Origin of the sequence: Nitrosomonas sp. (assembly GCF_019752095.1) — a bacterium.
Classification (GTDB): Bacteria; Pseudomonadota; Gammaproteobacteria; order Burkholderiales; family Nitrosomonadaceae; genus Nitrosomonas.
Window position 1 is genome coordinate 1 of record NZ_JAIEMO010000024.1, and the last position, 57671, is coordinate 57671.

At 43.8% G+C, this 57671-nt stretch carries 54 protein-coding genes and 1 pseudogene (1 of these 55 running past the window's edge); 29 read left to right on the plus strand and 26 right to left on the minus strand.

Going from position 1 to position 57671, the window contains the following annotated elements:
- Window positions 1-50 precede the first annotated feature (50 nt).
- Entirely contained in the window at window positions 51-308 is a 258-nt protein-coding gene (locus K2Q13_RS07430; RefSeq protein WP_292920426.1) for a hypothetical protein, read from the plus strand.
- An 11-nt stretch (window positions 309-319) separates the two neighbouring features.
- Here the strand turns inward: K2Q13_RS07430 and K2Q13_RS07435 are convergent, their stop codons facing one another.
- From K2Q13_RS07435 to K2Q13_RS07445, 3 genes are all read right to left on the minus strand, one after another.
- A complete protein-coding gene (locus K2Q13_RS07435) occupies window positions 320-1513 on the minus strand; it encodes a sialidase family protein (protein WP_292920427.1) in 1194 nt (397 codons plus the stop codon).
- Window positions 1514-1689: 176 nt separating this feature from the next.
- Complete coding sequence (locus K2Q13_RS07440) at window positions 1690-2184, minus strand: redoxin domain-containing protein (RefSeq protein ID WP_292920428.1); 495 nt, start codon at window positions 2182-2184, stop codon at window positions 1690-1692.
- A gap of 391 nt (window positions 2185-2575) precedes the next feature.
- Entirely contained in the window at window positions 2576-2767 is a 192-nt protein-coding gene (locus tag K2Q13_RS07445) for an entry exclusion lipoprotein TrbK (protein ID WP_292920429.1), read from the minus strand.
- Between the two features lie 356 nt (window positions 2768-3123).
- Between K2Q13_RS07445 and K2Q13_RS07450 the strand changes: the two genes are divergently transcribed.
- From K2Q13_RS07450 to odhB, 5 genes are all read left to right on the plus strand, one after another.
- Complete coding sequence (locus K2Q13_RS07450) at window positions 3124-3819, plus strand: succinate dehydrogenase iron-sulfur subunit (protein ID WP_292920430.1); 696 nt, start codon at window positions 3124-3126, stop codon at window positions 3817-3819.
- Window positions 3816-4049 carry a succinate dehydrogenase assembly factor 2 gene (locus tag K2Q13_RS07455; RefSeq protein ID WP_292920431.1) on the plus strand — a complete coding sequence of 78 codons (234 nt, stop codon included), beginning with the start codon at window positions 3816-3818 and terminating at the stop codon, window positions 4047-4049. Before K2Q13_RS07450 ends, K2Q13_RS07455 begins: the two co-directional genes overlap by 4 nt.
- A 79-nt stretch (window positions 4050-4128) precedes the next feature.
- Complete coding sequence (gene gltA, locus K2Q13_RS07460) at window positions 4129-5430, plus strand: citrate synthase (RefSeq protein WP_292920432.1); 1302 nt, start codon at window positions 4129-4131, stop codon at window positions 5428-5430.
- Between the two features lie 22 nt (window positions 5431-5452).
- Entirely contained in the window at window positions 5453-8272 is a 2820-nt protein-coding gene (locus K2Q13_RS07465) for a 2-oxoglutarate dehydrogenase E1 component (RefSeq protein WP_292920433.1), read from the plus strand.
- Between the two features lie 12 nt (window positions 8273-8284).
- Window positions 8285-9541, plus strand: a complete 1257-nt coding sequence (odhB, locus tag K2Q13_RS07470; protein WP_292920434.1) for a 2-oxoglutarate dehydrogenase complex dihydrolipoyllysine-residue succinyltransferase — start codon at window positions 8285-8287, stop codon at window positions 9539-9541.
- A gap of 155 nt (window positions 9542-9696) precedes the next feature.
- Here the strand turns inward: odhB and K2Q13_RS07475 are convergent, their stop codons facing one another.
- The gene (locus K2Q13_RS07475; protein WP_292920435.1) at window positions 9697-10218 is read right to left on the minus strand and encodes a DUF3617 domain-containing protein; all 522 of its coding nucleotides are present in this window, start codon (window positions 10216-10218) and stop codon (window positions 9697-9699) included.
- A gap of 278 nt (window positions 10219-10496) precedes the next feature.
- Between K2Q13_RS07475 and K2Q13_RS07480 the strand changes: the two genes are divergently transcribed.
- The 4 genes from K2Q13_RS07480 (at window position 10497) to smbP (ending at window position 15070) form a co-directional block, all read left to right on the plus strand.
- On the plus strand, window positions 10497-12272 hold the full coding sequence (locus K2Q13_RS07480; RefSeq protein ID WP_292920436.1) for an SLC13 family permease: 1776 nt from the start codon (window positions 10497-10499) through the stop codon (window positions 12270-12272).
- A gap of 206 nt (window positions 12273-12478) precedes the next feature.
- A complete protein-coding gene (locus K2Q13_RS07485; RefSeq protein ID WP_292920437.1) occupies window positions 12479-12745 on the plus strand; it encodes a hypothetical protein in 267 nt (88 codons plus the stop codon).
- Between the two features lie 365 nt (window positions 12746-13110).
- Window positions 13111-14157 carry an endonuclease/exonuclease/phosphatase family protein gene (locus K2Q13_RS07490; protein WP_292920438.1) on the plus strand — a complete coding sequence of 349 codons (1047 nt, stop codon included), beginning with the start codon at window positions 13111-13113 and terminating at the stop codon, window positions 14155-14157.
- A 568-nt stretch (window positions 14158-14725) separates the two neighbouring features.
- Complete coding sequence (smbP, locus tag K2Q13_RS07495; RefSeq protein ID WP_292920439.1) at window positions 14726-15070, plus strand: small metal-binding protein SmbP; 345 nt, start codon at window positions 14726-14728, stop codon at window positions 15068-15070.
- Window positions 15071-15120: 50 nt separating this feature from the next.
- Here the strand turns inward: smbP and hemH are convergent, their stop codons facing one another.
- Complete coding sequence (gene hemH / locus K2Q13_RS07500; protein ID WP_292920440.1) at window positions 15121-16206, minus strand: ferrochelatase; 1086 nt, start codon at window positions 16204-16206, stop codon at window positions 15121-15123.
- Window positions 16207-16337: 131 nt separating this feature from the next.
- Complete coding sequence (gene hrcA / locus K2Q13_RS07505; RefSeq protein WP_292920441.1) at window positions 16338-17357, minus strand: heat-inducible transcriptional repressor HrcA; 1020 nt, start codon at window positions 17355-17357, stop codon at window positions 16338-16340.
- 293 nt (window positions 17358-17650) lie between these two features.
- Here hrcA and K2Q13_RS07510 point away from each other — a divergent pair, with 293 nt between their 5' ends.
- Entirely contained in the window at window positions 17651-18523 is an 873-nt protein-coding gene (locus K2Q13_RS07510) for an NAD kinase (RefSeq protein WP_292920442.1), read from the plus strand.
- A gap of 22 nt (window positions 18524-18545) precedes the next feature.
- A complete protein-coding gene (gene recN, locus K2Q13_RS07515) occupies window positions 18546-20222 on the plus strand; it encodes a DNA repair protein RecN (protein ID WP_292920494.1) in 1677 nt (558 codons plus the stop codon).
- A 51-nt stretch (window positions 20223-20273) separates the two neighbouring features.
- On the opposite strand, the gene K2Q13_RS07520 is transcribed toward recN, so the two are convergent.
- The 3 genes from K2Q13_RS07520 to K2Q13_RS07530 all read right to left on the minus strand — a co-directional run bounded on the left by K2Q13_RS07520 (window position 20274) and on the right by K2Q13_RS07530 (window position 23530).
- On the minus strand, window positions 20274-20519 hold the full coding sequence (locus K2Q13_RS07520; protein WP_292920443.1) for a hypothetical protein: 246 nt from the start codon (window positions 20517-20519) through the stop codon (window positions 20274-20276).
- Window positions 20520-20671: 152 nt separating this feature from the next.
- Window positions 20672-22219: a fused MFS/spermidine synthase gene (locus K2Q13_RS07525; RefSeq protein ID WP_292920444.1), complete on the minus strand. Its 1548-nt coding sequence runs from the start codon at window positions 22217-22219 to the stop codon at window positions 20672-20674.
- Between the two features lie 9 nt (window positions 22220-22228).
- Window positions 22229-23530: an amidohydrolase family protein gene (locus K2Q13_RS07530; protein ID WP_292920445.1), complete on the minus strand. Its 1302-nt coding sequence runs from the start codon at window positions 23528-23530 to the stop codon at window positions 22229-22231.
- Between the two features lie 780 nt (window positions 23531-24310).
- On the opposite strand from K2Q13_RS07530, the gene K2Q13_RS07535 reads away from it, so the two are divergent.
- The 4 genes from K2Q13_RS07535 to K2Q13_RS07550 all read left to right on the plus strand — a co-directional run bounded on the left by K2Q13_RS07535 (window position 24311) and on the right by K2Q13_RS07550 (window position 27189).
- Window positions 24311-25066 (plus strand): hypothetical protein, encoded by a 756-nt coding sequence (locus K2Q13_RS07535; RefSeq protein WP_292920446.1) that lies wholly within the window; start codon window positions 24311-24313, stop codon window positions 25064-25066.
- Between the two features lie 88 nt (window positions 25067-25154).
- Window positions 25155-25727 (plus strand): HEAT repeat domain-containing protein, encoded by a 573-nt coding sequence (locus K2Q13_RS07540; protein ID WP_292920447.1) that lies wholly within the window; start codon window positions 25155-25157, stop codon window positions 25725-25727.
- 77 nt (window positions 25728-25804) lie between these two features.
- A complete protein-coding gene (locus K2Q13_RS07545; protein WP_292920448.1) occupies window positions 25805-26266 on the plus strand; it encodes a hypothetical protein in 462 nt (153 codons plus the stop codon).
- A gap of 458 nt (window positions 26267-26724) precedes the next feature.
- Entirely contained in the window at window positions 26725-27189 is a 465-nt protein-coding gene (locus tag K2Q13_RS07550; protein WP_292920449.1) for a hypothetical protein, read from the plus strand.
- 194 nt (window positions 27190-27383) lie between these two features.
- On the opposite strand, the gene ubiE is transcribed toward K2Q13_RS07550, so the two are convergent.
- Both ubiE and K2Q13_RS07560 read right to left on the minus strand, forming a co-directional pair.
- A complete protein-coding gene (gene ubiE, locus K2Q13_RS07555; RefSeq protein WP_292920450.1) occupies window positions 27384-28118 on the minus strand; it encodes a bifunctional demethylmenaquinone methyltransferase/2-methoxy-6-polyprenyl-1,4-benzoquinol methylase UbiE in 735 nt (244 codons plus the stop codon).
- Between the two features lie 54 nt (window positions 28119-28172).
- Window positions 28173-28583, minus strand: coding sequence for a DUF971 domain-containing protein (locus K2Q13_RS07560; protein WP_292920451.1), 411 nt, complete (start codon window positions 28581-28583; stop codon window positions 28173-28175).
- Window positions 28584-28678: 95 nt separating this feature from the next.
- Between K2Q13_RS07560 and phoB the strand changes: the two genes are divergently transcribed.
- A complete protein-coding gene (gene phoB, locus K2Q13_RS07565) occupies window positions 28679-29401 on the plus strand; it encodes a phosphate regulon transcriptional regulator PhoB (RefSeq protein ID WP_292920452.1) in 723 nt (240 codons plus the stop codon).
- 159 nt (window positions 29402-29560) lie between these two features.
- Complete coding sequence (phoR, locus tag K2Q13_RS07570) at window positions 29561-30868, plus strand: phosphate regulon sensor histidine kinase PhoR (RefSeq protein ID WP_292920453.1); 1308 nt, start codon at window positions 29561-29563, stop codon at window positions 30866-30868.
- A 206-nt stretch (window positions 30869-31074) separates the two neighbouring features.
- Here the strand turns inward: phoR and K2Q13_RS07575 are convergent, their stop codons facing one another.
- The gene (locus tag K2Q13_RS07575) at window positions 31075-31464 is read right to left on the minus strand and encodes a hypothetical protein (RefSeq protein WP_292920454.1); all 390 of its coding nucleotides are present in this window, start codon (window positions 31462-31464) and stop codon (window positions 31075-31077) included.
- 99 nt (window positions 31465-31563) lie between these two features.
- Entirely contained in the window at window positions 31564-32406 is an 843-nt protein-coding gene (lgt, locus tag K2Q13_RS07580; protein WP_292920455.1) for a prolipoprotein diacylglyceryl transferase, read from the minus strand.
- Window positions 32407-32505: 99 nt separating this feature from the next.
- Between lgt and ilvD the strand changes: the two genes are divergently transcribed.
- The 3 genes from ilvD to K2Q13_RS07595 all read left to right on the plus strand — a co-directional run bounded on the left by ilvD (window position 32506) and on the right by K2Q13_RS07595 (window position 35232).
- Entirely contained in the window at window positions 32506-34179 is a 1674-nt protein-coding gene (gene ilvD, locus K2Q13_RS07585; RefSeq protein ID WP_292920456.1) for a dihydroxy-acid dehydratase, read from the plus strand.
- Window positions 34180-34417: 238 nt separating this feature from the next.
- Complete coding sequence (locus K2Q13_RS07590; RefSeq protein WP_292920457.1) at window positions 34418-34729, plus strand: c-type cytochrome; 312 nt, start codon at window positions 34418-34420, stop codon at window positions 34727-34729.
- Window positions 34730-34815: 86 nt separating this feature from the next.
- Window positions 34816-35232: an OsmC family protein gene (locus K2Q13_RS07595; protein WP_292920458.1), complete on the plus strand. Its 417-nt coding sequence runs from the start codon at window positions 34816-34818 to the stop codon at window positions 35230-35232.
- Window positions 35233-35267: 35 nt separating this feature from the next.
- Here the strand turns inward: K2Q13_RS07595 and lipA are convergent, their stop codons facing one another.
- The 8 genes from lipA to rsmI form a co-directional block, all read right to left on the minus strand.
- Window positions 35268-36212 carry a lipoyl synthase gene (gene lipA / locus K2Q13_RS07600; protein ID WP_292920459.1) on the minus strand — a complete coding sequence of 315 codons (945 nt, stop codon included), beginning with the start codon at window positions 36210-36212 and terminating at the stop codon, window positions 35268-35270.
- A 13-nt stretch (window positions 36213-36225) separates the two neighbouring features.
- Window positions 36226-36831: a lipoyl(octanoyl) transferase LipB gene (gene lipB, locus K2Q13_RS07605; protein WP_292920460.1), complete on the minus strand. Its 606-nt coding sequence runs from the start codon at window positions 36829-36831 to the stop codon at window positions 36226-36228.
- Between the two features lie 56 nt (window positions 36832-36887).
- Complete coding sequence (locus tag K2Q13_RS07610) at window positions 36888-37151, minus strand: DUF493 domain-containing protein (protein WP_292920495.1); 264 nt, start codon at window positions 37149-37151, stop codon at window positions 36888-36890.
- A 34-nt stretch (window positions 37152-37185) separates the two neighbouring features.
- Window positions 37186-38055 carry a D-amino acid aminotransferase gene (locus K2Q13_RS07615; RefSeq protein WP_292920461.1) on the minus strand — a complete coding sequence of 290 codons (870 nt, stop codon included), beginning with the start codon at window positions 38053-38055 and terminating at the stop codon, window positions 37186-37188.
- A gap of 31 nt (window positions 38056-38086) precedes the next feature.
- A complete protein-coding gene (locus K2Q13_RS07620) occupies window positions 38087-39208 on the minus strand; it encodes a D-alanyl-D-alanine carboxypeptidase family protein (protein WP_292920462.1) in 1122 nt (373 codons plus the stop codon).
- Window positions 39209-39490: 282 nt separating this feature from the next.
- On the minus strand, window positions 39491-39787 hold the full coding sequence (locus K2Q13_RS07625; protein WP_292920463.1) for a hypothetical protein: 297 nt from the start codon (window positions 39785-39787) through the stop codon (window positions 39491-39493).
- 509 nt (window positions 39788-40296) lie between these two features.
- Window positions 40297-41334 (minus strand): dihydroorotase, encoded by a 1038-nt coding sequence (gene pyrC, locus K2Q13_RS07630; RefSeq protein ID WP_292920464.1) that lies wholly within the window; start codon window positions 41332-41334, stop codon window positions 40297-40299.
- Window positions 41335-41386: 52 nt separating this feature from the next.
- On the minus strand, window positions 41387-42244 hold the full coding sequence (rsmI, locus tag K2Q13_RS07635; protein ID WP_292920465.1) for a 16S rRNA (cytidine(1402)-2'-O)-methyltransferase: 858 nt from the start codon (window positions 42242-42244) through the stop codon (window positions 41387-41389).
- 10 nt (window positions 42245-42254) lie between these two features.
- On the opposite strand from rsmI, the gene K2Q13_RS07640 reads away from it, so the two are divergent.
- The 3 genes from K2Q13_RS07640 to K2Q13_RS07650 all read left to right on the plus strand — a co-directional run bounded on the left by K2Q13_RS07640 (window position 42255) and on the right by K2Q13_RS07650 (window position 44661).
- Window positions 42255-43373: a penicillin-binding protein activator gene (locus tag K2Q13_RS07640; protein ID WP_292920466.1), complete on the plus strand. Its 1119-nt coding sequence runs from the start codon at window positions 42255-42257 to the stop codon at window positions 43371-43373.
- The gene (locus tag K2Q13_RS07645) at window positions 43360-43698 is read left to right on the plus strand and encodes a YraN family protein (RefSeq protein ID WP_292920467.1); all 339 of its coding nucleotides are present in this window, start codon (window positions 43360-43362) and stop codon (window positions 43696-43698) included. The genes K2Q13_RS07640 and K2Q13_RS07645 overlap by 14 nt, the downstream gene beginning before the upstream one ends.
- Window positions 43699-44184: 486 nt before the next feature.
- The gene (locus tag K2Q13_RS07650) at window positions 44185-44661 is read left to right on the plus strand and encodes a hotdog fold thioesterase (protein ID WP_292920468.1); all 477 of its coding nucleotides are present in this window, start codon (window positions 44185-44187) and stop codon (window positions 44659-44661) included.
- 36 nt (window positions 44662-44697) lie between these two features.
- Here the strand turns inward: K2Q13_RS07650 and K2Q13_RS07655 are convergent, their stop codons facing one another.
- Window positions 44698-45159, minus strand: a complete 462-nt coding sequence (locus K2Q13_RS07655; RefSeq protein ID WP_292920469.1) for a hypothetical protein — start codon at window positions 45157-45159, stop codon at window positions 44698-44700.
- Window positions 45160-45672: 513 nt separating this feature from the next.
- Window positions 45673-47052, minus strand: coding sequence for an L-serine ammonia-lyase (locus K2Q13_RS07660; protein ID WP_292920470.1), 1380 nt, complete (start codon window positions 47050-47052; stop codon window positions 45673-45675).
- Window positions 47053-47360: 308 nt separating this feature from the next.
- On the opposite strand from K2Q13_RS07660, the gene K2Q13_RS07665 reads away from it, so the two are divergent.
- Entirely contained in the window at window positions 47361-47600 is a 240-nt protein-coding gene (locus K2Q13_RS07665; RefSeq protein ID WP_292920471.1) for a (2Fe-2S)-binding protein, read from the plus strand.
- A gap of 292 nt (window positions 47601-47892) precedes the next feature.
- The gene (locus K2Q13_RS07670; protein WP_292920472.1) at window positions 47893-50277 is read left to right on the plus strand and encodes a TonB-dependent siderophore receptor; all 2385 of its coding nucleotides are present in this window, start codon (window positions 47893-47895) and stop codon (window positions 50275-50277) included.
- A gap of 72 nt (window positions 50278-50349) precedes the next feature.
- On the opposite strand, the pseudogene K2Q13_RS07675 reads toward K2Q13_RS07670, so the two are convergent.
- Window positions 50350-51355: pseudogene (locus K2Q13_RS07675) on the minus strand (IS3 family transposase).
- Window positions 51356-51607: 252 nt separating this feature from the next.
- On the opposite strand from K2Q13_RS07675, the gene K2Q13_RS07680 reads away from it, so the two are divergent.
- Both K2Q13_RS07680 and K2Q13_RS07685 read left to right on the plus strand, forming a co-directional pair.
- Window positions 51608-53809, plus strand: coding sequence for a hypothetical protein (locus K2Q13_RS07680; RefSeq protein WP_292920473.1), 2202 nt, complete (start codon window positions 51608-51610; stop codon window positions 53807-53809).
- Between the two features lie 310 nt (window positions 53810-54119).
- Window positions 54120-54548 carry a glycine zipper family protein gene (locus K2Q13_RS07685; RefSeq protein WP_292920474.1) on the plus strand — a complete coding sequence of 143 codons (429 nt, stop codon included), beginning with the start codon at window positions 54120-54122 and terminating at the stop codon, window positions 54546-54548.
- 62 nt (window positions 54549-54610) lie between these two features.
- Here the strand turns inward: K2Q13_RS07685 and K2Q13_RS07690 are convergent, their stop codons facing one another.
- Window positions 54611-55561: a chemotaxis protein gene (locus K2Q13_RS07690; protein ID WP_292920475.1), complete on the minus strand. Its 951-nt coding sequence runs from the start codon at window positions 55559-55561 to the stop codon at window positions 54611-54613.
- 411 nt (window positions 55562-55972) lie between these two features.
- Between K2Q13_RS07690 and K2Q13_RS07695 the strand changes: the two genes are divergently transcribed.
- A complete protein-coding gene (locus K2Q13_RS07695; RefSeq protein ID WP_292920476.1) occupies window positions 55973-57391 on the plus strand; it encodes a C13 family peptidase in 1419 nt (472 codons plus the stop codon).
- A 130-nt stretch (window positions 57392-57521) separates the two neighbouring features.
- Here K2Q13_RS07695 and K2Q13_RS07700 read toward each other — a convergent pair whose 3' ends face one another.
- On the minus strand, window positions 57522-57671 hold the end of the coding sequence (locus tag K2Q13_RS07700) for a hypothetical protein (protein WP_292920477.1). It continues 390 nt past the right edge of the window; only the last 150 of its 540 coding nucleotides appear in the window; its start codon lies off the right edge, out of view — the gene reads right to left on this strand; the stop codon is at window positions 57522-57524.

A 57671-nucleotide genomic window follows, 5' to 3' on the forward strand; every position in this document is an offset into this window, starting at 1 on the left:
ACTCAACAATATGATTCAAAACATTATTATATCATCATCCGCACCTGAAAATGACTCTAACCGTGCAAAGTTCTCGACAATTCAATCTGTTGGTTGCCAAAGACAAGGTGGCTTCCAGCGCCACAAATCCAGATGGAGAATCGGGCCCTGCCATTCGGCTGGTAGGAGGTGTAGGTGTTTATCATGTGTACGTCAATCAGACGGTGGGTGGTGATAAAGCAGCTAATTATCAATTAATTTTTCATTGCGAAGATGTCGATAATGCGCATTTTGAAACATCGGTGTTTACTAAAATCGACCAACCATAGCATGTCTGAGTCTATTGATTGCTGTCGTCATCGGATTGCCTGATCGGAATTAAACGAAAGCCGGTATCCATACTGTTCCAGGACAGAAAAATTTGCTTGCCGTCAGTGATCAGTGCAGGGTGAGCAGACTGAGTTGCTGTTTCGGCAACTACTTGCGGTTTTGACCAGTGCAATCCACCATCTGTAGAATACATAGCTTCCACGCGGGTCTGAGTGCCGTCAAACACCTTCCATGCGAGCGCTACCTGTTTATCCAAAGCCAGCACATCGGCTCGACCGGGTAGCTTATCTTGATCGCCCACTTGCGTTGGACTGGAGAGGGTTTTTCCTTGATCATCGGACCATGCATAAAAAATTCCGCTACGTTTTTCTCCCTGAGTAAACCAAACCATGTGATATCGTCCATTAGCGCCGATCGACAAGGCAGGTCCGTGCGCAGGACACCCCTCAATTTCCCAGTCATCGAACGTTACTCGCCACGGTTCACTTGTTTTTCCGTCGGGTGATAGCTTAAGTAAGCCATGATCGCGGATATTTCCGGGATAGACATAACGGGCCAGGATGACCAGACTGCCATCGACATCCTCAGCCATGGCTGTACGGCAGCAGGAGCAGATGTTTTTCGCAATGCGTTGATCCGTAGGAAGGTTAATTATTTTGCCGGTTCTTGCAGATACATGGTAGATCGACAGATCTCCATCGCCCTGTTTTTTGTATTCGGCCCGATCACGCACATCATGCCAAATAAAATGCACGCGATTGGCTGTGTCTATTAGCATCTCCGTTTGATAGTGATACCAGGTATTGGCTTCAGAGCTAATTTTGACCGGTGCGCTGAACTGGGTGCCGTTGTCGGAATGGCTGAAAAAACTAGTACTGGATTGTTTGTCATCGGCAAAGTAGAGCACATACACTCTTCCTGTCCGATCAACGGCTAGGGTGGGCGGATTTTCATCCCATGCATGTATCGGCATGTCTGTCGAGTTGACGCGAACCGGTTGACTGAAAGACTTGCCGAAATCGGTTGAATAATCAATAGAAATGGACTTCTGGGCAGAAAGAATGCGCCATAGTCGCCCATCCGGTCCAAATGTCGTTGCGGTATAGATTTTTTGTTCAGGCAGTAATCTTTCGGTTTTAGCGACCAGATTATACGATAAAGCTAGTAATAATAGAGTGCTGCATAACAAAGCAAAATGATTCATGTGAGTATATTTGTGTAGGCGCGATTCTGAGTTCTTAGTTAATCCCTCCTGCTTGTTTGGGACAAATATAGTAAGGTAAGTGCACCAATTAACAGGCGGTTAAAGGAAGTGAGGGAGATTCCTGTTTCAATTTACACTACCTTAATAGTAGAAAGAAAGCCCGAACAGAAGCAGGTCTAATTAATAATTGTCTTGAGCATGGCTTCGAGCGTCTCGCGCGATACAGAACCACTGACGCCGACACGTTGGTGATCTTTGTCGAGAAAATAGGTGCGAGGGACTTCACCATACCATTTGGGATCAATTTCATAACGAAGTTTTTGGGAGTTGGCGTCAGCAAAAATCCAGTTATCTGCATTATTCAGTTCATTTCCAGTCAGTATAGGCAGCGCTTGATTAGAAGCTGAAGCATCATCAGTTGCCAGCATAATCAGGTTAATATCCGGCATGCTTTTGCGAAGCTCACTGAGCAATGGCATCTTTTTTTTGCACGAAGTGCAGTTGATAGACCAAATCATCAATACGAATGGTTTGTCGGCATATTTATTCAGTAATTGTTGATAGCTGCCAGAAGTAAAATGCTTCAAGTCAACTTGCTCAGCGTGAGCAGGGAAAGCAATGCTGCATGACAATAATAGTAAGTAAGTAAGTAGAATTTTAGATAATTTCATGATGATGCCTCTTAATGTTTGCGCTATCAGAACCCCTGAATATCAAAGTTTCAAAGTGAAGTCGATGTGAAAGTAGATTGATTTACCCGTGATATTTGCAATTTATACCTGCTAATAAGGTATGAAAAACTATCCGATAGCTTTTTTAAGATTATCTGCAAAATTTGATTGCTTGAACATGCGACTAATTGTCGCAGCTTCTTTTGTTCGAAAACTGTCAGCGATTACTTAAGAGTAGTACAGCTGAAATGGATAGGTGTGGGTTGGTTTCATTCTGCAAACGAGACAATGAAGATTGATTAGCATAAGTTGTTGAAATAGACATCACCCCCCAGAATCTAGATGCTATTTCTGGGGGTTTAACTCGAATGCCTGCTGATATGCCGTAATTTTATTTTTTCAAAGCATCACATTGATCGAGAAATGCTTGTCGCGCTGCTTCGTCATCCTTCAAATCTGCAAGCGAGGATTCCAATCCTTTTCCCGCACAATTTACCGAACTTGCTTCGGGTGCTCCACCGCAACCGAACAGAGCGAAACAAAGACCAATTATACAAACGATGCTATATTTTTTAAAATTCATCTAAAATCTTCCTTTATAAAAAATTCATTATGGCTTGATGGTGATATCCGATTTTTTAATCGTTTGACGTTGGCTCGGCCACACGAACCTAACGATTTATTTTACCTGAATCCATGCTTTTTGTATTTTTACTATGTTTTGAATCATGCGGAGCGCACTGATGGCACATCGAATATGTTCATTAGCTGTAGCTTTGTGCATTGCTACTCGGTATATTGCGCTTGCGCTTAATGTGCGCAGCAATCTAAAAAGCCAAACCAAAATATGATAATCTGGCTTCAAATCTGTATACTTCGTAATATTTTGAGAGATTCTTATCGACTATAAGCAGTATTCAAACCCACTGGAGCCGACCAATGAAGTTCTCGATTTACCGCTATGATCCCGATAAAGATGAAAAACCATACATGCAGGATTACGATGTTCAGTTGGCAGCGACCGATAAAATGCTATTGGATGCATTATTGCGTATCAAGTCGATTGATGACAGTTTGAGTTTACGCCGCTCCTGCCGCGAAGGTGTGTGTGGATCGGACGCGATGAATATCAACGGGCGCAACGGATTGGCGTGCATTACACCGATTAAAGGCCTGAAAGATCCGGTGGAAATACGTCCATTGCCTGGATTGCCGGTTATTCGTGACTTGATCGTGGATATGACACAATTTTTTCAGCAATACCATTCGATTAAACCTTACTTAATCAATAATGACCCGCCGCCTGAAACGGAACGGTTGCAGTCGCCGGAAGAAAGAGCTGCTCTGGATGGCGTCTATGAGTGCATTTTATGTGCTTGCTGTACAACATCTTGTCCTTCCTTTTGGTGGAATCCGGATAAGTTTGTCGGGCCAGCGGGACTGCTACAGGCCTATCGTTTTCTAGCCGATAGCCGCGATCAGGCAACTGCTGAGCGATTGGACAATCTGGAAGATCCTTATCGGCTGTTTCGCTGCCATTCCATCATGAATTGTGTAGATGCGTGCCCTAAAGGCTTGAATCCTACCCAGGCGATCGGCAAAATCAAGGACATGATGGTCAAGAGAATGGTATGAAAGAATTCGAGCGTGCATGCTGGCGCTGTCGGCGTGGTATGCTTGAATTGGATATCGTGTTGCAGCGATTCATGGACCATAATTACCGGCAACTTGATGAAACTAGATTACTGCAATTTGAACGATTATTGGCATTGCCGGATAACGATTTATGGGATCTGATCAGCGGAAAGCAAGTTAATAGCGACACGCAGTGGCGGTCGGTATTGGAATTACTGCAAAAGAGCTAGGTTTTGAGTGTTATTCGTTAACACTATCAATCTATTAACCATGCATACTGATTAATATTGCAATTTGTGGAGATGTATTATGGCACAAGAAGGCACAGCGACTCTGAATTTGAATAATGGTAGCGACCTTATCGAGCTGCCGGTTTTATCCGGAACCATGGGTCCGGATGTGATCGATATTCGCAAGCTGCACGGACAGAGTGGTTTGTTTACTTATGATCCCGGTTTTTTGTCGACCGCTAGTAATAATTCCGCAATTACTTTTATCGACGGTGATAAAGGTATTTTGTTGTATCGCGGCTATCCAATTGAACAATTAGCACTGCATTGTGATTTTATCGATGTGTGTTATTTATTGTTGCAGGGTGAATTGCCAACGCCGGGACAAAAATCGGAATTTGATCTTACAATAAAAAGCCATTCCATGCTGCATGAGCAGCTGGTGAAATTTTATAGTGGTTTTCGTCGCGACGCTCATCCGATGGCGGTGATGGTCGGAGTGGTCGGCGCTTTATCAGCTTTTTATCATGATGCTTTGAATATTTCCGATCCGGTGCATCGTGAACAATCAGCATTGCGACTGATTGCAAAATTGCCAACGATTACTGCTATGGCGTATAAATACAATATCGGGCAACCATTTGTTTATCCATATAATAACTTGGGTTACGCTGAGAATTTCTTGCATATGATGTTTTCTGTGCCGACAGAGAAATATGAAGCTAACCCGGTGATTGTGCGCGCGTTAGATCGGATATTGATTTTGCATGCAGATCACGAACAGAATGCTTCTACCTCCACGGTGCGCTTGGCGGGATCCAGTGGTGCTAATCCATTTGCCTGTGTATCTGCCGGTATTTCTTGCTTATGGGGTCCGGCACATGGCGGGGCAAACGAAGCTTGCTTGCGCATGTTGGAAGAAATCGGCGATGTTTCTCGCATTGATGAATTTATTCAACGCGCAAAAAGCAAAGAGGATAACTTTCGGTTGATGGGTTTTGGCCATCGCGTCTATAAAAATATGGATCCGCGGGCAAAGCTGATGCGTGAAACTTGTCATGAAGTTTTGAACGAATTGGGATTGCAGAATGATCGGTTGTTCAAACTTGCGCTACAACTCGAAAAAATTGCACTGGAAGACGATTATTTCATTTCGCGTAAGCTCTATCCTAACGTCGATTTTTATTCCGGCATCGTGCAACGTGCATTGGGTATCCCAACCAGTATGTTCACCGCGATTTTTGCGATGGCAAGAACGGTCGGTTGGGTGGCGCAATGGAGCGAGATGGTTTCTGATCCTGATTATAAAATCGGACGCCCACGTCAGCTATATACTGGCGCAGCCATGCGGGATATTCCCGATTCCTTTTCCCAAAAATAGTTTTTATTAAGACTGCTATTTTATGAACAAGCCGTTGATGGAAGAAACTCTTTTGTTTGGAACTAATGCGAGTTTCATAGAAGCGGTTTATGAAGAATATCTGCACAACCCTCATTCTGTTACATTAGTGTGGCGAGAATACTTCGATAAGTTGGCCCAGCAACCGGAACACATAGCCAGTAAGGCATCAGCCACTGCTTCAGTTACCAAGTCTTCCGGCTTAGAAATTCAAGCTGCGCTTCCTGAGGTAATGTCGATTGATTCAGATGATCGCAAGCAAGTGGCGGTGTTGCAACTCATCAACATGTATCGCAGCCTAGGATTGAATCAAGCCAATCTTGATCCGCTGGGTCTCAAGCAACAATTGACCATTCCCGAATTGAATCCTGCGCATTTCGGATTGACCGATGCGGACATGGATAAAGTGTTTAATACTGGTTCATTAGTTGGGCCTGATCGTGCTTCGTTGCGTGAAATTTTGCAGATCCTGCATGAGACTTACTGTGGCTCGATTGGTGCCGAGTATATGTACATTTCTTCGGTTGAACAAAAGCGCTGGATACAAGCGCGGCTGGAAGGGCAGCGCTCTAACCCGGGTTTTCCGATTGACGTTAAGTATCATATTCTTGAACGGCTCACTGCAGCAGAGGGACTGGAAAATTATTTACATACTCGCTACGTGGGGCAGAAACGTTTTTCGGGAGAAGGTAATGAGAGTTTGATTCCATTGCTGGATAGTTTGATTCATCGCGCAGGGAAAGCGGGCATTCAACAAATCGTAATGGGAATGGCGCATCGCGCTCGGCTTAATGTGCTGATAAATACTCTGGGGAAAATGCCAGCCGAATTGTTTCGCGAATTTGAAGAAAAGCAGCCGCAAGACTTGCCGTCGGGCGATGTGAAATATCACCAAGGTTTTTCTTCTGCCATCAAAACATCTGAAGGTATCGTACGTCTAGCTTTGGCTTTTAATCCTTCACATCTTGAAATTGTTAATCCAGTGGTTGAGGGCTCGGTGCGCGCCCGTCAACATCTGTTAAACGATAAACTTGGGGATCGCGTATTGCCAGTATTGATTCACGGTGACGCGGCGTTTGCAGGGCAGGGCGTAGTGATGGAAACGCTGAATTTATCCCAAACTCGTGGCTATGGTACTGGTGGTACGGTACATATTATCATTAATAATCAAATAGGATTTACCACATCCGATCCCCGTGATAGCCGCTCCACGTTATATTGTACCGATGTTGCCAAAATGATTGAAGCGCCGATATTTCATGTCAATGGCGATGACCCAGAAGCAGTCGTGATGGTGGCTGAACTGGCGTTTGATTTCCGCATGCGGTTTCATAAGGATGTCGTGATCGATATGGTGTGTTTCCGTCGCCTTGGCCATAATGAGCAGGATGAGCCGATGGTGACGCAACCCAAAATGTATCGGATCATCAACCAGCACTTGGGTACTCGCAAGTGCTATGCCGATAGATTGGTCGCCGAAGGGGTGATAAAGTCGGAGGAAGCGGATAATCTCGTCCAAGCTTATCATGACGCTATGGATGAAGGTGTCAATCCGAATAAGACGGTTTGTTATGACTATAAATCTCCGTATTCCATCAACTGGGAACCTTTTTTAAAACCATTCAAATGGAATAAGCGGATTAAAGCCGGTGTTGCGATGCAAACGCTGAAACAGCTTGCTATAAGGCTGACCGATATTCCTCAAGGGTTCAAATTGCATTCGCGCGTGGAAAAGATTATTGCCGATCGGCGTTTGATGGGCACAGGGGAATTGTCGCTAGATTGGGGAATGGCGGAGAATCTGGCTTACGCAACTTTGCTGAAGGAAGGATACCCAGTGAGATTGTCCGGGCAGGATTCGGGCCGTGGTACATTCTTTCATCGTCACGCGGTATTGCATGACCAGGTAGCAGCGGATCAGAATGAACGTATCTATGTGCCGTTACGCCATCTTTATCCCGAGCAACCGGATTTTGTTGTGATTGATTCGATGTTGTCGGAAGAGGCGGTGTTGGGCTTTGAGTATGGGTATGCAACAACGCAACCTAATGAATTGATTGTCTGGGAAGCACAGTTTGGCGATTTTGCCAATGGTGCGCAGGTGGTAATCGACCAGTTTATTGCCTCAGGTGAAACCAAGTGGGGGCGTATCTGCGGTTTGGTGATGATGTTGCCGCATGGTTATGAAGGGCAGGGCCCCGAGCATTCTTCTGCGCGCTTGGAGCGTTTTCTACAATTATGCGCGGACTACAATATTCAGGTTTGTGTACCATCGACACCGGCACAGATGTATCATTTGCTTCGTCGACAAATGATCAGACCGATACGTAAACCGTTGATCATCATGAGTCCAAAGAGCATGCTGCGGCATAAAGAATCGATTTCTAGCCTAGACGAGTTGGCGCGTGGATATTTTAATCCGGTTATTTCCGAAGTCGACAAATTAGATCCGAAAAATGTTAAGCGGATTATTGTTTGCAGCGGAAAAGTATACTATGAATTATTGGCTTACCGTAAGGAACAACGCATCAAGGATATGGCAATTATTCGACTGGAACAATTGTATCCATTCCCGCATGAGGAATTTCAGGCCGAAATCGATCGTTTCAGCAAGGCTAAAGATGTCATTTGGTGCCAGGAAGAACCTGGCAACCAGGGAGCATGGCATCGCATTCAGCATTATTTGTTGCGCCATATGCGATCCGATCAGGAGTTGGGTTATGCGCTGCGCGCTTCTGCAGCTTCACCGGCCGTTGGCTATCTGGCAAGGCATAAATTTACGCAGAATGAATTAATTGTGGCAGCATTCAGAGATAAAATATAGAAAGAGGGCACCATGTTAGTTGAAGTCAAAGTACCCGTGTTATCTGAATCCGTAGCTGATGCTACTTTAATCTCTTGGCATAAAAAGGCGGGAGATTATGTTAATCGATCCGAAAATTTGATTGATATCGAAACCGACAAAGTCGTGCTGGAATTGCCTGCACCCAATGCGGGTGTGTTGACTAAAATTCTAAAAAATGACGGCGCTACCGTAACTAGTGGTGAAGTTATCGCCATGATTGAAACCGAAGCTACCGACACTAAACCTAGTCAATCGGATAATCAATCAACTACTGTTGCTGAAAAAGAAACAAAGGTTGCTCCTGAAAAAAACACAGAAGATCGTGCTGCTGAGGATATCCATCAAGAAAAATCCATGTTGATGCCGGCTGCACGTAAGTTGGCAGAGGATAACGATCTGAAAGCCACAGAAATATCTGAGATAAAAGGCACCGGCTTAGGTGGTCGTATCACCAAAGAGGATGTGCAAGCCTATATGGAACGCAGATCCAGCGTGTCCTTGAAAGTTGAATCCAAACCTGAAGCCAGCGTTACTTCAACATCAGGAGCGCGTACTGAACGTAGAGTCGCCATGTCACGACTCCGGCAACGCATTGCAGAACGTTTGGTCGAATCACAATCTACCGCAGCGATTTTGACCACCTTCAATGAAGTTAATATGCAGGCAATCATAGACCTGCGTGTACGCTACAAAACTGAATTTGAAAAGGAATATGGCGTAAAATTGGGTTTCATGTCGTTCTTCGTCAAGGCTGTTATTGCCGCGCTCAAGAAATATCCGGTTGTCAATGCCTCGGTTGAAGGCAATGAGATCATCTATCACGATTTTTACGATATTGGTATTGCCGTTGGCAGTCCACGTGGACTGGTAGTGCCGATTATCCGCGATGCAGATCGTTTAACACTGGCGGAAATCGAGTTGCAGATCGCTGATTTTGCCAAACGTGCGCAAAACGGTAAACTGGGCATTGAGGAACTCAGCGGCGGTACTTTTTCAATTACCAACGGAGGCGTATTTGGCTCCATGTTGTCGACCCCAATTATTAATCCGCCGCAGAGTGCTATTCTCGGTATCCACGCTACCAAGGAAAGACCAGTAGTGGAGAACGGACAAATTGTGATCCGCCCAATGAATTATCTCGCCTTGTCCTACGATCACCGGATCGTCGACGGTCGAGAAGCGGTTTTGTCGCTGGTAGCAATGAAAGAAGCGCTGGAATATCCGATGAGTCCGTTACTGGAAAAATAAACAGTTCATTGCAAGTGCAATGTCCACAAGCTCACACGAGAACTTTGACCGCGTGAGATCAATTTTACGCTTGTGTTAGTAACGTGAAGTTTGACTGGAGAGTGTTGCGTTTCAATAAGCTAATGTGGCGCAACATTTTAATTTCTTGCAATTCTTCATTGCAATGGATTGACCGCAGTGCAGCGTTCACCTATCCAGCGGCCTGACGTTTCAGCTGATGCATGTACCGGATTGCCGCCGATAGTACTATCGAATTCGGTATTTCCCACGAAGCTTTCCGGGCTAGTAAAACTGCCTTGGGCAAAGCCATCTCCTTGAAAATGTTGATTGGAGCATACCAAATCGAGCTGATAGCGATTGCCAGTGCGAGTGGCATTTTTCACCGTGCAGCCGGATCGGTTCTCATAAAAATAAGTAGGAATTTCCTGCTTTGCCATTTCCTCGGTGATACAAACTTTTGACGTGGCCGCGCCATTTTCTATTTCGGGTAGTTTAAGGCCGTAACGGTTGGCGAGGGTACTGAGTTGCTGCATCTGTTCTGACGGAATATGTGGTACTAGTGCCAGAAGATCGGAGCGAGTAGTAACTTCCCATAAACCTGGACGAATGTGCTCATGTGCAACAACAGGAGTTGTGATGGTGAGTGTCAACAAACTTGCAATAATAATTTTACGCATTAAATGTCCGTAAAGTGTTTCTTGAAAAGATTAGCTTGGCAAAAGTTTCTTTAAATTGCGCCGATAAGTAGCGGCTTGGATAACCAATATTGATTGCCAATTTTAGTAAGTTTAGCCGATTCGCGATTAGCTTCCCAGTATAAAAACCGGATATCCAGATTACTTGGCGGTACGACATATAAATTGTGGTCATATCTTTATAATAATTGATTATTTATGTTCATACTATCAACTGCTGTATATTTCACACTTTCACTTTCGTTTGGGATGTAAAACATATGGAATGGCAAGGCTGGTTTACATTGGGTTTATGTGTTGCGGTGCTGGTGACACTTATTTCTACTCGAATTGGTCCTCATTTGGTCATGATTGGAGCGCTGACGATATTGAGTGCAACTGGGATCTTGAGTAGTTCTGATGCATTGAGCGGTTTTAGTAATTCAGGTTTGATTACGGTGGCAGGCATGTTTGTAGTAGCAGCAGGTATGCATGCTTCCGGTGCGATTGATTTGCTGGTCAACACGTTATTGGGCAAGCCTACGACCCCGCGTGCAGCGCTAAATCGCATGTTTTGGCCAGTTGCATTTCTGAGCAGTTTTCTTAACAATACGCCAGTGGTAGCCACGATGATTCCAGCAATTTATAGCTGGTCGCGGAAGATCGGAATTTCACCTTCCAAGCTTATGATCCCGCTGAGTTATGCGGCAATTCTAGGCGGCACGGTGACGCTGATTGGAACGAGTACCAATTTGATTGTCAATGGTCAATATCAGGCACTGACCGGTGGGCCAGGCTTTTCTTTATTTTCGATCACTGCGGTTGGAATACCGGTTGCGATAGTGGGTTTTTTATACATGTGGTTATTTTTCCCTAAATTGTTGCCGGACCGCACGCAAGGCCAGGCTTTCTCCAATTTGCGTGAATTTACATTGGAAGTGTCCATTGCGCCGGACGGTCCCTTAGTCGGGAAAACAATCGAGCAAGCTGGGCTAAGACATTTGCAACGGGTTTATTTAATTGAAATTGAGCGTAACGGCATTATATTGACCGTTGTAACCGCAGATGAGGTGCTCCAAGGCGAGGATCGATTGGTATTTGCTGGCGACACCGACGCAATTTCTGATTTGCTGCGCATTAAGGGAATTGTGCCATCTGCCGAGGAAGGGCAAACGCAAACATTTGCTGAGCGGCATCCTGAACGGCGTCTGGTTGAAGCTGTGGTGTCACCGCATTGCACTGCGGTGGGATATGCCATCCGCGATGCACGCTTTCGCGCCCGTTATGGTGCTGCTGTTTTGGCTGTAGCAAGACATGGCGAGCGTATCAAAGGTAACCTCGGAAGCATTACTCTGCAAGCGGGGGATACGTTACTGCTAGAAGCAAGACCAGCCTTTGTTACTCGGCAGCGCTATAACAAGGATTTTTTACTGATTAATGACCTGAACACAGAAGCGCCACGTCATGAACGAGCTTATGTTGCCTGGATGATTTTATTGGGCGTGATCACAGCCGCTAGCTTCGAAGTGATTACCATGCTTAATGCCGCGCTGATTGGCGGCGGATTGATGATTCTTGCCGGTTGCTGTACTGCCAATCAAGCTGAGAGAAGTCTTGATTTAAAGGTCATCATTACGATCGCAGCATCATTTTCACTGGGTATGGCGTTGGAAAAAACCGGCGTTGCTAAATTTCTTGCCGAAAACATTGTTGATCTAAGTGGAGGTACGCCGTGGCTGCTGCTGATTCTGACGTACATAACCATTTCATTGTTGACCGAAGTCATCACCAATAATGCTGCAGCGCTTTTAATGCTGCCGATTGTGTTGGAGATCACCGAAAAAGCCGATTTGAACAATATACCCTTTGTATTTGCCATCATGATGGCAGCTTCTGCTAGCTTTGCGACGCCTCTAGGATACCAAACCAATATGATGGTCTATGGGCCTGGCGAATATCGTTTTACCGATTTTCTCAAAGCCGGTGTTCCGATGAATATTGTCGCAGGTATTGTCACTATCACGGTTTTATTGATTGGGTGGCCATTGACTAAGTGATTTGGATGAAAATACAAAATAAAGCACCCCGCCGCAAGCAGCGAGGTATTAAAAGCGCTCTTCAGACTGCTGGTTTTCAACCAGCCTTCGCCCCAAGGGGCGAGGAATTAAACCCGGAAGAGATTAAAGAACGAAAAAAGCGTGTATTCCGTTTATTCCAAGCGATGCTAATGATAGCTTATCTAGGCTATAGGAGATAACTGTATATGTCATTAAAAAAGTCAATTAAGGAATTTGGAGCTTATTTAGGCGATAAAGAATCGCTGTTGGATAAGAATTACCCAAAAATTGCAGAAATGATCCTATTACACTGGGGGTATAAGGAGATTTATCAATATATCAATAAATTGCTAATTGTTGAAAAGGATAGAGACCGACAGGGATTCCCTGTAGAAGTATTGCAGGAAATCTATAAATTACAAGAGATACATGAGAAGCTGTTTCCTGACTTAAAAACGTTATCAAATGGCTAATTGCAATATTGCTCTTGAACATGCAAATGAAAACGCGATCTTTTAGTTACTGCTTTACCAATATCAATCACGGTAGCGGATCTTATCTTTTCAGTGACTGTGCTTTTTCTGAATAAGATAAGTTTCGTATTCTGACTGATCAAGCCGCCGAATATTGCGGCAAGATTTACTACTGAAATAGTCCTGCAAACATTAATTGACGAAAAAGAGATATAACACGATAGAATCGCTACTTTGAGCAACCGAATCTGATTGGACAATTATTTTGTCAAATCGGGGCGCGATTACTACAAGTGAGTGAATAGACTTTTCAACTAATGTTAGTTACATTTCTGATTATAACTATAACATTTGCCATTCTGACAATGTTACCACTCAGTCGCCATGAAGCATGGTGGATACGCGGACTTGATTTTCCACGACTACAGCTTTTCCTGGCATTGCTGTTTACGCTTACCTTGGAATTGTTGCTACTCGATTTATCATCGAAACAAACATGGGGACTCGTGGCGGTTGCAATGGCTTGCTTAGTCTATCAAGCATGGTGGATTGTGCCTTATACGCGGGTATTCCCACGAGAAGTAAAGGCCGCAAACAACTCTGATAGCAGAGGCCGAATCAAAATTATTACCGCCAATGTCTTGATGACAAATCGGGATGCAAAGGCATTCATTGCGTTGGTTCGCGAATTTCAACCGGATATTCTGGTAACTCTAGAATCAGATCTGTGGTGGCAATCACAGCTGGATATTCTGGAAACTGATTACCCCTATACGATCAAATGTCCGCTGGATAATCTTTATGGTATGCATGTCTATTCCAGATTTCCAATGATGAATAACCAGATCGAGTATCTGGTGGAGACGGATAAGCCATCAATGCACGCGCTTGTACTTTTGCCATCCGGGCACAAAGTTCGGGTTCATTTTTTACATCCGGCACCACCCAGTCCAACTGAAAATGTTGAATCTTCGGAGCGTGACGCAGAGCTTGTGATTATCGCTAAGAGTGTAGCTGAAACGAACGTACCGGTTATTGTGACTGGGGACTTGAATGACGTAGCTTGGTCTGAAACAACACGGTTATTCAGGAAAATAAGCGGATTGCTTGATCCAAGAGTGGGGCGCGGTATGTTTAATACTTTTCATGCAGATTACTGGTTTTTGCGTTGGCCGCTAGATCATCTGTTTCACAGCAAACACTTTACGCTCCAAAGTATAAAAAGACTCAGAAGCTTTGGTTCGGATCATTATGCACTTTTTACTGAGCTCGTACTTACAGCTGATACCAATAATGAACATAACGGACTGGACCCAAATGCGGATGATTTGGCCTGGGCTAAACGCAAAACAGAGGACCAGAATGTCGATAAGAGCGCTGTTCCCCAACCTGAAAAACATTCAGTGGCCTAATCATTGAGTGTTGCTAACATTTATACAAACGGTAAGCGCTTAGATGCCTTTTCTTACACAACTACTTTCAACTAAGATAGGGTGCCGTAATCCTTAGTCCGGCGTACCTTCCCGCTCACGAATGGATCATGGCTGCAGTTTGTAGCTGCCTTTCTTGTTTATTGTGCTATCGACGGGCTGCGAAGACGGAACTGAAAATTCATATATCGAACAGCGTATCTTTGGCTAAACTGGTATCAGCATTGTCGGATGAATAAAATCTGATTTTTCTTTGAATCCGATCAAGAAACTTTGGCTGGAGATTGAGAATAATTTACGATTGTAAGACAGGAAAGATTCACGTTCATGTTTTGCATTGCTCTTCTGGAAAGTCGAGTGCTGGATAAAATTACAGAATGTCAGATGGTTCTGAGCTAGTGTCCCAAAATGCTTAAATTAGGTATATACTAAAAGGACATTGGTGGCTTCAATAAGTATTCTAGATTTATTTTGAAGCCAATCCAGTCGCTGAGATTTTTCAGAAATATTCGTGCTATTAACGTATTGTCATAAAAAAGGAGAAATGATTATGAAATCTATATCAACTGCAATCGTAGCAGGAACATTCGCACTTTTCATTGGTACTCAAGCATGGGCAACGGATGCGGGGCATACTTCGGAAGCAATGGAGCATGCAGGTCAATCGAAAGCACACGGTGAAATGGGTCATGCCAAAGAGGCACTAGCGCATGCCAAGGAAAGTTTAGCACATGCTAAAGAAGCAAGAGATGATCACGCAGCATCCCATAAACATATGGATGAAGCTATCAAACACTTAGATGAAGCAATCAAACATGCTGAAATGGGTCATGGCGAAGAGTCTGCGAAGCATACTGAAGAAGCAGTGAAACATATGCGCCAATCTGGCCATTGATGAGTTAAAGTCATTTCCCCTCGAATTCTCGAGGGGAAAAATTTTGTTGATTAGTTTTTTGCTCCCATTTCCAAAGCCAGTTTTCTTGATAACTGCGCCGCTACCTCGGAAACTTCACTATCCAGCCACCCTTGCAAGTGGGTACAAGTAATATCCGACAATGCTTGAATCCAGTCGTTTCGCTCATTCAGACAAGGAATGTAATGAAATTCCTTGCCACCTGCTTGAATAAACGTGTTTTTTGCTTCAATCGCAATTTCTTCGAGTGTTTCTAGGCAGTCAGATACAAATCCAGGGCATATTACATCAACCCGTTGTGTTCGTGCCTTTCCTAATTGTTCCAGGGTGACTGCGGTGTAAGGAGTTAGCCATTTAGCTTTACCAAAGCGCGATTGGAAGCAAACGATATATTGGCTTGCGTCCAAGGCCAATGCTTCAGCCAATAATCGTCCAGTTTTTTGGCACGCGCAATGATAGGGATCTCCCTTGTCCAGGCTTGAGCGTGGCGTGCCATGGAAGCTGATGATTAATTTATCAGGTCGTCCATGTGTGCTCCAGTAATCGCGCACATTGTGTGTCAGTGCTGCGATATAAGCCGGCTCATCGTGGTACTGCTTGACGGTGCGTATAGCTGGTTGATTCCGCATTCGGTTTAATACCGTGAAGACATTGTCCATCGCCGCCGCAGTGCTGCTGGCGGCATACTGGGGAAAGAGTGGAATAACAAGAATGCGCTCGCAACCTTGCTCTTGCATGTTGTGCAGAATAGCAGCTACTGAGGGTTTGCCTATATTCATCGCGTATTCGACCATAGGCGGGTTTTTTAACCGAATCTGCAATGCTTCTCGTAGCAGTTTTGTTTGCCGTTCAGTGTGAATTTTAAGTGGCGAGCCTTCGGGCATCCAGATTTTTGCGTATTTCTCTGCTGATGCTTTAGGTCTGAAAGGTAGTATGAAGCCATGCAGAATTGGCCACCAAATCACCCGAGGCACTTCAATGACGCGAGGGTTGCTTAGAAATTCCTTGAGATAAGGACGTAGCGCCTTAGCTGTTGGCGCGTCAGGTGTTCCTAAATTAATTAACAGTACGCCAGTTCGATTACGCGAGCCATGTTGATAGAGAGATTTTGAAGTCATGAATTCTAAAGTTTGCCTTCATTTGATAAAATAAATTAACAGTTTAACCAGATTTGTTAACTGGCAAGAAGTACGCAATTGCATATTGTGTGTTTGCTATTGATGATAGTAAAAAGTTTGCTTAGTATAGTTCAATGCTGCGACAGACTATTGGAAAGCAGTTTTGCAGTAATCTCGACAATTGGGATAATGCGTTCATAAGCCATACGCCTGGGGCCGATTACGCCGACAGTGCCGACAATTGCGCCCTCCATTTCATAGGGCGCGGTCACCACGCTGAATTCTTGCAGCGATTCGACATCGGATTCGCCACCAATAAAGATTTTGACACCATGTGCTTGTCGACTTAATTCGAGTAATTGCAATAACTTGGTTTTGCGCTCAAATAACTCAAATAAACTTTTCAGGCTATTCAGATTATCTGAGATATCATTGATTTGTAACAGATTGTGTTCACCTGCCAGCACCACGACTTCACTGCTTTCATTGACTGCATCGCCACCTACTTCAATCGCTGCACTCATGAGACTAATCATTTCACTGCGCAATTGTTTTAATTCGTCGTCCAGGCGGCTGCGAATCTGGTCCAAAGTACAGCCTGCATAGTGCTGATTGATGAAATTTCCGGCCTCGATCAGGTCGGATTGACTGTAAGGGGTATTGGTAAAGAGAATCCGGTTTTGCACATCGCCTTCGGGTGTCACGATTATTAGCAAAATACGCTTCTCGGATAATGCCATAAACTCCACATAACGAAATACTGCGCCTTTTCGTTTGGGTGTGATCACGACACCGGCAAAACGAGTTAATTCTGACAACAGTTGTGAAGCCGCACTGATCAAGCGTGATGGGTTGTCAGGATGTAGTTGATTTTCCAGGTGGTTCAATTCCATTTTATCGAGTTTTTTTACTACCAACAGCGTATCGACAAAAAGACGATATCCCTTGGGAGTTGGAATTCTTCCTGCTGAAGTATGCGGACTGGCAACCAGCCCCATTTCTTCTAGATCTGCCATTACATTACGAATAGTCGCTGGGCTGAGATCAAGTCCGGAAAACTTTGACAGTGAACGCGAGCCAACTGGTTGGCCTTCGTGGATATATCGTTCTACCAGCGTTTTCAATAATATCTGTGCACGTTCATTTAACATGGCGTAATTCTACACGAATCAGCAGGATTCATAGTTTGGTTGTAAGAGTAATTTGTCGAATCTCATCTATGCTAAACTTCATCGATAACGTTATTGCCTTAATGGTTTGACACTTGCTTGAGTAGTATAGGTATTTTTGGAGCGATTGGTACTGCGGATTAGCTATGTCCAATTTGGCTATTTTCAACTTTGCTAAATTTGTTTTGAGAGTAACCTGTTTAATTTTAGAGATAACTTTAATATTTAATTTAATTCTGCCGCGGTACTATAAAAATAGGCTATTTTCCTAAGTTATGAACGCTTCATTTTCAACCATTGCACTGATCGGTAAGCATAAAAATCCTGAAATTGGGATGCCGTTGCTGAAATTGGCCGAATATTTAACAGCGAAGAATTATACCGTTCTGCTTGATCACCTTACGGCATCACAGATTGGTAGTGACAAATATCCAGCATTGAATTTGGAGGATATCGGCACGCAGGCTGACTTGGCGGTAGTTATGGGGGGTGATGGCACCATGCTGAATATTGCGCGGATGCTGGTTTCTTATGATGTACCCTTGATTGGCATTAATCAAGGGAGACTGGGCTTTCTTACTGATTTATCGGTAGACACAATGTTTGAATCCCTTGATGAAATACTGGCTGAGAAGTACATTACTGAGCGACGCATGCTGTTATATGCTGAAATTATTCGTAATGGTGTCAGTGTATTCGGTAGTTTGGCATTCAATGATGTGGTGCTCTATCGCGGCATGAGCAGTGGCATGATTGAATTTGAAGTCAGAGTCAACAGTGAATATGTGAATACACTGCGCTCTGACGGATTGATTGTTGCTACACCGACCGGATCCACTGCTTATGCTCTGTCTTCCGGCGGACCGATTTTGCATCCTGGCCTGGATCTGATAGCGCTGGTGCCAGTCTGTCCGCATACCCTCAGCAATCGTCCGATCGTGATCGGGCCGGAATCTGTTGTTGAAATTCAGATGCAAAGTTGCGCGAACGTGCGCATCAATTGTGATAGTCATTCCTGCTTTGATTTGGAACTTACGGATAACATCATCGTGCGGCGTTTTCCCAAGACAGTACGATTGTTGCATTCGGATAATCACAGTTATTATCGTATGCTCAGGGAAAAGCTGGGTTGGAGTGAATTTCCCTGATGTATGTACTGAATGTACGTCCATGCTAAGGCGTTTGAGTATTAAAGATTTTGTTATCGTTGACGGGATTGAGCTTGATTTCATGCCCGGCTTTATAGTGCTGACTGGAGAAACGGGGGCAGGAAAATCAATTTTGATTGACGCACTAGCCCTAGCCTTGGGGGAGCGCGGTGATGCCAGCCAGATAAGGTTGGGTTGCGAGCGCGCTGAAATCAACGTGCTATTTGAGATCAATCATTTGCCGGAGTTATTGCACTGGTTGAACGACAATGATTTGCAGGGTGATTCCGATAGCTGCCTGATGCGTCGCATTATTGAAACCAATGGCCGGTCGCGCAGTTATATCAACGGGCATGCGGTTACACTCCAGCAATTACGTGTTGCCGGAGAGTATCTGGTGGCCATACACAGTCAGCATGCGCATCAATCCTTACTGCAGAAAGATGTGCAACGCGAATTGCTTGATGCTTTTGCAGGTAGTAGCGACTTGACACGAGCGGTTAAGGTGGCTTATCAACACTGGCAAGATTGTTATCAGCAAAGAGTAGCTATGCAACAACGTGCTACGGAATCACACGGCAAGCGCGAGCAACTCGAGTGGCAGTTGCAAGAATTAGCGACGTTAAATTTTACACTGGAGGAATGGCAGGTCCTACAAACCGATCATGGCCGGTTATCACATGTAGCAACTTTGCTTGCTGCTGCGGAGACGAGCATTGATGCCTTATCTGAAAGTGAATTTGCCGTACTGACACAAATTAATGCTGCAAAAGGTCAATTGCAGGATCTATTGGAATTTGATCTTCAACTCAAACCCATTACCGATTTGCTCGATTCTGCACAAATCCAATTGCAGGAGGGAATGTACGAGTTGAAACATTATCGCCAGAATCTGGATTTGGATCCCCAGTTGTTACAGCAGATTGAACAGCGAATGTCAGAGGTTCATACGACGGCAAGAAAATTTCGTGTCACACCGGAAGGATTACCGCAATTGCTTGAGACAATCACTCAGGAACTGGAGTCCCTGGGTTCGGATTCGGACATCGGCCATTTGCAAACACTCGAGGCCGCGGCGTTGACTGTTTATCTCAAGCAAGCTAAGGCATTGAGTCATAATCGGAAAAAAGCCAGTGAAGATTTGTCAGTGCAGGTGACTGCGGCAATGCAAACGATTGCGATGGTTGGCGGTGAGTTTTCAGTGTCATTGATTGCATTGGAGACAGGCAATGCGCATGGTTTGGAGCAGATTGAATTTCAGGTGGCCGCACATCAAGGCTTACCGTTACGGCCTTTAGCCAAAGTAGCGTCGGGCGGCGAACTGTCACGCATCAGTCTGGCAATTCAAGTGATCACCAGTAAAGTGGGCGTTGCGCCCACGCTCATTTTTGATGAAGTTGATGTCGGAATAGGTGGGCAAGTTGCAGAAATAGTCGGCCACTTGTTAAAGAAACTTGGAGAAGATCGACAGGTTCTGTGCATTACACATTTGCCGCAGGTTGCTGCGACCGGTGATCAACACTTGCATGTAATGAAGTGTATCAACCAACAAGCGGAGAATAAGCAGGTGGTAAGTCAAATTGCATTCCTGGATCCGCAGGAACGCATTGAAGAAATTGCCCGTATGCTGGGTGGTGTCAACATCACGCAAACCACGCGACAGCATGCAGCAGAAATGTTGCAAAGTAGTAGTAATTAACTATTTTACCTGTTCAAGAAGACGATCAAGTAAAGTGCTGAAAGAAGTAATTCAGTGACGATTTAATGCTGCTTCCAACATCATCAAGGCAATACTCTGTTGTATGGCGATTTTCTTGGGATCTTTTTGCTTGAGTGCGCCGTTCTGGATCTGTTCCCTGGTTATGTCGTAGTATATTTTCTTTCCGTTTCGCGAAAGTAATACCTTGTGTCGAATTCCGCAATCAGTTAATAATTTCAATGCATGGTTGCGACTGACGCCTCCGAGCGCTTCCGATATTTGTTTTAGGCTAAGCATGGGTTATTTTCCATTTTCATAGATTGATTTGGCTATCTGCTGTTAGTGAAGTCCTAGATAACTCAAGGTATTTCTGATTGGCAATGGTTGAAAAATCTGATCTCCAGTTCTTTTATGGTTTTGTCCGTTCTGACAATGTGGATGACATGTGTCTATCGGATAAAGTGATGGGTGCCGATTGAATCAACGATCATCCGACGATAATGCTCAGATTTGCGAATTTGTAGCAGTTCGAGATTGCTGAGGTTATCGGTCAGGATTGTTCCATGCGTTGGGTCAATAGTTAATAATCTCTGATTTAACCAGGTGCGGTTGGAGAAAGGTATTGAATCATCGTCCAAATTGATGACATGATTTGTGGCGAGAAAAATGAAATCATTAAAATCTGCACCCGGATCGGAAATGAACACGTGTTGATGCGGGAAGACTTGCGCCAATGTTTTCGAAACAGAGGCCAGTGCTGCATTTTGACCATTATCCAGGAAAGAAACAAAATTCAGCGCAAGAATTCCGTGCCTTGAAAGCAAGCCGTGCAATTGGGCTAATGCTTCAACGGTCAATAAATGGGTTGGTTCGGTGCCGCCAGTGAATACATCCAGAATGATTAAATCATAAGGGCCTTTGAGCTGACGAATCTCATAACGCGCATCGCCGATGATTCTACGACCTGTTGGCATAAAGCCGAAATATTCGTTGGCTGCCTCGGCAACGGCCGGGTCAATTTCCAGCGTATCCGTTACAATTCCTGCCTTACTCAAAGTCATGACCATATGTCCGGCGCCCTGGCCAATTAATAAGGCTTTTTCCATATTTGGTACGAGAAAAGGGATTTGTCCCACGATTTTCTGGTAGGTGAGGAGATTTTCTCCATGGCTGATACTGGCTGCGCCAATGGTGGAAGCGTCTGAAGTGAGCAAACGAATATTTTCCTTGGGCTTGTCAATTACGCGAACCCAACCGTATAAGCTTTCTCGTTCGAATCGGGTTTGGAAGGTATCACTGAATTCTGCTTGCCCTGAGCTGACGATTTGTGGAAACAAACCAAATCCAATCACTAATAATAGGGTTGCCGGTATCATGACCGTAGTGGATTTCAGATATTTTCGTTCTATCCATGCCACTGCCATCGCTAATACTAATAGTGCAATCCCCAGGCCCACAAAAATTTCACGAGAGCCGATCAAAGGAAATAAATAAAAACCGAGAAATAGCGTGCCGATGACACTGCCGACGGTACTGACTGCATAAATGGAGCCGGTGCTGGCGCCCACATTAGCCAATGCGGAAGTGGATAATTTAACTGCAAAAGGCCCAACCATACCCAGCATAATCAAGCTAGGCGAGAATAGGATCAATGTGCTGATGAAGCTACCCAAACGCAAACCCAGCGGATCTGTGGCTAGTAAAACCGGCCCTGCCAGCCAGGGAATGATGAGCGTTAATAGTCCTGCCGCTGCGATGATGAGGGATAATCCAGGTCGTGCCCGGTCGGCCCAGATTCCGCCTAAATAGTAGCCGAGTGCTAGTGCGATCAGTGTAACTGCAATGAGCGAAGTCCAGACATACAGGCTGGCACCATAGAAAGGCGCGATCAGCCGTGTGCCTAGCAACTCAATAACCATGACTGCTGCACCAGTGAGAAATACCGTGCAGTAAAGCCAGGCCTTGTCAAAAATAGTTGAAGATGAGGGAGTGTTCATGGATACCTTTTAGTGTTTTACCTTATTTTTCTTAAAGTCGTTGACGATGATATGACCACCGGAAATCACCAGATCGGGGTATTCCAGCAATTTAAACCGTTCGAACGGATTGCCGCGGACAGCGATAATGTCTGCTGGGGCATGTTTCTTCAATGTGCCGAGCAACGGATAGTTCAAATACTTTCCCGCTTCGGAAGTTGCTGACCTGAATACCCTCAGCACATCACCAAAGTCAATCCCGTCCGGACTGGTTAAATTCAACATTAAAATCATTTCTTCTGCGTTAATACCCCAAGGTACATTGTCATGGCCAATCTCAGATCCATAGATAAATTTTGATTTTGAATCGGGGTTATGGGACATCATGTGCGCAAGCTTATGCGCATTGGCGTGAATACCGGTGCAACCAGATAGGGAATCCACCGTGGTTACAAAGGTTACGTTTTGTTCTACTGCACGGTGTAATAAGTCGTCTCGAATTTCTGCGCAGGGTATATGTGACCATTCATCCACACCGGCATCTAGTGCCAGTTCAACCCCGGTATTTTCTCCGACATGGGCGGCTACCTTGCGGTTCAATGCATGCGTCTTGGTCACTATCGCCTTGACAATATCCAAAGAAAGTAGTGGCCATGGTGTTTGCGGAGGCTCTCCGTGACCGTGGTTTGACATCCATGGCGCACCGGATTCCCCCCCGGGTTCCAAAGCAATTTTGATCATGCTTGAACCACCAGCCACCAAATCGATTACGGTTTTCTCAGCTTCTTCAATGGTGGCAACCGCTACACCAATGGTACCGTATTTGTCATGACCACCAGACGTCCCGGTTCCGTGATTGCCGAAAATATTCAATGGATAACCATCCACTGCCTGAATGATAGGGCCAACGCTCAATATACGTAATGTGCCGTTACCTCCCATCGGTTTCAAAAGCGGCCCGCCGGTATCGCGGACAGTTGTGATGCCATGCTTCAATACTTTATCGCTAGGAATTTTTTGAAAGGTAATGTGTGCATGGGATTCAATAAAGCCTGGCAGAATAGTCGCATCGCCCAATTTCATTTTCCTGCTGCATAATCCATTCAGTTGGTTTGGGTCACCGACTTGAACAATCTTATTGCCTTTAATCAAGACGGCTGCATTTTCGTGCAGGTCGAAGCCGTCAAAAACACGATCGGCACTTAACACATAACATTGATTACTTGCGGAAGATTTTGCTGAGTCATTTTGTGCAAAAGCATGCAGGCTGAGCGAGGATGTCAAAGCCAAGATAGTGAGTTGTATTACAGTTTTGAATTGATCAGTTTTCATTTTTATGTTTTATGTAGGTAATTGTTTTTATAGATTCTTCGGTAGTGTGCTGTGGTTTTACAGTGTGCTTGTGAAGAATGATGTTCTAATTAATCTTTGCAGAATGTTGGTGATTTAAATCAGTTTGGATTAATTAATTGCCATTTTAAGTAAAAAAAACGCTATTGGTAATGCGACAAATTGTCGCAGCCGTGACAAGAAGAACCTGAAATAATTCCGGTTAAATTTTTGTTAATATATTGTTTAATAATAGTTAATATTTTTTTGTGAGATGCTCATTCTTGCGTTAATGCTGACCTGCGGCAATTTGTCACATTGTTTTCCTGTCGCTTGATCAATAGTATTCATTCCTGAAGAAATTGCTGTTTATCTCCTAGCGATTTTTTTAAATGATGTCTCGTTGAATAATCTCTTGTGGTGCGAGCGCTTGTATCTCTGGAGGTTTATCTTCCTGTAGTTTGAAATAAAGAAGGATAAGCAATCAGTGGATAATTAAGCGTAGTTAATACCCCGCAGCTTGCTGCGGGGTTTTTTCTTTTAGAGATAGACAGTCGGGGTAGATAGACAGTCGGGGTGCGACAATTTGCCACATTGCTTTTACGTAATAAGCAAAATAACATCGCGCCCTGAAATAAGTTCTTTTCTTTAGGGAGTAAAGGTATCTAGGTTGGTGGGAAAAGAATGGTTTTCAGTTGCCCTTTGAGATCCACCTCAAAAGGCAACTTTAGTGAGAAAAATATAAGTCATTCTATTAATAAGTTGAAAAGGGGTCTTTGCAACATGTTAACAAAACAATTTAAGTCTTTTACCCATACTGCGTTAACGACTGCTCTGCTGTTGGGTCTCTCACAAAACGTATTATCGCATACTCGCCTGGAAATACCTGCAGGAACCGAAGGGGTGAGAATTACTAATAATGTGGTTATTGGTCATGGTTGCGGAGATAATACTTTTGTAACTAAAAGTTCAATAGTTTTTCCAGATGGTGTGGATTCAATTGTCAAAGTCAATGGCGCAGTTTCAGGCGATACAATTGATTCGCACGTTGCGAATTGGGGTAATTTATTTCAGAAAGTGTTGGAGCCAGTTGTTTTTAAAGCAGAAGATGAGAAGACTGATGGTAGCGGTAATGTCGTAGGGTTTTATGTGAAAGATGGCAAAATGCCGAATCATTATGCAAGCTATCTTAAATTTAGAGCCGGCGCGGTTTTGTTTGAACCGACTTCCTGTGCTTCTAGCTTGAAAATTGTTATACCAATTGCGGATATTTGCAAGCAAACACCGATATCAGGCTTTGCCGATGGGAAGCTTAATCTCTGGACACCGGCGGTAGGATCTGATTATGACGGTCCTGGATTGCATGGTTACGATTCTCCAGCAACTTACACGGTAAATCGTGATCTGGTTGTCAATCCACTACCCGGAAGTTGTTCGGCGACAGGAGATGTGGTTGATTTAGTTCCATCCGCAGCGCAGATCAACCGTGATATGCCAATCAAAAACAAGAAGGGTGTCCAGATTTGGCCAAAACCATAAAATGATGGTGATGTATTAGCTTTTTGTTGTAAGGGGAGGTGAGCGGTGTGGGAGCTCTTGTTCATCTCCTAATTTTTGAGGAGCCAAAATGTTGAAATTACCAAACCATAAGAGTGGCATAGCCATGCCGCTCGTTATTTCTTTTATTGTAATGGCTGGATTTACGAATCATGTGTTTGCAGACAATGCGAAAGCGGGCTCGGCTTCCAGTCTGGATTCCATCCAGATTTATTGTATGGCGGAGCAGGGCGGTGCAGCGGAGCCTGATGCTAGTTTTACCGAGACTATAATCGACCTTGCGGCATCGAGTGATCCGGCACAAAGAGTAAGCGCCTTGTCGCAACTGGCAGAAAAAGGATCGATTGACGCCGGTGTTGTAGAGAAAATTCTGCAAACCGCGATTCAAGATGCCGATCCGAATGTCAGAGGGCAGGCAGTTTATGCCTTTGCACAGCAAGGTTGCGGTGATCTTTTTGTAGTACTTGAACAAGCTTTGCAAGACACCGAGCTTTCAGTACGGCTGATGGCGTTGGATAGTTTGGGTGCTGATGAAAGAAGCGTGGCGTTACTTAAAGAAATCGTTGAAGACGAAGACGAAACTGAAGCTATTAAAGATCTGGCTGCGATGAAATTGGAATCTTTGAGCACAAGTAGTAATTAAGGCTTAAGGCAGTGGCATTTAATAAGCTTTATGCTATTGATAGAATTGTAAGATTATCTTATTTAAGAGGGTTGAAGATGAAATTCTCAAATTTGAAGGGAATATTTGTTTTGGTTTTTGGATTGATGGCATTATATGCAAGCACTGTTTCGGCGCATAACCAAGCGGGCAGCTTTACCACCGGCTTAGCGGCTGCGGTTGACTTTTATCAAGCCACTTGTTTTGACGATGGAAGTGGTGCGCCGTCCTATCTCGAAGCGCAAGTCAAGGATATGACAGCTAGCACCGCCAAAGCCAGCATACTCGTGCATAAAGGAACCAGTTGCACCACCAATCTGTGCGCGCAATTTAGTGTCGATACTACGGATAGCAACACCACCTATAGCCCTTTAGTGACCGTAAAGCAAGGTGCCGGGGTATATAGCATATTCGTGATGCATACTGCAGCAGGCACGGATAGTTATGATGTGGCGCTCCATTGTAAAACCGCAGCCGGTGTACATACGGGTACCAGTGTCGTATCAAGACAGCAGCAATGATGCGTATCTGTTTCAGGGGAATGTTTGTACGTTCTTGAAAATAAGGGCGTTACCGGGTTTGTGCTGCAGATACTCAATCCTAACCACAAACAAAACAGACGGTAACGCTTAAATTTTGGTGTTTTTAAGTAGTGCTGGATTTGCATGAATCATTTGTTCACAGAGTATATGAAAGCAAATTGGGTTTCCAGCCTGAGTCCAGCGTACATCGATTGTTTAGCTGGGAATGGTCATTAGCTTTACGGTATCGAATAACCCCACACAAAGGGTAAGCACATTCTCGCGATTGGCCATGAAGGGTCGATTGGTGCTGGAGCCCTACAAAATTCCGCGTACAGCGATTCAAGATAACGATATCCAATAAACTGCTCGCGGTGTCGGCAGGATTGTAAAGTTATATCAGATGATCACTTGTGTTAAAGAGAGTGGCAAAAAGAATTGTTTATTTAAGGAGGTGTATGATGAAATTCTCAAATTTGAAGGGAATGCTTATTTTAATGTTTGTATTGATGGCACTGAATGTTGGTACAGCTTCGGCGCATAATCAAGCAGGTAGTTTTACCACTGGTTTGGCGGCTGCCGTTGACTATTATCAAGCCACTTGTTTTGACGATGGTAGCGGCGCGCCGTCCTACCTCGAAGCGCAAGTCAAGGATATGACAGCCAGCTCAGCTAAAGTAAGTATACTCATACATAAAGGAACCAGCTGTACCACCAATAAGTGCGCGCAATTTAGAGTCGATAGCGGGGATCGCAACACCACTTACAGTCCCTTAGTGAAAGTTCCACAAGGTTCTGGTGTATATAGCGTATTCGTGATGCATACGGCAGCAGGTACGGATAGTTATGATGTGGCGCTCTACTGTAAAACTTCAAGCGGTGTACATACGGGAACCAGTGTCGTATCGAGACAACAACAATAATGAGCAGCATCTGCTTTAACTAAATTGTTGTAGTTACTTGAAAGTAAGAGTGTTGCCGTGTTCGTTGGTTTCAGTCTGCTGATCACAATCAATCAAACGGTAATGCTCGAGCTTTATGGATATAGCCAAAGTGTGGTTCATGCATTACTTGTATGAGCCATGCTTTTATTGATTGATCTATTTATTGATAGGAGCTAAAACTTATATCCACGATGGAGCGCTACGATGCCTGCAGTCAGATTAAAATATTCCACGCGCTCAAAGCCAACTTGTTCCATGAGCTCTTTTAATTCACCTTGCGAGGGATGCATGCGAATGGATTCTGCTAAATATTGATAGCTTTCCGCGTCATTAGTTATCGCCTTTCCCATGGCCGGCAGTAACTTGAATGAATAGGCATCATAGGCTGGTTGCAGCGGTTTCCAAATTTTGGAGAATTCCAGTACGAGAACAGTTCCGCCTGGTTTTATGACACGTAGCATTTCTTTGAGCGCAATATCCTTATGGGTCATATTTCGCAAACCAAAAGCCACACTGACACAGTTAAAATAATTGTCAGGAAAAGGTAATTTTTCGGCATCACATTGTGCAACCGGAGTCGGTGTACCTTCATCAATCAGGCGGTCACGCCCGATGGAAAGCATGGAATTGTTAATGTCTGTTAGCCATACTTGTCCGGACTTTCCTACTTTTTGTAAAAACAATACGCTTAAATCTCCAGTACCTCCTGCGATATCCAATACCTTGTCACCGGGTTTTATTCCGCTGCTTTCAATGACAAAGCGTTTCCATAACCGGTGCATTCCAACTGACATGAGATCGTTCATTAAATTGTAGCGTTCTGCGACAGAATGAAAAACCTCAGCGACTTTGCCTGCCTTTTCATCTTCTGTAACAGTATTAAAACCAAAATGGGTTGTTTTAGTCATGACATTAATTTGAATTCGATTGGATAAAGCGTATAGGTAATTGTTGAGATTAAGTTATTTGCAGGAATGATTAGATTTTTGAGGTTTAATTTCGTGTTCGCGGCTGGCACCGGCTGCTTCTAAGCGCTGCAAGTAACGTGGCCACATTGTATCCTGATTAAGGCCAAAGTTATACAACAGATCCCATGAATAAAGTCCGGTATTATGACCATCGGTGAAATTGAGTTGTATGGCATAATTACCAACAGGCTCGATTTTGCTGATATTGACCGTCTTCTTGCCGGTTTGTAGTACCTCTTGCCCTGGGCCATGACCACTCACTTCGGCAGAAGGTGAATGAACGCGCAGAAATTCACACGAGAATTGGAAGAATTTGCCATCAGAGAAAGTAACATCCAATATTCTGGATTGCTGATGTAATTTGATTTCAGTCGGATGTGGTGTGTTTTTGGTTAAACCGGCCATGATTATTATTTAATACGATGAGTTAAAGTTAAGGGTATTCAATGGCTCCATTGTAACAAACTGTGCAAACAATTAATCGATGCAGGAGTGCAAGCATGAGCACAAAAATACTGATCGTGGAAGATGAAGCGGCTATTCGTGAGTTAATTGCTTATAATTTGCAGCAAGCCGGGTATGAAAGTATTTGTGCTGAGGATGCGGAGAGGGCAATGGCGATCATTCATGATGCGTTGCCAGATTTGATTTTGTTGGATTGGTTGCTGCCGAATATGACGGGCATAGATTTTGCCAGAGTGCTACGGCGCAATGAACGTACTCGCCTTATTCCGATTATTATGCTGACAGCACGAACCCAGGAAGCGGATAAAGTAGCCGGTCTGGAAATAGGTGCGGATGACTACGTAACAAAGCCTTTCTCGCCGCGTGAATTGATTGCACGAATTAATGCGGTTTTGCGCCGATTAATCCCGGAAGCCTCTGCACAAGTGGTTGAAATCCATGGATTGCGCTTGGATCCAGTCAATCATCGTGTTACAGATGGGAGTAGAGAAATTGCACTGGGGCCTATTGAGTATCGTTTGCTGCATTTTATGATGTCACATACCGAGCGCGTATATTCGCGTAGTCAATTGTTAGATCGAGTATGGGGCGATCACGTATTTGTCGAAGAGCGTACTGTCGATGTGCATATCCGCCGATTGCGGAAAGCCCTACAATGGACCGGTAAAGACAGCTGGATACAAACTGTCAGAGGAGCAGGGTATCGGTTCTCGGCAGTTGCCGTGGTTCCCGCTAATGGTTCAAATAAGAAAAGCTGATAATGTTTGCTGTACATAATGTTACAGTGATGAAACTGATCGGCATAGAATATTGATAAAAATGTATCGGTGTCGTTATGATTCTGCAGATCGAGTAAGCGAATTTTAAAAAATTACAAAATTTTTCAGATAATTGTTTTATTGTAGGATAGTGCTTAAGTGTCTGATATCTGGCAGCGTTCATCAAACATTCTTTTTCTTTTCTTTGTTACAGCGTTACTATGGATGATCTTTGGTGCTGTGAAGGCGCTGATTTTCTTCAGTGTAGTCATGCTATGGGTCGTATTCCATCATATTCGTCACTTGGTCTTGCTCGAGCGCTGGTTGCAGCTTTCTGATCATTCTCCCGCGAGCATACCAGCTGGTTCTGGAGCTTGGGATGATGTGTATGCACATTTGGCGCGCTACGTGCGTGGGCATAGTCAGAGCCAGGAAAGGCTGAGTATTGCCTTAAAGCGTATGCAAAGTGTCACCTCTGCAATGCCCGATGGTATTGTTATTCTCGATATGAGTGATCGCATTGAATGGTGTAACACAGTTGCGGAAAAGCACCTAGGCATCAATCTAGCATTGGATGTCGGTCAGCAGATTACCTATCTGGTGAGGCAGATACCATTTGCTGAATATCTGGCAGCACGCCAATATACTAATCCATTAATTCTAAATCAGATACGATTGTATGGTTTGATTGTTTCTTTGCAGTTGGTGCCTTATGGTTATAACCAGAAGCTTCTGATCAGTCGCGATATTACGCGTTTTGAGAAAATAGAAACGATGCGGCGCGATTTTATTGCTAATGTCTCGCATGAATTGCGCACACCGCTTACTGTTATCAGTGGTTTTCTTGAAACACTATCCGCTGATGATAATGTTAATAGCGGTTTCAATAAGCGTGCCTTGGTATTAATGACAGAGCAGACAACTCGCATGCAGCGGTTAATTGAAGATTTGCTGATTCTGTCACGTCTTGAAAATGAGCAGAATAAGATAAGCGAAAAAACAGTGAATGTGGTTAGTTTGGCGCAAGATCTTTTGCAGGATGCGGAATCCCTGAGTACAGGCCGACATCAAATAAAATTAACTATTGCTTCGCAAGATCAGCTCTTAGGGAGCGAAGAAGAGTTACGCAGTGCTTTTGGCAACTTGATCAGTAATGCGATTCGTTATACCCCAGATGGGGGCGAAATAAATATTAGTTGGGAAAAGCACCATGGTCAAGGATTGTTTGTTGTGCAAGATAGTGGAATCGGGATTGAGCTCGAGCACATTCCGCGCTTGACAGAGCGTTTTTATCGTATTGATAGCAGCCGTTCGAGAGAAACTGGCGGCACAGGACTTGGCTTGGCAATTGTCAAACATGTTTTGAACCGGCATGAAGCGCGTCTTGAAATTGCCAGTCAAGTAGGTAAGGGTAGCCGATTTAATATCTGGTTTCCGGCCAAACGTTTGATTCCGGGAAATGCTTGACCATTTAGCATTTAGTATCTACGCGGTGCACGGGAATTTAATGTGTTTTGTTTAACAAGGCAAGATCTGCGTAAACTCGATTGCTGGCGGCGAGTAGTCGGGCTGAAGGATTTTGGATAGGTTGTCGAATAAAAAACAGCCACCGGTTGTCCGGTGGCTGTCAGTCCTCTATCGGACCCTTTGCAGATCCTTGCGTTGCTACTAAATTATCTGATTGACGATATATTTGGATCGAGATTTACACGGGCTTTGTTGATTGCTGAATTATTATGATCCATTGTTATTTTTTTATGTAGATCCGCATTATTCAGACTTTCTGCCAACACTTCCTCGTATTCGCGAATATTGGCGACTGTATGTGATTTGAATTCTTGGCCTTGTCTGCCATAGTAATAAGGATGTGCTTCGTACTCTTCGAGTGCGGCTTTGTTTTTTTGTAATTTTGCTTCAGTTTCCTTGGCAACATTTTCATAATATTGTGTCAATGCGGCATGATTGTTGTCATCAATACCTTCGACTTCTACCGCGAATACTGGTAATGCTGTTAGGCTAAACGCCAAAACAGAAATTAATATTAAGAATTTTTGTGCTCTCATGATCAGCTCCTCGAGTGGTAGATTGATGGCTGTCATAATAACGGTACTTAATACAACGAGTATATTAGGGTAACCCTGGTTTTTATCTAATGGTTTCCATTAGATGCTATGCTTTTTATTTTTATTGTGTTTTCGTGAGCTGGCACTGGGTTGAGCATTGTTGGTTTGGCGTCGTGACCAAACAATTGCTGCGATTCCTGCCAAAATCATTGGAATCGATAGCCATTGCCCCATCGTCACCCCTAAAGTCAGTACGCCCATGAAGCCATCTTCCGGTTCGCGAAAAAATTCTGCGAATGAACGTAAGATACCGTAGCCAATCATAAATACACCCGTGACCGCACCAGTTGCACGTGGTTTGGCTGAGTAAATCCAGATGAAAATGAACAGTACCGCACCTTCAAGCGCAAATTGATACAATTGGGAAGGATGACGAGGAAGCTCGTCAACATACGGAAAAACCATACCCCATGGAACGTCGGTGGGGCGTCCCCATAATTCACCGTTGATGAAATTGCCAACGCGGCCTGCTGCTAATCCTGGTGGAATTAGTGGGATGATAAAGTCGGTTACTGCGAGCCATGACAATTTATATTTGCGGGCGAGCAATATCATCGCGACGAAGACGCCAAGAAATCCACCATGAAAAGACATGCCGCCTTCCCAAATAGCGAAAATATGTAGCGGATGTTCCAGATAATAGCCGAATTGATAGAACAACACATGCCCTAGTCGTCCGCCCACAACGACACCAAGCATACCGTAAAATAGGGCATCATCGAGCATTTCATAGGTGAAGGTGGTGTGCGGATTGTGTTTGATGCGATACCGCCCAAGCAAAATGAACACCACAAAACCAAGCAAGTACATCAATCCATACCAGTGCACAGAAAGCGGTCCTAGTGAGATGGCAACGGGATCAATTTGCGGGTGAACGAGCATAGTTTCGGCCTTATTTACGGTAAAATATCAAGCATTATACCAATTGCATTGGTATACGCTGTGTCATACATTGTATTTTTATCTTATTCAGGAGCAAGCATGCCAGATAATAAACGTAGTCAGGCTATTACTCAGGGTACGCAACACGCACCCAGTCGTGCCATGTTGCGTGCGGTCGGTTTTAACGATGAGGATTTTAATAAACCGATTGTGGGTATTGCCAATGGCTATTCCACGATTACGCCATGTAATAAAGGGCTGAATGAACTGTCATTACAAGCCGAAGCGGCATTAAAACGGGCAGGCGCCATGCCGCAGATGTTTGGCACTATCACGGTTTCGGACGGAATCTCGATGGGTACGGAAGGCATGAAGTATTCTCTAGTTTCGCGCGAAGTGATTGCCGATTCAATTGAAACCTGCGTACAGGCGGAAAGTATGGATGGTGTGATTGCTATCGGTGGTTGCGATAAAAACATGCCGGGCGCGATGATCGCAATTGCGCGCATGAATGTGCCGGCAATTTTTGTCTATGGTGGTACGATAAAGCCCGGGCATTATAAAAATCAGGATCTGACCATTGTTAGCGTATTTGAAGCGGTGGGGCGGCACAGTGCGCATAAAATTGATGACGAAGAGTTGCTGCAGATTGAGCGTCATGCTTGCCCAGGCGCTGGTTCTTGCGGCGGCATGTTTACCGCCAATACGATGTCATCCGCATTCGAAGCGATGGGTATGAGTTTGCCATATTCTTCTACAATGTCGGCTGAAGACGATGACAAATTAGTCAGTGCTGGACAATCCGCTGAAGTATTGGTTAATGCCATCAAAAAACAAATCCTGCCGCGCGACATCATTACGCGTAAATCAATAGAGAACGCGGTTGCAGTAATTATGGCAGTAGGCGGATCGACTAATGCCATACTGCATTTTTTAGCGATTGCGCACGCGGCTGAAGTCGAATGGAGTATTGATGATTTTGAGCGGATGCGCGGCAGAGTACCTGTGTTATGCGACCTGAAGCCCTCTGGGCGCTATGTGACCGCCGATCTGCACCAGGCGGGCGGAATTCCACAAGTGATGAAAATGTTGCTGGATCATGAGCTGCTGCACGGAGATTGCATCACGATCAACGGGCAGACCATTGCAGAAGTGTTGCAAGCAATTCCAGGCACGCCACGCGTCGATCAGAATGTGATCCGCCAATGGGACGATCCGATGTATGCACAAGGGCATCTCGCTATTTTGAAAGGTAATTTGTCTACTGAAGGGTGCGTCGCGAAAATTTCCGGAATTAAAAATCCGAAAATTACTGGCCCTGCACGCGTATTTGAGTCGGAGGAAACTTGCATGGCAGCAATTCTGGCACGCAAAATTCAACCTGGCGATGTGGTGGTGATTCGTTATGAAGGACCTAAAGGTGGTCCGGGAATGCGCGAAATGCTGTCTCCTACTTCCGCCTTGATCGGTGAAGGTTTGGGTGATTCCGTCGGATTGATTACCGATGGGCGTTTTTCCGGTGGTACTTACGGTATGGTGGTCGGACACGTGGCGCCAGAGGCCTTTGTCGGTGGGACTATTGCGCTGGTGAAGGAAGGAGATTCGATCACCATTGATGCCGAACAGAGACTACTGCAATTGAACGTATCTGATGATGAGCTTGTGCAGCGCCGCGGATCTTGGCAACCACCGCAATCGCTTTATTCGCGCGGGGTGCTGGCCAAATATGCCAAGCTGGTATCTAGTGCCAGCACAGGTGCGATAACAGATTAGTTCTTTGTATTACCGATAATTTTGTTCAAAAGTATAGAGCTGTGCTGGAACTAAACAATTTACCCTGAAGTCTCAGCAAAGCAGTATCATCAGAGTTTGTGGTTGGAGTGGTAAGTGCGTGAGAGAATATAGCAACAGGTGGAATATTAAAAATCACAAACTTACAGGAATTGCTGCAAGTCTGTAAAGTTCGGGTTAGAATATCAACCCATTTATAATTTTATAATAAGGAAGATATATGAAAAAAGTATTAATTGGAGCAGTAGCTGCATCTGCCTTTTTCTTAGCTGGTGTTGCGCAAGCAGATGCCGATCTGGCAAAAAACAGTGGTTGTTTGAATTGCCATAATGTTGATACTAAGCTAGTTGGTCCAAGCCTGAAAGATATTGGCGCTAAATATGCAGGTCAGGATGGTGCGGCTGAAATGCTGGCAGAAAAAATCCTAAAAGGAAGTAATGGTGTCTGGGGTCCAATTCCAATGCCGCCTAATGCTAACGTTAGTCCAGAAAATGCTAAAGTATTAGCTGATTTTATCCTGACACTGAAGTAATAAGCATTCAGAATTCAGAAAAGCCGATGCCTAACAGCGTCGGCTTTTTGTTTGCATAAAATTTTTATTATTGTAGTGGAGTAAAGATGAAAACTGGTATTAAATGGAAAGGCAACGTCAGTTTCCTAGCTGAATCCGCTAGCGGCCATTCGATATTAATGGATGGTGCACCTGAAGCAGGGGGGCAGAATAAGGGGCCACGCCCAATGGAAATGCTGTTGATGGGGTTAGGTGGTTGCACTACATTTGATGTAGTGCTGATTTTGAAAAAAAGCCGTCAGGATATTACCGATTGCGAAGTGGAAATTGAAGCCGAGCGTGCACCTGTTGACCCAAAGGTATTTACTCATATCCATTTGCATTTCATTATTACGGGTCGCAATTTGAATTCACAACAAGTTGAGCGGGCTATTAATTTATCATCTGAGAAATATTGCTCGGCTTCCATCATGCTCAAGCAAACTGTTAAAATAACGCATGATTTCAAGATTATTGATGCCTAGTTATAAATAATAGGTTGTGCTGGAGATTAATACTGTCATAGTAATCCGGATTCATGTGCTTGTTGGTCGGCATGATAGCTGGAACGTACCATTGGCCCACAGGCGGCATGACTAAATCCCAGTGCAAGTGCCGCATGTTCAAATGTTTTGAATCCTTCGGGTGTAACGTAGCGCATGACCGGTAAATGACCGATGCTGGGTTGTAAATATTGACCAATGGTCAGCATTTCCACATTGTGTCTGCGCAAATCGTGTAATACCTCCATGATTTCCTCATCTGTTTCTCCTAGGCCCAGCATTAGACCTGACTTGGTCGGGATGTGAGGAAAATTCGCTTTAAAATCCTTTAGTAATTTTAATGAATTGGCATAATCAGCGCCGGGTCGGCACTGCTTATATAATCTGGGTACGGTTTCGAGGTTATGGTTTAAAACATCGGGTGGGCAAGCCGTGAGTTTTTCCAGAGCAATCCCCAGGCGACCTCTAAAATCAGGAACCAAGGTTTCAATCTTGGTACTAGGTGAGTGAGTACGTATTTCACGGATACAATCGACGAAGTGTTGTGCGCCACCGTCGCGTAAATCGTCACGATCTACACTGGTGATCACCACATATTTCAATCGCATCGCGGCTATCGATTGCGCAAGATGTAACGGTTCACCGGCATCCGGAGGATTGGGTCTGCCGTGCGCAACATCACAGAAAGGGCAGCGGCGTGTACATAGATCGCCTAGAATCATAAAAGTTGCTGTTCCTTTTCCAAAGCATTCGCCAATATTAGGGCATGATGCTTCTTCACAGACCGTATGAAGCTTATGTTCACGCAACAGCCGCTTAACTTCGTAATAGCTTTCACTGTTGGATGAGCGAACGCGAATCCACGAGGGCTTACGCAACAGATCGTTGCGTGATTGCGGAGCTATTTTGACGGGATTGCGCGCGGTTTTGTCAGCGCCTTTCTGCCGGGTGTCAGTGGTCATAATGATAAATTGATTATCCTTTGATAAGTTTTGCTTGTATTTGATTTGCGAGTTTGCTGCTTAATATTTCCAGGTTATCGGTAATGCCCAGATCTTTGGTTTGCGTGACTTGTAAGCCTTGATAGCCGCAGGGATTAATGTAAGAAAATGGAGTCAGATCCATACTTACATTCAAAGCGATACCGTGATAACAGAAGTTTTTCTTGATTTTGAGTCCCAATGAGGCGATTTTAGCATTGCCAACGTACACGCCTGGCGCCTCAATTCGTCCTGTCGCATTAATATGGTAATCTTTCAATAAGTCGATCACAGCGTTTTCCATGTTTCTGACCAGTTCGCGCACGCCGAGTTTTAACCGGCGAATATCCAGCAATAAATAAGCAATAATTTGTCCAGGTCCATGATAGGTGATCTGGCCGCCGCGATCTGATTTAATTACATCAATCCCGTGATTGTTTAATAGATGCTCATCCTTTCCTGCAATGCCTTGAGTAAATGTAGGCGGGTGTTGTAGTAACCAAATTTCGTCACAAGTTTCAGTGGTTCGTGCAGCAGTAAAATCCTTCATGGCTTGCCAGGTCGGTTGATAATCGGATAACCCTAAGGTCCTGACGATCAAGTGTTGTTACTCATGGATGGAAGATGAATGCTGGAATGCTGGTGTCGCATGAGTAGTCATAATACCACTGAGATCATGGAATGTTCGGATAATGCCTGATATAAAGCGTCGAGTTGAGTTCGGGAAGTGGCGCGAATGGTGCAGGTGAGGCTTAAATAGGTGCCATTTCTGCTAGCCTTGACCGCCGTAGTGGCGATATCGAAATCCGGAGCATGGTATTTAACAATAGCCAGTGTTGTTTGAGTAAAACCCTGATGCGCTTTACCCATAATCTTGATTGGAAAATCACAAGGATATTCAATTAATGAAGCTTGTTCTATCATAACTGCAAATCGAAAATAACTTAAATTTAAATCAATTGGTTAAACGAGCTGTGGTGTGCACGCGCATGTGAGTCGTTTTAAATTCTTGATAGAGCGTATGCAATTGCCTGAAAAATTCTCCTGGTTTTCCATCTCCCACAGGCTTATTGTCCAATAAAGTAATTGGCATGATTTCTTTGGTCGATGACGTCAGCAGGATTTCGTCAGCTATCCGTATCTCTATTTCAGAAATTTCCCTGATTTCATGAGGGATTTGATTGGCTGCAGCTAATTCAAGCACTACATCATACGTGATCCCAGGTAACATCAGATTGCTTTTCGGGGGTGCAAGCAACGTTTTGTCTTTTATTATGAAAATGTTGCTTGCAGAACCTTCAGTCAGGAATCCATTTCGAATCAGGATGGTTTCGAGTGCTTGCACATCCACTGCCAATTGCCGCAACAATACGTTGGGTAGCAGAGAAATGGCTTTGACATCGCAGCGGACCCAGCGATTATCATTAGCTGTAACCGCCGATGCACCACTTTTAAGTAATTCTTCTGGTGGCTGCAGCAGCGAATTACTCATAATAAAAACAGTGGGAGGAACATTTGCAGGAAAAGCATGATCACGCTTGGCCACACCGCGAGTGATGTGCAAATAAATATACTGGTCTTCCCCGTCATTATTAGTTATGACCTGCTCCAAAATGTTTCTCCATTCTTCATTACTGAATGGATTCTTTAGGCGTATACCATCCAAGCTGTGTTGTAGACGCATGAGATGTTCGGCGAGCCGGAAAGGTTTTCGTGAATAAACTGGAATAACCTCGTATACTCCGTCCCCGAAAATAAAACCACGATCCAGCACAGGTACAAATGCTTCTTCGATGGGCATAAACTTGCCGTTCAGATATATCATGCGAAATTCTTTTGATAAGTTTAGTTGGAAATCAGTTAAACAACAATTTTACACTATCCCATGCACGGCCCAGGAAACTGGCTGAATCAACTTTTTCCAAGGCGACTAATGGATAAACTTCAACAGTCTTATTGTCGAGTGTAAATTTAACCGTGCCAACTTCTTGACCGAGTTGAACTGGCGCGATCAGAGGTTGTTTATACTCCATGGTGGCTTTAAGCTTGTCAGCCTGACCTTTGGGCAGAGTGAAAAAAACATCACGATCAAATCCGGCTTTCAATTCGTTCTGGGTGCCTTTCCACAAATGGATGGTGGCAAGTGAATCATTTTTTTTGTATAAATGCAGCGTATCGTAAAACTGGAAGCCATAATTGAGTAGGCGCTGACTTTCTATGCTGCGTGCATTGGCTGATTGGGCACCAATGACGACTGAGATTAATCGCCGTTTATCGCGTATCGCCGATGTAATCAGGCAATAGCCGGCAGTTTTAGTCCAACCTGTTTTCATACCATCAACATGCGGGTCAATCCATAGCAACCGATTCCGGTTGGGTTGGGTAATGTTGTTATAGGTATATTCCTTTAATGAGTAAAGCGGGTAAAAATCTGGAAATTCGCGGATGATAGCAGTTGCCAGTAAAGTTAGATCATGTGCAGTTGTATAGTGATTGGAGTCGGGCAATCCCGTCGTGTTAGTGAAATGCGTGTTTTGCATTCCTAAACGCTTTGCTTCCTTATTCATGATAGTCACGAAACTTGCTTCTGAGCCTGCGACGACTTCAGCCAAGGCAATGCAGGCATCATTACCAGACTGAACGATCATTCCGCGGATTAATTCATCTACAGTAACTTGTTTCTTGGGCTCGATAAACATGCGTGAACCAATCATGCGCCAGGCACTCTCTGATACCGGAGCAGTTTGATCCAGTGCAATTTGCCTCTGTTTCAACGCAGAAAACACCACATAAGCAGTCATCAGCTTGGTGAGAGATGCAGGTTCTATGCGTTCGTGTACATTTTGTCCAGCCAATACCTGTCCCGTTTGAAAATCTGACAGCATAAAAGATTTAGCAGCCACGGAAATATCTTGTTGCTGCGCAGATACTGATGAAACAGCAAGGCACGCTAGCAATAACACGAATAAAAGCTTCATATGAATCCGCAAAAAATAAATATTATATCTTGCCATCAGGGAATCTAAAACCTTCCAGTTTTAAAACGCGATAGATGCAAGACTAAAGGACAGTTTTTAGAAATTATCATGGGATCCGTTACATTAGCAACCTGGCATCTTGAGCAATCAACTATAAAGTGAAATTACTGAAAACTTATCATGAATAAAGATAGCAGATTTCTCAATTATTGAAAGCGGATTTTATGTCAATCAAGTACGCAAGTACATGGGGAAGGTGCTGCCAAAAATTAATCTTTTTGATCAACGATGATGTCCTCTTCGATGGTTTCCTCCCCGGTGGTGGTGGCCTCCTCCATTCATGTGTCTGTGAGCGCCGATAAAATGTCTATGCCCTCCATTCACATGCCTATATCCACCGATAAAGTGTCTTTGCGCTCTGATATAGCCGGGACGTATGTAATTGGGTGATTGATACCCGTAACCATATACTGTATTTCGATAATATCCAGAGCCACCATAATAAGGCGTTGCCATACATCCACTGAGAAAAAGTATTCCAATTATTGCCGACAGAATAAGTGTGCTTTTTGCGTTCATGATGCATCTCCAGGTTGAACCAAGGTACAGATTGTTTGTAAAACTATTTTTCATTTAAATTTCATCTGTAATCCTTGGCGCAATACAACAATCTATTTGTTATTTTGGTTTCAATTGTGCAGTCTTTGACCTTAATAGGAGCTGAATACAAATCGATTTTTGTAGGAAGAGCGTTTTGGTTATTGATAGGGATAGAAGCAGCAACGAATCAACACAAAATATTATAAATCAAATGGTTATTTGTTCTCCTTAACGGTAATAATTTGTTGCGGTGATTGTTGATTCGAATGTTTCTGGGCTGAATTTTAGTCAGAGAGCCAATTTATTTCATACCCTTGCTTTGCATGAGTTTTTGCTATAGCTGGACCGATTGCTAACAATGAGGGGTGTAGTAACTTGCTGGGAGTGGTAACAACTTCCTTGGTTTTCACGATACGGCAGAGATTATTGATATTGATTCTCCAGAATATCCAGGCTCGCTGAGATTACACAAAAATATTTCCTGATAGCTATGTCGTTTTCCAAGTTAAGTTTTCCCCGGCATAAAGAGGGATCAATTTCTCATTTGCGAATCCGAATTCCTTCGGAACAATCCAGTGTTCTTTTTTTAACGTGATACGGCAGCTGTTACGTGGTAACTGATAAAAATCAGCACCGTAAAAACTGGCAAAAGCTTCTAATTTATCAAGCGCACCAGCTTGTTCGAATGCTGTTGCGTACAATTCAATAGCAGCATGGGCTGTGAATATCCCGGCGCAACCACAGGCGTTTTCTTTATTCGTTTGTGCGTGCGGCGCACTGTCAGTGCCAAGGAAAAATTTCGGATTGCCGCTGGTGGCTGCGTTCAATAATGCTTGACGATGAGTTTCGCGCTTCAAGATAGGTAAGCAGTAGTAATGAGGGCGAATGGCACCTTGAAAAATCGCATTACGATTCAACAATAAGTGATGCGCCGTAATCGTGGCGGCAATCGATTTGGATGCCTCTTTTACAAACATTACCGCATCCCGTGTTGTGATATGCTCAAATACGATGCGTAAGTTTGGAAAACGTTGTGTTAGAGGAGCCAATATCCGATCGATAAAAACTTTTTCTCTATCAAATACATCTACATTAGTATCTGTTACTTCGCCATGCACCAGCAACGGCAGATTATTTTGCTCCATTGTTTCCAATGTGGTATAGCACTTGGTAATATCGGTTACTCCGGCATCCGAATTTGTCGTTGCGCCAGCCGGATACAGTTTTATGCCTTGTACCGCTTTACTCTCTTTTGCCCGAATGATTTCTGAGGGGGATGTATTATCAGTCAAATACAGAGTCATCAGCGGATTAAAACTGGCATACGATGTCTCAGGTAAAGCAGCCAAGATCCGTGCACGATAAGCCAAAGCCATATCCGTTGTTACAATTGGCGGTTTAAGGTTGGGCATGATAATTGCGCGCGCAAACTGCCTTGCCGTATGCGGCAGCACAAAGCGCAGTTGCTCGCCGTCTCGCAAATGCAAGTGCCAATCATCTGGACGGGTAATAGTTATGCTGGTCAAGGTTTATCAGCCATCAATATAAGAACTGAATTATAGCGTAAGCGCTATTATGCTATTCGGGATATCCTGCAGTTTTTAATGCTAGCGCCAGTTGATAGAGCGAATTCTTGTTTTCACCTGTGATCTCTGTTGTCAGTTTAACTGCTTGTTTTAACGGCAGTTCAAGCAGTAAGCATTTTAATGTGTGCTGTGCTTGTTCACTGATTTCGGATTTATCCATAGTTTTTGCACCCGACAACATTAAAACAAACTCGCCTTTTTGCTGATTGCTGTCTCCCTGTAGCCAGGAATAAACTTCTTCCAAAGTACCCTTATGGATAGTTTCAAATAATTTAGTCAATTCCCGGGCAATGGTAAGGTCACGCTGAGTACCATAAACTTCCATCATGTCGATTATGCATTCCAGAATCCGATGAGGTGCCTCATAAAATATTAAAGTGCACCGCTGTGGCTTTAATTCGATTAGCGCGCGCTTACGCAATCCAGTTTTAGTCGGTAAGAAACCATAAAATAAGAAATGTGGATCTGTAATACCACTGGCTGATAGGGCGCAAATTGCTGCATTCGCACCGGGAATGGGAATAATCGAATATCCATGCGCACGTATGCGTTGAACTAGAATTGCGCCTGGATCGGAAATGCCAGGGGTGCCTGCATCAGTTACTAAAGCAACATTTTTTCCGCTATTTAATAGTGCTAAGATCTTATTGGAAACAATTGCTTCATTGTGTTGATGTAGACTAATAAGTCTGGTGGAAATTGAGTGTGCTGCAAATAAATGCCCGGAAACTTGTGTATGCTCAGCGGCAACGACATCTACTTTTGCCAGAATATCTAAGGCACGTAAGCTGATATCGTTTAAATTTCCTATTGGTGTGGCAACCACATATAATGCATTTTTACTCAGCATAATCCTCACTATGCAACGTTTTTTTACAATAACTCTGGCAGTAGTCTTGTTGTTAAGTTTTAGCTTTTCATCGATGGCGACTGATCTCGGTGAACAAGATCAATTGGGAATTTTACCTGAATCTGCGCTAGTACCTCATGTTGCGCTGTTACTGCCTTTGGAATCCACCTCATTTGGCGAAGCTGCCAATATGGTGAAAGATGGTTTTGTGACTGCTACACAGCGTGGAGAACCGCTTCCAGCAATCATTCGGTTATATTCCACAACCGAAGATCCACTCGATATTTTGCTTGCTTATCATCAAGCACTCAGTGCCGGCGCAATATTCATCGTCGGCCCTCTCACGCGTGATGGTGTTTCCGCTGTGGCCTCCAGTCATTTATCCAGTGTGCCCACTTTAGCACTGAATACAGCGGACAGTAATACGAATTTGCCGCCTAAACTTTATTTTTTTGGTTTGCAGATGGAGTCTGAAGCGAATCAGCTTGCTGAACTAGCGCTGTCAAGTGGTAGAAGTCATGCCATTATTATCGGTGATGACAGTCCACTATCTAGACGGCTGCAGAATGCCTTTACGTTGCGGTGGCAAAACGAGATTGATAAAACCACCGAATCATTTTTGTATGCTGATAATCCAACTGTTCTGCAACAATTTCGTAATTTGACTGCCGGTAGTAATCACTTGGTTTTTCTTGCTCTGGACCTAGAAAAATCACGTTTGCTACGTTCCTACCTTGATCCAGAAGTGCCAGTGTATGCCACATCACAGGTTTTTTCGGGAACTGACAATTTCTTACTCAATAATGATCTCAATGATATCCAGTTTCTGGATATGCCTTGGCTATTGCAACCCGATCATCCCGCTGTTATGGCCTATCGTCACACCAGCACAGCTAAGAGTATTGAAATGGAGCGCCTTTATGCGCTGGGTATTGACGCTTTCCGATTGCTAGTAAATTTGATGCTGCCACAGCCTGTTGATGCAATTTCTATTGATGGTGTTACCGGGCAAATTCGTTTCCAATTACCTAATCAGTTTGTGCGCGAACTTGTTGCGGCACAATTTAAGAACGGTAAAATTCAACTGATAATGGATTCAAAAAGTATTGTGGAAGATGAAGGGCAGTGAGGCTGAAGAAGTAGCCTTGTCGTATTTACAGCGACAACAATTGGTTTTAGTGGCGCGAAATTATCGCTGCCGTTTTGGAGAAATCGATCTGATAATGTACGATAGAGAAACACTGGTTTTCATTGAAGTGCGCATGCGCACAAGTGAAAAGTATGGTGGGGCGGCTGCGAGTATTACTTTCACGAAACGAGCTAAAATATTACGTACTGCGCGATATTATTTGGCTGAATTAGACTTCGAGTTGCCTTGTCGATTTGATGTGCTCTTGCTGTCCGGTAGTCATGGACAGGAGATCGAGTGGCTCAGAGATGCGTTTGGCGAATAATTTATTAGTAAGAAAAGTAATGCAGAGGTATGCATCTATCTTGCGACATGAATGGATTCTTTGTTTATTAGATTATTAGGATAGCAATCTGGTAATACTAGTCTGCAAGACATGTCAGTGGCTGAAGGTATAGAGAATAATGCGCAATTAGGATTCTTGAAGTAGGAAGGTTGTAATTTAGTTCAAGGATGCCTCGGTGCATTCAGAAGACTTTAAAGATAAATATTTGGCATGACTTAAGTCAAGGAAATCAATCAGGAATCTTTCTTCATATCAAACTATTCCAGCTGCATTTTTTACGATCGTCAAAGCACGCTGGAACTTGTTGATAGATCATATAATTCAGCTCGCAAGGTAGTTGTTAGCTAACAGTGTGCGAAAGAGTGGGATGCAAATGTGATCGAAAATTTTCAATCCTGACGTGATTCTGCATCAATAAATGGGGTTTATCCACTATCAAAAGAGAAGAATAGAAAGGAATGTTCAATGACTAAGATTTGGTTTAAAGATTACACAATTGAGTACTTGGAAGGTTTGCGGAATGCCAATATGGGGGAACATATTGGCATTCAGTTTGTCGAGTTGGGCCCAGATTTCTTGAAGGCACGCATGCCGGTCGACAAACGTACGACACAGCCATTCGGTATATTGCATGGTGGTGCAAGTTGTGTGTTGTCTGAGACCTTAGGTAGTGTATCTGGCTGGATGACAATAAATCCCGAACAATACCGTGCGGTTGGGTTGGAATTAAATATCAACCATATCCGGGCAGTTACCAAAGGTCATGTTGTTGGTATTTGCGCGCCATTACATACGGGTCGACGCACGCAAGTTTGGCAAACAGATATTCTCGAAGAAGATACAGGCAAGCGTGTGGCAATTTCACGATTGACGCTGGCGATTATTGAACAAGGTACGCTTAGTGCACAAAAGGAGCACGTAATTGTCGACAAACCATCGTAAACATCGATATCAGTCTTTCAGCAATAGATCCTTACATTAAGTTTTTTCATTGCTATTAGTGGTGTGTGCTTTATCTTTGTGGTTAGCTTTTTCTTCTTCTGTAACGAGATCAACTTCAGGTTGTGTGTCGGTTTTCTGGTCAGTGAGTTCATCGCTAATAGTTTCAGATGACTCACTTGCATTATTGAACGCATTTTCATCCGAGTCATCATCTTGTTTGCCTTTACTATTCCACATGAAGTACACAGCACCCAGTGTCACTATCACAACCGGTAGAGTGATGAACACCAGCAACGCGTATTCGATCGTCATGTCAGCCCCTTGCGGAGGTGGGCTGCTAACGATTACGTAAGCGTGTGTCAGCGCAACACCATATACAGGTAGTAGCGCAGCGATATAGCGATTTGTGATGAATGGACGGACTGTTAACATATTCAAGACATTAGAGGCATAATATCCGATGAAATAAATAAAAATATAAAAGAAAATAGCACCCATAAGTTTCCCTGTATTAATCTGGTTTGTCAGTGATAGAAAGTGGTTTTCAAAAAGAATTAAAATATTGTAGCTTATGATACATAGATCATCATAAAAAAGTACTAATTGGTTTTTTTATATTAAATTAAGCATTAATAAGGCCATTGACACGTGATTCTAAATCGTTTGTTTGTTATCACAAATACTTCACATTTGCCGTGCTAAACTGCCCTTACCTTCCTGATAGTTAGTTGATCAACGTTCATTCGAACGTTGATTTTTTTATCCCATAAGCTTCTTCATAAGTTTTTGACATTGATCTGCAAAAAGTGCCGCTGTGGTTTAGGCAGACTCAAGAGAATTATTTGTCCGTAAAAGATTATTTTTTAAAAACTTTAAAGGCGACGGAGCAAGATATCAATGTGGAATTGCTGACCAGTATTGCGATTCCAGTCGTAATGCTTGGGGTTTTCTTAATTGTTAGAAGAGCGCGCTATATAGTCAGCAGTCAGCAAGTTGTAAAGTCATAGATGATTAACATTCCGTGATACTGACCGCCAGACCGCCTAGTGAGGTTTCTTTATATTTTATCGACATCTCTAGTCCAGTTTGTTTCATCGCAGCGATGCAATTGTCCAATGACATAAAATGCTGTCCATCACCGCGGATTGCCAGTGATGCGGCGGTATAAGCTTTAATGGCACCGAACCCGTTCCGTTCTATGCATGGTACTTGAACCAAGCTGCCAACGGGATCGCAAGTCATGCCTAAATGATGCTCTAATGCGATTTCTGCAGCATTTTCAATTTGTTCAGTAGTTCCACCTTTTATGGCGCACAAACCTGCCGCTGCCATGGCTGAAGCTGAGCCTACCTCGCCCTGGCACCCAACTTCCGCGCCTGAGATTGAGCTATTATGTTTGATTAGTCCACCAATCGCTCCGGCTACCAGCAAGAAATCGCGGACGTGTTCCAGAGTTGCGCCTTCATGTTTTACGGCATAGTAAATAACCGCTGGTATCACGCCCGCTGCACCGTTAGTCGGCGCGGTAACAACCATATGTCCGGCCGCATTTTCTTCATTGACTGCCATGGCATATGCGCACAGCCAGTCATTTAAGTTGGCGTTCTGAGGATTATCCTGCAACTGTTGGTACAACGCATGCGCGCGCCGTTTAATATTTAAACCGCCAGGCAGTCGACCCTCTGCGACCAATCCTTTTTCCAGGCAAGTTTGCATTGCATTCCAGATTGCATCCAATCCTTCATTGAGTTCTCTTTCGTTCATTCGCTCTACTTCATTGCTGCGTTTCATCGCGGCAATCGATAAATTGCTATCGGCCGACATTTTCATCATCTGATTAGCTGAGTCAAAGGGAAAGCCACAGGAGCTGGCAGCTTCTATTTTGAGTGGCGCTACGAGCTTGCCAATTTCTGGCAATGTGGTGATAAACCCCCCACCAATCGAAAAATAGGTTTCGGTTAATAATGTCTTGCCGGTTTCGTCCAGCAGCTGAAAAATCATGCCATTCGGATGTTCTGGTAAAGGTTCACCACGATCGAAAATAATATCTTCTGCTGGGTTGAAGTGAATTTTGATGGATTCACTAATCTGAATGGTTGTTCGCTGCCAAAGTTGTTCGAATAGTTCATTAACATCCAGTCTGGCTAGTCCTTGCGGTGTATGTTGATGCATGCCTAGAGTTACTGCCCGATCAGTAGCATGACCCTTGCCAGTGAAAGCCAAAGATCCTCGTAAAGTACAGCGAACCTGCAAGAAGGATGGAGTGTTGTGATTAGAAACATAGAACTGAATGCGATCACGAAAATCTTTGGCTGCAACCATGGGGCCCATGGTATGCGAGCTTGATGGCCCGATACCTATTTTGAAAAGATCAAGAACGCTAATGAACATTAAATTACCTGTGAAAATTAGGATTGCTTACTGTAGAGGATTCAGGCGCTGATTGATGAAATTTGTGCCTTAAAAATCAGCATCCGGCTAGTATCCTATATGTCTTGCACTGACTCAACAAATTTTTATTTATACAAGTTCTAAACAAGCGATGCTCAACTATTTATAGTTAGGTAGTGATCATCGAAATAAATTGCTTTTTACAATTAAATTGGTATAATTAAGAATCATTCTCATTATTAATAATTCTTTGATCATTGTTTAATAATAATAAATTTAACTGAACTTTAGATCGCAGGGTATTCGATATGTATGTATGTATTTGCAAAGGGGTCACAGAAAGAGCATTGCGGGAAGCAATTTATCAGGGTGCCGACCGGATGAGGGATTTAAAAGCTTGCCTCGGTGTTACTGAGCAGTGCGGGTTGTGTGCGTGCCATGTTAAGCAGGTGTTGGATCAAACGCTGGAGCAGAAGTCTCAGATACAGGGTTTTGTTCCTCAATCTTTTGTTTCTCAGTCCACTTGTATGTGTCCAAATACTGCGTAGTGCGGAGGGCTGATTGGTATCTCCAGAATTGGTAATTACAGGCAGATGTGGAAAGCTTTATTGTCATCGTAGTATAAAGAAAGCTGTTTCTCAGTGATTTCTTCAGTCTTTTCTGCATTATGGATATCTTGGTTCAGCTTGATCAAATCCAAACTCAATCGAACAGATCTATATTTACTGTTCATTTTCCTTGTGTGATACATATCCATTATTGAGTGGCGAATATTGTGCTACTTAAAATGCCCGAGAGCTCTTGCTAAAAGCAACAATAATATTTGTACCTTAATTTATTATGACTATCCGCGGGATTGCTAGGTGTTTCTATTTTTATGCAATATTGTTCAATTTGAGCCTGGCTTTAATTTTCTTTCCAAAACAAAGTATTGCTCAATCTATAGATGCGTCGTCAACTACACTCACCCTCAGTATTCCAGCCGGTTCTTTGCATGATGCTATCAGTCAGATCGAGGAGCAGTTCGGAGTCAAGCTGACTGTTGATCCTGCTTTGCTGCAGGGAAAGGTGACTTTTGGACTCAGTGGTGATTTTGAAATTCAGTCGGCTCTGAATCAGTTGCTTGAGAATTCTGGATTGCGAGCAATTCAGCAAGCTGAAGGTTATATCATTGCTGTGCAGCCAGCTGCATCAGGCGCTGAATCGGTGGTCACTTTGCCTTCAATTCAAGTCACTGCCGATAGTGCTAGCCGTTATGCGGTAGTAAGCACCAATACAGCGACAAAAACCAATACTTTATTGCGCGATGTTCCACAAGCAATTTCAGTAATAACCAATGAGTTGATTAAAGATCAATCCATCCGCAGCCTGAGCGATGCAGTTCGTTATGTACCCGGTGTCGGTGTGTCACAAGGAGAGGGCAATCGTGATGCGCTGGTATTTCGTGGTAATCGTTCGACGGGAGATTTTTTTATTGATGGCATACGTGATGATGCCGAATTCTTTCGCGATTTATATAATATTGAACGTATTGAAGTGCTCAAAGGTGCCAACGGTATGATTTTTGGCCGCGGTGGCTCAGGCGGTGTGGTCAACCGTGTATCGAAACAGGCCAGCTGGGATCCAGTTCGGGAATTTACTTTTCAAGGTGGCTCGTTCAATCAGAAAAGAATGACCGCAGATGTTGGTTATGTCATTAACGATGTGGCTGCTGTGCGTTTGAATGCCTTATACGAAGATGCTGGCAGTTTTCGCGATGGCGTCAGTATGGAGCGTCTTGGAATATCTCCGACCGTTACGATCAAACCAACGTACCGCACTAAGATAGTTGCAGGTATGGAGCGATTCCACGATGATCGCACCGCTGATCGAGGTATTCCCTCATTTCTAGGGCGTCCTATTAATGTGCATGAGTCGCAGTTTTTTGGTGATCCTAAGCGTAGTAATGCAAACATCGATGTGTTGTCGTTCAATTCTTTCATCGAGCATAAATTTGATTCCGGGGTTACGCTGCAGAACCGTACGAACTACACGACGTACGATAAGTTCTATCAAAATATCTTTGCCAATAGCCAGGCTTTTTCCGGATTAGTCTCGCTCGGTGCTTATAACAATGCGACTTCACGTGACAATGTTTTTAATCAGACGAATTTACTCTATTCGCTCAATACCGGGCCAATTGCGCATACGCTGATGGCAGGTATCGAGGTGGGGCGTCAGGAAACCCATAATCAGCGGCGAAATGGTTTTTTTAATAATGACGAATCGCAAGTTAATTTGCGCGTGCCTTTAAGTAACCCGGTTACAAATGCTCCCGTGGGGTTTTTGACGCGGGATACAGATGCTCATAATCGTAGTGTTGTCAACGTTACATCGTTGTATGTCCAAAATCAGATTGAATTGTTGCCGCAGCTGCAATTAATTGCAGGGGTGCGCTACGATATGTTTGAAGTGGATTTCCGGCAGAGGAATGCGGATAGAGCACACTTAAAAACAAGAGATGATTTGATCGCGCCACGCTTTGGCGTCATTTATAAACCCATCGAGCCGATTTCTTTTTATGCCAGCTATAGTCAAGCCTATGTCCCGCGCGCCGGCGATCAACTAACATCCTTGAATGTTACAGTCGATACACTTAAGCCGGAAAAATTCACAACACTTGAGACCGGGATTAAGTGGGATATCCGCCCTGATTTGGCATTAACGGGTGCTGTCTATCAATTGGATCGAACGAATGTGATAACGGCTGACCCAAATGATCCGACGCGAACTTTTTTAGCCAAGGGGCAGCGCACAGAGGGTATTGAAATCAGTCTGAATGGTCAACTGACTTCAGATTGGAGTGTGATGGGTGGCTACGCTTATCAAACCGGTGAGTTTACTAGCGAGATACCGGGTGTAGCAAAAAGAGGAACCACAGTAGGGGAGCTTCCTCGAGACACTTTTTCCGCCTGGAATCGATACGATATTACCCCCAAAGTGGGGGCTGCAGTTGGCGTGATTTATCGTGGCGAGATGTTTGCTTCCGCCGATAATACGGTCAGAATTCCTGATTTTACAAGGGTCGATGCAGCTTTATTCGCGCAATTTACCAAACGGTTTCGCGGTCAGTTAAATATTGAGAATTTATTTGACGCCAATTATTTTGCCTCGGTACACAACAACAACAATATCTCGCCCGGTTCTCCGATAGCCATTCGCGCTACCTTGATTGCAAATTTTTAATTGGCAACCTAAGTGGCCGCACTTGATTGGACAGTTTTACCCATATCTTAAGTGGAAATCTCGCGTTAATGCCTACACTGTATTTTGCATTGCAGGCAGGTTATCGAAGTAGAATTCATTTGGCGTTTTGTCGTCAAGCGCGGTGTGAGGTCTATTTTTGTTGTAGAACATGAAATATTTCTCTAAGCCTTGTTTTGCATCACATACGTTGTCGTAGGCGTGCAAATAGATCTCTTCGTATTTGACGCTCTTCCAAAGCCGTTCGACAAACACGTTGTCACGCCAGCTACCTTTGCCATCCATACTGATCTGGATACCGTTATCCTTCAGCAGCCCGGTGAATTCCAGGCTGGTTAATTGGAATTTTTGCTGTCAGTATTAAGATATCCGGCTTGCTTTGCTTGTTTATGGCTTCTTGCACAGCTTCAATGCAGAAGTCGGTAGCCGGGGCCATGACAGCGCCCGACGGCTTGCCCAGTCGATTACGACGAACGAATAAACGAAGCCACGCCACGCTTCATTGGGGTGTACATGATATCTGCTGCCCAGACATGGTTTGAGCGGGTGATGGACAAATTCCGCAACAGATACAGATAGACTGGATGCACCTGATATCGCTTGCTGGTGTTGGGCTTGCGGTAGATTGCGTAGATTCCTATTCGCTTCATCAGCGTAGATACACGACGCCGACCGAATAGACTTCCTTCACGTTTGAACATTTTGGAAAGCATTCTGGCGCTTGCAAAGGGATGATTCAGATGCAATTCGTCTATCCGTCGCATCAGCGCAAGCTCTTCCGCTGATGGCGGAGCGCGCCTTCTAAAAAATCATTCTCCAGCGTGAGTTGCCCAATCTTGGCGTGGAGTATCTTGAGATCAGGCTCGGCGGCCTTTACCCTTGAATTACTCCCGAACACATCGATTGCAGATTCCTGTAACTGCTGCTTCCATTCCGAAATCTGATTCGGATGCACATCAAATTGTTCAGCTAACTCAGCAAGTGTCTTGTCACCCTTGATCGCAGCTATGGCCACCTTGGCCTTGAATCCCGCTGCGTGATTCCTCCTCGTCCTTCTCATACTCTCGCTCCTTTATTTACCGTCAATTTCACGACTTGGGTTGAGCTAGATTGCCACTTAACGGACTGTTCGAATTTACGAGGCTACTTCTAACAAGTGGTAGTAAAGAACAATTAATAGTATATCGATTGATTTTATGAATAATAATGATTATCATTGGCGTTCGTATTAATATTGATTCATTTTATGAAAGGGTTTCCAATAATGTTTTTATCCAAAAAAACCATAATTTCAATAAAGAGATTATTGATAATGAGTTTAACTATTCTTGCTCTGGCGATAGGCAGTGCGAGTGTTGTTGCATCCGATATTCAAACCATTCGGTCGGCTGTTACTGCTTTTCAGACCATTGGCACATTGCGTAGGGAAACACCAATTAACGGTGATGCTATCGCTGCAGCTTATGCAGGTGATCTACAAACGCTAACACAAGAAATCGACACAACCAATTCATTAAAACTGGATAGCGATATCCTGGCGGCGATTGAAGAAATTAAAAGTAATAATGAGCCTAGCTTGGCAGCGCAGGTAATTGACAAGACATTACAGCGTGTCTTTTATCAAAGTTTTTTTAACCGTATCGCAGCGATACGTGATGAATTTGAGTCAGCAACATCTGCGACACTAATTCAGATACTGGAGGAAACTGAGGCAGTATTTCAAGCGGTTTCTGCCACGGCCGCAAGATCCAATGAAGTGTTGAGCGCTGATAGAAGGTTTATTGAAGAAGGCAGCAACCCCGGATTAGATGTTCAAATTACTGAGTCGCTGGCACGAATTAGGACCGCGCTGAATAAAAACAATCCGGACGAAGATTTTGCTACTTTTTCTGTTGAACGTTATGTGACAAGAATGTCATTAGCGCGCGCATACTATATAGGAGTATTACGCGAAGTAAGGGGTGTCATTGAAAATAGAAACTCAGATTTAATTACAGCACGAATACAGTTAAAAGAAGGAGAGGTTTTTTATCGCATTATTGAGTCGCTGGTTGCACGCGATAATCCGACGGGTAATGCATTGATCAAAACTCAACTGGCAGGAAATGCTGCGGATGTTGTTGCAGATGAGATTGTCAGTGAATTGAATAAAGGATTCATTGGCCGGGTTAAAGGGGAAATGGATGGTCAGGCGAGTAGCATTGGAGTAGATCGCGTTCACGCAATGGCGGAAGCTGCGGGCGCGATGGCTTTTGCCAAGATTCTTTTACCTGATCTAGAGTTACGGTTGGGTACGGAAGCACGCGTCAATCTAGAGGCCGCATTAAGTGATCTGCAAACTGCTAGCAGTGAAAATAGTGTGCCTAATTCGGCGATAGCACGTGATGCAATATCAGCAATTCTGAATAGTTATGAGGCTGAATTAAACCTGGTTAAATACAGTGCGACAACAACCACAGTGCTTATTGATAATGCGGTTTCAGGTTTTCAGACGATTACAGATTTACGTGGACAAACTACGATAGATGGAGAAGCAATCGGGGTCGCATATAGTGGAGAATTGCAGCAACTGACGCAGCTGGTTGATCAAGTCTACGGTTTATCGATTGACACAGATGTTTCGGCTGCAATTGAATCGGTCAAGGCTGGAAATGAAGTTCCATTTTCGCTGCAAATCATCGATAAATCATTGCAGCGTGTGTTTGCTCTCGTGGTTTATAACCGAGCGACGCTCGTGATTGAAAATTTTGATGGTTTATCAACTGATGAACTGGCACTAGAATGGGATAGAGCTAATTCAGCTTATAGTGCTGTTGCTGGCACCGCTGGTAGGGTAAACAAAGTTCTCACAGAGGATAAACAAACACTCCAGGATGGAAGTAATCCGGACTTAGATGATCAAATCACTTTAGCGTTTGTGCAAGGAAGAGAGGCATTAAGCAAAGCAAATGCGGATGATCGCCTTAATGTTGCGATTGCGCGTGAAAACATCGTCATTCCACTGGCGAGAAGCTTCTTGATCGGCGTATTTCGCGAAGTCGAAGGAATTATTGCAAGCCGGAATACAGATGCTATAGAAGCAAGAGAAAAACAGATCGAAGGTGAGTTTTTCTACCGTATCGTTGAGAGTTTTATTGCTTTGGATAATCCTGTGGGGAGCAATCTGATTAAAACTCAATTAACCGGCGATATGGCTAATGTAAACGCAAATGAAATCGTTATCGAGATCAGCAAAGGGATTATGGGTCAGGTCAATAGAAATATCGGTATCATTGAATCTACTTTTGGTATTGACAGAAATCAGGCTCTCGTAGCGGCTGAGAGAGTTTCTTTGTATATCAATATCTTTCTACCGGATCTGGAGTTGCGTTTAGGTTCTCTGGAGCGTGTAAAAGTACAAAATGCATTGCAAGATCTGAGAGAGGCCAGTGAAACCGATGATGTTTCCAAAGCATTAACTGCGGGATCGACGCTAACCGGAATCATAGCAGCGTACGAAAACGAACTAATCTAGTAGCTAGATTGCGCCCGTCCTGAAATTTCTCAGTGATGGGCGCAATCGTTTTTTTAATTTAGCAATTCGCAAGCAGGCTCCTTGAGAGGGAGGCAGCAATGAACCTCCGGCTACGCCGGAGGTGATTTAACTCTCCCTCTCCCTCTCCCTCTCCCTCTCCCTCTCCCTCTCCCTCTCGGCATAATTGGTACGGTATTTTTCCAGCCGGTATTAATGAATCCATCTATGGCAGTATGTTTTAAGAATACTAATATACATTCCAGTTATACTGTTTAACCCGATAAAAATGTTTCTGAGATGAGGATAAACGATGAAAATCGCAATAATATTGATGATCGGCTCGATACTTATTGGCCTATCGGCCTGCTCTAGTACTGGGCCTGTGCTATATCCCAATACGCATTTTTTATCCGTAGGTAAAGATTCTGCGGAGCAGGATGTTGAGGTTTGTAAACAGCTGGCTGAATCAGCTGGCGCTCGGGAGGGCAAGGGACAGATGGGGGATGTGGCAACCAGTACAGCGATGGGAGCTGGTGTTGGTGCTGCAAGCGGAGCCGCAGGAGGAGCTATTCGTGGATCAGCGGGACAGGGCTCGTTGATTGGAGCTGCCGCTGGAGCCACTGCTGGATTGTTGCGAGGATTGTTTTCGACAAGGTCGTCGCAACCGAGTCAGGCTTATGCGAATTTTGTGTCGCGTTGTTTGAAAGAGAAAGGCTATGAAGTTACCGGCTGGCAATGACCGGTAACTTTGCCTGTTCGAAAGCTGATTATTTTTTGGAAAGAAGTGATACTTGCTCTCGACTACGCCAATACCTTTCGCATTGCATCGGCTAGTTCTTCTGCGACAAATTTTGCGACATAAGCATCCGCACCTACCGATTTAACGTGATTTTCGTTTGCTTCACCTGTAAGTGAGGAATGAATTATCACCGGGATGGAGTTAAATCGCTGATCGTTTTTGACGTTGCGGGTCAGCATGAATCCATCCATTTCTGGCATTTCCAGATCGGTCAAGACTAAAGCAACTTTGTCTTGAATTGTTTTGCCTTCGGCTTCGGCAATATCCGACATGGATTGGATTTTGGTCCAAGCCTCGAGTCCGGTTTTAGCCATGACATAAGGCACATCTAATGCTTTTAGCGCATTCTCAATCATGCTGCGCGCCAACGGCGAATCATCAGCGGCCAATACTACTTTTCCAGCAGGCAGTCTTATTTTGTTGCCAATATTTTCGGGCATGATATCACCGCAGGAGTTAGGCAGGACATCGCGCAGAATCTGCTCAACATCCAGAACCTGAGCCAAGCGAGAGCCTTCTTTATCGCCATCAAGCCGTGCGATACTGGTGATTAAGTTACCACCCTTGCCGTCTGCAGCAATTACTTGATTCCAATCCAGGCGCGCAATTTCGTTGACTTCTTCGACTGCGAAAGCTTGAGTCGAACGAGCAAACTCAGTGACCAAGAGTATCGAAGTTCCTTTGCTCGGTTTACAACCTACAACTTTCGGTAGGTTGATGACAGTAATGACTTGACCACGAATATTAGCTATGCCCATTACATAGGGAGGAGCGTTGGCAATTTCGGTGATGTTTGGCATAACCAGGATTTCACGTACTTTAAAAACATTAATGCCAAATAATTCACGCTGGTTGGCACCAGGAGCTTCGCCTAATCGAAACAGCAACAATTCGAACTTGTTATTAGCAGTTAAATTGGTGCGTTCGTCAATTTCGTGCAGGGCTGTGCTCATAGTGTGCTCTCCAAATTTGTGAAGAAAATTAGAATTAATAGTTGTGTGCGGAATCGGCTAAAGTTAGAGAATCTTGAAAAATGTGGCGAAATACTTTTTGTCATGATTATTCATGAACTAAATTGGATTGCTATCAACTAGTCGGATATTTTCTTGTCGAATGAGTGAATAAGAGTGTTTCCTTCAAAAATTTCAGGTTGGTACATTATCAGTGCAGGGTAGGTCTTTTGATTGATTGAATAAGGGTTATTTTCATTGTTTTTTCCCTGGCTTCTGGAGAATCATTCTAGCTGGGCTCTGGCAGTAATCGTACTAAAAAAGACTGCAAGGGTTCTGTCGACACCTTCATTTGGATCTATTATTGCCGTACTTAGCCTGTTGCGTTGATTGATACTAATCCCGGAGATAACAATGGATTTATATGCAAGTATTCCCAAAGAGCTGAAGCAATCTGGAGCAGTTAAAGAACTTCAGGTATTATTCAGGAATCTGTACTGTGGATTAAGATTACTTGCATTTCGTCGCAATATCATTAGCCAAATAACGGCTTCTTATGATCAATTCATCTTGCTCCTGGGATTTTATGGCATAACAGCGTTTATTGCTTCTTATGTAATAACGCCTAATCCGGTTTTCGGTTTATTCGGTCTGGGATATATCGGTGTAGAGTTGTTGGGGGTTCTGCTGGTAGGATTTGTATTGGCGAAACTCTGTGAACCACAAGACCATTTATTACAGTTCCTGACAGCAACATATTGTGTATTACCGTTCTTTTATCTTTTTTCTATTACTGTTATACCCTTTTTGCCAGATGCTTACTTTGATGCTGGATACATGGTTTATACGTTATGGATTTTAAGTGTCAGTTTTTATGTTGTATTACAATTATTAAATTGGCAAAAGATTAAAGCCATACTGGTTGTCATGCTCTGGGTGTGTGCTTCATATCCACTGACTAATGTTTCGTTGAGTTTCTGGCATGAGGATTTTGATTATTCAGAAGCACTGGCTGCTTATAACGATGATGATTTAAGTTTTGTTAATCAAGAGCAGGTTTATTATAACCAATATCAATTGTTGAATAATGCGCTCAACGTTATCGAGCCTGGTGTAGAAGGTATAACTGATCTATTTTTCATCGGATTTGGCGCTGATTCCTCGCAAGATGTATTCATGAAAGAAATTAACAATGTGCAGAACGTCATGAATCTTAATCTTGGAGCGGCAGGTCGATCTGTTGCTTTGATTAATAACCTGAAAACAATCGATACCACACCACTTGCTTCATCAACAAATTTAAGAATTGCATTGAATCATATAGGCAGTAAGATAAATCCTGAGGAAGATATCGTGCTGTTGTATTTAACCAGTCACGGTTCTTTCGATCACGAGCTTTCAGTTAATATGTGGCCGCTTGAGCTCAACGACATAGGTCCAGAAGATATTAGAGCTTATCTGGATGATGCGGGGATACAATGGCGCATCATTCTGGTTTCTGCGTGTTATTCCGGTGCTTTCATTGATGCTTTGAAGAATGAAACCAGTTTAATTTTGACTGCCGCAGCTTCAGACAGAGCTTCTTTTGGATGTTCAAGTGAAAATGAATTTACTTATTTTGGTGAAGCGTTGTTTAAAAATGTAGAAGGTAAATCATACCAATTCATTGATGGTTTTAATCAAGCGATAGAAAGAATCAAACAACGCGAAATATCGGAAAATCTCATTCCTTCAAACTCTCAATTGTTTGTAGGGAACTTGATGAGAGAAAAGTTAGAACTGCTGGAACACGATATGGCCCGATATGCTCCAGAAAGATTTGGGAGTTTTTAAGCTGGGGATGATTAAATTTGCACTACCCAGTATTGAGTTAAACAGCAGGTTTATTGTATTTGATGGTTGAGCAGCATTAAAGTGAATTCGCCCGGAATGGATTAGTTCTGCTAGTCCGAGCGATAATTCCTTAGAATGGTTCTAGGTCTAGTTTAACTGTATAACGTAGAGTTTTTTTATTCGTTTCACTGCTCCATGAAATAATTGCATCACAAATAGTGATCTGATTTGAAATCTCTTTTTCATGGAGTCTGCGATGAAAGTTTTTAGATTCATCATG

What these genes read in the sequence shown, in the direction of transcription:
- K2Q13_RS07485 (WP_292920437.1), top strand. Translation starts at nt 12,479, where the DNA reads ATGTCATTAAAAAAGTCAATTAAGGAATTTGGAGCTTATTTAGGCGAT.
- K2Q13_RS07465 (WP_292920433.1), top strand. Translation starts at nt 5,453, where the DNA reads ATGAACAAGCCGTTGATGGAAGAAACTCTTTTGTTTGGAACTAATGCG.
- K2Q13_RS07575 (WP_292920454.1), bottom strand. Translation starts at nt 31,464, where the DNA reads ATGAGAGCACAAAAATTCTTAATATTAATTTCTGTTTTGGCGTTTAGC.
- hrcA (WP_292920441.1), bottom strand. Translation starts at nt 17,357, where the DNA reads ATGTTAAATGAACGTGCACAGATATTATTGAAAACGCTGGTAGAACGA.
- lipA (WP_292920459.1), bottom strand. Translation starts at nt 36,212, where the DNA reads ATGACCACTGACACCCGGCAGAAAGGCGCTGACAAAACCGCGCGCAAT.
- K2Q13_RS07490 (WP_292920438.1), top strand. Translation starts at nt 13,111, where the DNA reads ATGTTACCACTCAGTCGCCATGAAGCATGGTGGATACGCGGACTTGAT.
- gltA (WP_292920432.1), top strand. Translation starts at nt 4,129, where the DNA reads ATGGCACAAGAAGGCACAGCGACTCTGAATTTGAATAATGGTAGCGAC.
- K2Q13_RS07430 (WP_292920426.1), top strand. Translation starts at nt 51, where the DNA reads ATGACTCTAACCGTGCAAAGTTCTCGACAATTCAATCTGTTGGTTGCC.
- K2Q13_RS07640 (WP_292920466.1), top strand. Translation starts at nt 42,255, where the DNA reads ATGCAACGTTTTTTTACAATAACTCTGGCAGTAGTCTTGTTGTTAAGT.
- K2Q13_RS07510 (WP_292920442.1), top strand. Translation starts at nt 17,651, where the DNA reads ATGAACGCTTCATTTTCAACCATTGCACTGATCGGTAAGCATAAAAAT.
- K2Q13_RS07550 (WP_292920449.1), top strand. Translation starts at nt 26,725, where the DNA reads ATGATGAAATTCTCAAATTTGAAGGGAATGCTTATTTTAATGTTTGTA.
- ilvD (WP_292920456.1), top strand. Translation starts at nt 32,506, where the DNA reads ATGCCAGATAATAAACGTAGTCAGGCTATTACTCAGGGTACGCAACAC.
- ubiE (WP_292920450.1), bottom strand. Translation starts at nt 28,118, where the DNA reads ATGACTAAAACAACCCATTTTGGTTTTAATACTGTTACAGAAGATGAA.
- lgt (WP_292920455.1), bottom strand. Translation starts at nt 32,406, where the DNA reads ATGCTCGTTCACCCGCAAATTGATCCCGTTGCCATCTCACTAGGACCG.
- K2Q13_RS07525 (WP_292920444.1), bottom strand. Translation starts at nt 22,219, where the DNA reads ATGAACACTCCCTCATCTTCAACTATTTTTGACAAGGCCTGGCTTTAC.
- K2Q13_RS07665 (WP_292920471.1), top strand. Translation starts at nt 47,361, where the DNA reads ATGTATGTATGTATTTGCAAAGGGGTCACAGAAAGAGCATTGCGGGAA.
- recN (WP_292920494.1), top strand. Translation starts at nt 18,546, where the DNA reads ATGCTAAGGCGTTTGAGTATTAAAGATTTTGTTATCGTTGACGGGATT.
- K2Q13_RS07535 (WP_292920446.1), top strand. Translation starts at nt 24,311, where the DNA reads ATGTTAACAAAACAATTTAAGTCTTTTACCCATACTGCGTTAACGACT.
- K2Q13_RS07455 (WP_292920431.1), top strand. Translation starts at nt 3,816, where the DNA reads ATGAAAGAATTCGAGCGTGCATGCTGGCGCTGTCGGCGTGGTATGCTT.
- K2Q13_RS07670 (WP_292920472.1), top strand. Translation starts at nt 47,893, where the DNA reads ATGACTATCCGCGGGATTGCTAGGTGTTTCTATTTTTATGCAATATTG.
- K2Q13_RS07590 (WP_292920457.1), top strand. Translation starts at nt 34,418, where the DNA reads ATGAAAAAAGTATTAATTGGAGCAGTAGCTGCATCTGCCTTTTTCTTA.
- K2Q13_RS07520 (WP_292920443.1), bottom strand. Translation starts at nt 20,519, where the DNA reads ATGCTTAGCCTAAAACAAATATCGGAAGCGCTCGGAGGCGTCAGTCGC.
- K2Q13_RS07690 (WP_292920475.1), bottom strand. Translation starts at nt 55,561, where the DNA reads ATGAGCACAGCCCTGCACGAAATTGACGAACGCACCAATTTAACTGCT.
- K2Q13_RS07655 (WP_292920469.1), bottom strand. Translation starts at nt 45,159, where the DNA reads ATGGGTGCTATTTTCTTTTATATTTTTATTTATTTCATCGGATATTAT.
- K2Q13_RS07545 (WP_292920448.1), top strand. Translation starts at nt 25,805, where the DNA reads ATGAAATTCTCAAATTTGAAGGGAATATTTGTTTTGGTTTTTGGATTG.
- K2Q13_RS07475 (WP_292920435.1), bottom strand. Translation starts at nt 10,218, where the DNA reads ATGCGTAAAATTATTATTGCAAGTTTGTTGACACTCACCATCACAACT.
- K2Q13_RS07625 (WP_292920463.1), bottom strand. Translation starts at nt 39,787, where the DNA reads ATGAACGCAAAAAGCACACTTATTCTGTCGGCAATAATTGGAATACTT.
- odhB (WP_292920434.1), top strand. Translation starts at nt 8,285, where the DNA reads ATGTTAGTTGAAGTCAAAGTACCCGTGTTATCTGAATCCGTAGCTGAT.
- K2Q13_RS07685 (WP_292920474.1), top strand. Translation starts at nt 54,120, where the DNA reads ATGAAAATCGCAATAATATTGATGATCGGCTCGATACTTATTGGCCTA.
- K2Q13_RS07540 (WP_292920447.1), top strand. Translation starts at nt 25,155, where the DNA reads ATGTTGAAATTACCAAACCATAAGAGTGGCATAGCCATGCCGCTCGTT.
- K2Q13_RS07660 (WP_292920470.1), bottom strand. Translation starts at nt 47,052, where the DNA reads ATGTTCATTAGCGTTCTTGATCTTTTCAAAATAGGTATCGGGCCATCA.
- K2Q13_RS07620 (WP_292920462.1), bottom strand. Translation starts at nt 39,208, where the DNA reads ATGAAGCTTTTATTCGTGTTATTGCTAGCGTGCCTTGCTGTTTCATCA.
- K2Q13_RS07450 (WP_292920430.1), top strand. Translation starts at nt 3,124, where the DNA reads ATGAAGTTCTCGATTTACCGCTATGATCCCGATAAAGATGAAAAACCA.
- K2Q13_RS07435 (WP_292920427.1), bottom strand. Translation starts at nt 1,513, where the DNA reads ATGAATCATTTTGCTTTGTTATGCAGCACTCTATTATTACTAGCTTTA.
- K2Q13_RS07650 (WP_292920468.1), top strand. Translation starts at nt 44,185, where the DNA reads ATGACTAAGATTTGGTTTAAAGATTACACAATTGAGTACTTGGAAGGT.
- rsmI (WP_292920465.1), bottom strand. Translation starts at nt 42,244, where the DNA reads ATGCTGAGTAAAAATGCATTATATGTGGTTGCCACACCAATAGGAAAT.
- K2Q13_RS07480 (WP_292920436.1), top strand. Translation starts at nt 10,497, where the DNA reads ATGGAATGGCAAGGCTGGTTTACATTGGGTTTATGTGTTGCGGTGCTG.
- hemH (WP_292920440.1), bottom strand. Translation starts at nt 16,206, where the DNA reads ATGACTTCAAAATCTCTCTATCAACATGGCTCGCGTAATCGAACTGGC.
- phoB (WP_292920452.1), top strand. Translation starts at nt 28,679, where the DNA reads ATGAGCACAAAAATACTGATCGTGGAAGATGAAGCGGCTATTCGTGAG.
- K2Q13_RS07615 (WP_292920461.1), bottom strand. Translation starts at nt 38,055, where the DNA reads ATGATATATCTGAACGGCAAGTTTATGCCCATCGAAGAAGCATTTGTA.
- smbP (WP_292920439.1), top strand. Translation starts at nt 14,726, where the DNA reads ATGAAATCTATATCAACTGCAATCGTAGCAGGAACATTCGCACTTTTC.
- K2Q13_RS07645 (WP_292920467.1), top strand. Translation starts at nt 43,360, where the DNA reads ATGAAGGGCAGTGAGGCTGAAGAAGTAGCCTTGTCGTATTTACAGCGA.
- K2Q13_RS07440 (WP_292920428.1), bottom strand. Translation starts at nt 2,184, where the DNA reads ATGAAATTATCTAAAATTCTACTTACTTACTTACTATTATTGTCATGC.
- K2Q13_RS07530 (WP_292920445.1), bottom strand. Translation starts at nt 23,530, where the DNA reads ATGAAAACTGATCAATTCAAAACTGTAATACAACTCACTATCTTGGCT.
- K2Q13_RS07595 (WP_292920458.1), top strand. Translation starts at nt 34,816, where the DNA reads ATGAAAACTGGTATTAAATGGAAAGGCAACGTCAGTTTCCTAGCTGAA.
- K2Q13_RS07560 (WP_292920451.1), bottom strand. Translation starts at nt 28,583, where the DNA reads ATGGCCGGTTTAACCAAAAACACACCACATCCGACTGAAATCAAATTA.
- K2Q13_RS07445 (WP_292920429.1), bottom strand. Translation starts at nt 2,767, where the DNA reads ATGAATTTTAAAAAATATAGCATCGTTTGTATAATTGGTCTTTGTTTC.
- K2Q13_RS07695 (WP_292920476.1), top strand. Translation starts at nt 55,973, where the DNA reads ATGGATTTATATGCAAGTATTCCCAAAGAGCTGAAGCAATCTGGAGCA.
- K2Q13_RS07680 (WP_292920473.1), top strand. Translation starts at nt 51,608, where the DNA reads ATGAGTTTAACTATTCTTGCTCTGGCGATAGGCAGTGCGAGTGTTGTT.